This window comes from Klebsiella sp. Lac1 (assembly GCF_009825425.1).
Classification (GTDB): domain Bacteria; phylum Pseudomonadota; class Gammaproteobacteria; order Enterobacterales; family Enterobacteriaceae; genus Klebsiella; species Klebsiella electrica.
In genome coordinates, this window is record NZ_VJZJ01000001.1 from 3135484 (window position 1) to 3185406 (window position 49923).

The window sequence follows — 49923 nt, forward strand, 5'->3', positions numbered from 1 at the left end:
GGCATCATCCAGATCGCTGGCCTGCTCATCGACATAGCGGGTACGCAGACGGAAGTCGATACGCGACTGCTGGCATTCAATATTCAGCGAACAGGCTCCCGCCAGGGTTGCGGCCAGCGGCTGAGCGCCGCCCATGCCCCCCAGACCCGCGGTCAGCACCCAGCGTCCGCGCAGGCTACCGTTATAGTGCTGGCGCCCGGCTTCCACAAACGTTTCGTAAGTGCCCTGAACAATGCCCTGACTGCCGATGTAGATCCATGAGCCGGCCGTCATTTGCCCGTACATCGCCAGACCTTTTGCATCAAGCTCGTTGAAGTGCTCCCAGTTTGCCCAGTGCGGCACGAGGTTCGAGTTGGCGATCAGCACCCGTGGGGCGTTGTCGTGGGTTTTGAAAACCCCCACCGGTTTACCGGACTGGATCAACAGCGTTTCATCATCATTGAGCTGCTTCAGGGTCTCAACGATCTTGTCGTAGCATTCCCAGTTGCGCGCCGCCCGGCCAATACCGCCGTACACCACCAGCTCTTTGGGATTTTCGGCGACATCGGGATCCAGGTTGTTCATCAGCATGCGCAGCGGCGCCTCTGTGAACCAACTTTTTGCGTTCAGCTTAGTGCCTCGCGGGGCTCTGATTTCAACATCGCGAAAACGGGTTGCTTGTTTACTCATGCGCTTCACCTTCTTATCCGTTGCCTGATTCATGTTACTTGACTGTTAAATTTGTGATTAACACTTTAATTGTATATACATGATAAGCATATTGGATGCCAGGTTAGCAATTAATTTATAAAATTAAATAAATTCAATAAATTAATGTAAAAACATAAAAATATGCTGCGCAAGACCTCGCGGATCACACCATGATGATGAGCCATAATGGTGCAAAAACATACCTCAACGCATTATTTTTGTGCAACAAAACATCACAAAAAGATAACATCAATGCATTTTCGACCCCGCCATGACCTCTCACCTCGCTAAAAATTGCGCGACCAGAAAACACTGCAAATAACTAAATAGTTGTTTTTAAATGACTAAATAGTCATTATTTTGCAGTAACCTCTGGTAATGGCACAAGTTTTGCTAGTTGTACATACAAGATTATACATAACAGCATTTGTCGCATGATTCCCCTGCATACGGGAACACAACACACAACAATCAGAGGCGTGAAGATGATTACCTTCCAGAATGTGACTAAGCACTACGGCAACGGTTCGGTCGTAGTAGACGGCCTTAGCCTGGTAGCGCCGGGAGGCAAAATTACGGTATTTGTCGGCCCTTCGGGCTGTGGAAAAACCACCTCATTGCGGATGATCAACCGCTTAGTGGAGCCGTCATCGGGCCGAATCCTGCTTAACGGCGAAGCCACCGAGCAAATGGATATCGTGCAACTGCGCCGCCGTATTGGCTATGTCATTCAAAACGCTGGTTTATTTCCCCACAAAAACATTATCGATAATATTGCCACCACCGCGATTCTCAACGGCGCCGCCAAAAGTAAAGCCAGAGCCAGAGCCGGGGAATTGCTGGAAGTCGTCGGTCTGGATCCGCAAATCGCCAAACGCTTTCCCTGGCAGCTTTCCGGAGGCCAGCAGCAGCGCGTGGGCGTCGCCCGCGCCCTGGCGGCCGACCCGGAGTTTATGTTGATGGACGAACCGTTCAGCGCGGTCGACCCGGTGGTTCGCGAACAGCTGCAGGAAGAGTTTTTGCGTATTCAGAAAGAGGTGAGCAAAACCATCATTATGGTCACTCACGATATTGATGAGGCGATGAAGCTCGGCGACCTGGTCGCGGTACTCAAACCCGGCGGCAAACTGGCGCAGATGGCCTCCCCAGGCAAACTGCTCAATACGCCGCAAAACGCCTTTGTGGCGGACTTTATCGGCAAAGACAGAGGCTATCGCAAACTGAGTTTCCACTCCGCCAACACCGGAACCGCGTTACGCAACGAGCCCTATGCCGAGCTGGACTGTTCCTTCGAGCAGGCCAAAGAGATGGCCATCGACCGCTGGCTGTTGGTTACCCAAAACGGCAAAGCGTTTGGCTGGTTCGACACCCATCAGCCGGCAACGGCGATTACGCTCGACAACATCAATCTGGGGGCGACGTTCCACCAGCAGGGAAGCCCGTTGCGCCATTTGCTGGACGCTGCGCTGAGTTCTCCCAACCACCGGGCCGTGATCGTCGATGAACGGCAAATCCCGCAGGGGACTATCCACCTCGATCAGGTACTCGATATGTGTAAATCCACGCGCCAGGAGGGAGCATGAGATTCGATTGGCTATGGGCGCAGAGCGATAAAATCTTCAACCTGCTTCTCTGGCACAGCTATCTCTCGATTGTGCCGGTAGTGATAGGGTTAATTCTGGCGATCCCGGTGGGCTGGGGCATTCACAACCTGCCATCGGTCAAGTCGGCGATCATTAACCTGTTTGGCCTGCTGTATACCATTCCGTCCCTGGCGCTGTTTGTGCTGCTGCCCCCGCTGCTCCACACACAGATACTGGACCCCATTAATGTGGTGGTCGCTCTGACCATCTACAGCTTTGCGCTGCTGGTTCGCACCGTCTGCGACGGGCTGGACTCCGTATCGGCCGATACTCGTCAGTCCGCGGCGGCGCTCGGCTATAAGCCCGCTCAGCAGTTTTTCCAGATTGACCTGCCGCTGGCCGTGCCGGTGATTGGTTCCGGCCTGCGCGTGGCCGTGGTGTCTAACGTCAGTATCGTTTCCGTCGCGGCGTTGATCGGCGCGCCGCAGCTCGGCTCGCTGTTTACCCAGGGATTCCAGCTGCAATTTCTGACCCCGATCATCGCTGGGATCGTACTCAGCATCATTCTGGCGCTGCTGCTGGATATTCTGGTGGTTTACGCCACTCGTCAACTCAGCCGCTGGCAACCTCAGAGAGGATAATTATGCTTACCTGGTTCCTGGATCCGACCCACTGGTTTGGCGAGGGCGGCATTTTCCCCCTCCTGGCGCAGCACATCAGCTATAGCGTTGTCGCGCTGGCGATCGCCTTTATCATCGCGTTTCCCGTCGGCTGTTACACCGGCCATACCGGCAAAGGGGAAGGGCTGCTCATCGGTACCACCAACGCCCTGCGCTCCCTGCCCTCATTTGGGCTGATTATTCTGCTGGTGATTTTACTTTCCGGCGAGTTTGAGTCCGATATGGCGTTTATTCTGCCCTGTATTCTGGTGCTGGTGGCGCTGGCGCTCCCGCCGATTGCCCTGGGCGTGCATGCGGGTATCCGCTCGCTCGATCCCTATGTCCTTGATGCCGCTCGCGGCATGGGGCTGACGCGGCTGCAGATCCTGCTACAGGTAGAGTTGCCCTGCGCGCTTCCGCTGATCCTCTCCGGCGTGCGCAGCGCCACGTTGCAGATTATTTCAACCGCCACCATCGCAGCCTATGTCTCGCTGGGGGGATTTGGACGTCTGATTATCGACGGACGCGCGGCGAACGATTTCAGCCAGATGACCGCCGGCGCCATGCTGGTGGCGCTGCTGGCTTTACTGATCGACTGCTTGTTCTCTTTCTCGCAAAAAATGGTCGTTTCACCCGGTATTACCCGGCGTATTAAAAACTAATAACCTCACTCCACCGATCAAAAGGGTATTTACGATGAATATGAAAAAAAGTGTTTTGACGCTGTGTTCGGCTCTGCTGCTGTCGGCGACCTCATCGGCCTGGGCCGCGCCGAAAGTCATTGTCGGTTCTGCGGACTTCCCGGAAAGCCAGCTGCTGGGCACCATTTATGCGGGAGCGTTAGAAGCGCAACACATCCCGGTGGAGAAAAAGCTCAATATCGGCAGCCGCGAGGTGTATATCCCGGCGCTGCTGGACGGCTCCATCACGCTAATCCCGGAATACAGCGGCGCGCTGTTGAGCTATCTGGATGCGAAAAATGAGGCCCACGGCAGCCAGGACGTCGCCAGAGAGCTGGCCGCTAAGCTGCCAGAGAAGGTCAAAATGCTGGAGATCTCCCAGGCTCAGGATATCGACGTTCTGGCCGTGACGCAGAAAACCGCCGATAAATATAAACTGAAAACCATCGCCGATTTACAGCCGGTTGCCAGCCAACTGGTGCTGGGCGGCCCGGCGGAATGGAAAACCCGCCATGAGGGGCTCTCCGGCCTGCGCGAAGTGTACGGGCTGAACTTTAAGAGCTTTAAAGTGCTGGACGTCGGCGGACCGCTGACGCTCAGCGCCATGAAAAATAACCAGGTCCAGGTAGCCGATCTGCTTTCAACCTCGCCCGCAATCAAAAAAGATCGCCTTGTGGTGCTGGAAGACACCAAACATCTGTTCGCGGCGCAAAATATTGTGCCCATCGTCGCCAGCGCGGCGCTGAATGACACCGTGACCACTACCCTGAATAAAGTCTCCGCCCAGCTAACGACGGAAGATCTGATCGACATGAACGAGCAAATTGCCGAATTTGTCAGCATCGACGATATCGCGCATCAGTGGCTGGTAAAACACGGATTTAGCCAATAAGGTCACCGACATGACAACTACCCTGAACGGCAGCATTACCCTCGGGCAGGCGCCAGGCACTGTGGATGAGATAGTGCGGATTGCCGACGGCGCGCCGATCGCGCTGGAGCAGGCCGCGCTGGATAATATGGCGCGAGTCAGCAGCCGTATTCAGCGCGCCATTGAACAAGGTCAGGTGATCTACGGGCTGACGACCGGCGTTGGCGATCTGGTCACCACCCGGCTTTCCCCGGACAAGATGACGGATACGCAGTTGAATATGCTGCGCAGCCACGCCTGTGGCGTCGGGCCGGATCTGACGGTGCGTGAAGTGCGAGCCATGATGGCGGTGACGTTAAAATCCCTGTTGCAGGGATACAGCGGCGTCACCCCGGCGCTGGCGCAGCGTATCGCCGAGATGCTGAACCGGCAGGTGACGCCGTGGTCACCCGCCAGCGGCTCCGTCGGTTACCTGATAGCCACCGCCCATATCGGCCTTGCGGTCTTCGGCGAAGGCAAATGCTGGTATCAGGGAGAACTGCTCCCGGCGCAACAGGCGCTGACACGGGCGGGTATCCCGCCCTATGCTCCCGCTCCCAGAGAGGGTCATGCGTTGGTTGGCGGCACCTATGAGACAACCGCGCTAGGCTGCCTGGCCGTGGCGGATTTCCAGCGCCTGCTTCCCGTCGCCGATATGGCGGGCGGGATGGGACTGGAGGCCATGCGGGGCAACACGCGCGGCTACGATGCCCGCCTGCACTCCCTGCGCCCTCATCCCGGGCAGCAGGAAACCGCGCAAAACCTGCGCCGTCTGCTGAAAGGCAGCGAGATCCTGGAGCGTTATCGCGACCACCGGGTTCAGGACGCGCTGAGTTTACGCTGTATCCCCCAGATCCACGGCGCGGTGCGCGACCAGCTGGCCCACTGTCGGCAGATTATGACCACCGAACTCAATTCGGTGACCGATAATCCGCTGTTTCTGGTTGAAGAAGACCAGCTTATCGTGATGCCCGGAGGCAATGGCCACGGCGCGCCAACGGCGCTGGCGCTGGATGCGCTGGCCGTTGCCATTGCCCAGTTGAGCACCGCTTCCCAGGCCCGCTGCGACCGCATCACCAACGCGCATCTCAGCGGACTGCCGGCCTTTCTTGTCTCGCCGGGTTCGGGGTATTCCGGGATGATGATCCCACCTTACGTTGCCGCTGCGCTGGCGGGCGATAACCGCAGTCTGGCTGGCCCGGCCAGTATCCACACGGTATCCACCTGCGCCGGTCAGGAAGATCATGTCAGCATGGGGGTTGCCGCCGCGCGTAAAGCGCTTAAAGCGGTGGAGAACGCAGTGGATATCGTCGCCATCGAGCTGCTGTGCGCCTGCCAGGCGCTGGAGTTCCATCGCCCGCTGCGTGCCGCCGTGGGCAGCGAAGCAACGCTGGAGAGAGTGCGTCAGGCGGTGCCGTTCCGGGATAAAGATACGCTACTCTACCCGGATATACATGCGCTACGCGCCCTGATTAATCAGGGCGAACTCAGTGCGATGCTACTGGCATTGTGCGAAGAGGAGTAACAACAGCACGCCTCGGAAGGAGTCTGCGGCGTGATTAAAGGGGAAGCAGAGCGATGCGGGCCAGACGCGCGCCTGGAGTGTCCTCGATAACCAGCGTCACCGCCTCATCCACCAGCAGGCTGTCGTAATGTTCCAGTAAATAGTGCCGATCGCCGGCGTTCACCCGCAACGCGGGCCCGGCATTAAACAACACCCGCAGTCCGCCCTGATGCGACCACGTTCCCGCTCCGCACCAGCTCACCGTCGCCCGGAGGGCGGCTTCCCGGTAAATCACATTAAAATCCAGCAGCGGCCCGCCGACAATCTCACAAGATACGCCGCTCGCACCGTTAAATCCCAGCGCCTGGAAAGGCGCAATCAATGCGCTGCGCTGCCCATCGATCGTCAGGTACATCCCCTCGCCTTCCAGCACGCTGATATTGCGCAGGTAGCCGGGAAACGCGGAGAACGGGCCAGGCTGGCGAATGGTCGCCAGGGAAATACGCCAGTCGTATTCCCCCTCTTGCGGATAGCGGGCCACTTCGCGCGTTACGCCCTGGCCGTTTTTCCAGGGCATTTCCGTATACTGCCGGGCGAGGAGCAGACGAATCATTTGCGCATGCTCCCTTCCAGGCGGTAACGCGGGCCGGGATAGACCAGGCGCACGCTGGTGACGATTCTCTTCTCCTGGCGGCCGGTCCACGTCCGACGATTGACCAGCAGGCAAGGCGTATGTTCATCGATTTCCAGGTAGACGCATTCGGCCCGTCTGACGTTGACCGCTTCAATCACGTGCTCGCCTTCAACAATCGGCGCAATCGAGGAGAGGTAGGCGTTAGGCGTGATGCGGGTGAAATCCTGCTGCAGATAATCCGGCACCACCTGCATATTCACCAGCCGGTCTTCCAGCATCACCGGTACGCCATTTTCATAATGGCAAATCAGCGAATGGTACAGACCGCATCCCTGCTGCATGCCGAAACTGAACGCCTGCTGAGCATCGGCTTCGATTTCCGTCAGCCTGAAGACTCTGGCGTGGTGGCGATGGCCACGGCTGGCTATCTCGTCGGCGATATTGTTAATGTCCAGCAGCGCCGACTGGCCGCGAATTTCGGCGACAAAAGTACCGACCCCCTGCATCCGCACCAGCAGTCCTTCCGCCGTCAGTTCCCGCAGCGCGCGGTTAATCGTCATCCGGCTATAGCCAAACAGATTGACCAGTTCGCTTTCAGAAGGGACACGGTAATTCACGGGCCACGCCCCGCTGTGGATCTTGGTTTTGATCATCGCCTTTACCCTTTCATAAAAGGGGGCAGGATGTTCAGGTAACTCATCCATGAAATCCGGATTTGACAGGTCACTGTGCGCCATTAACCATTCCTCATATGCTGACGTTGTCAGTTTACTCTATGACCTATTAGATGTATATATATGTACATGTATATACATTAACAATACGCTGAAAACAGGGTGATACTATGGCAGTCTGGTTGGCAGAAAAAGCGCTGTTGCCTGATGGCTGGGCAAATAATGTCGGCATAACCGTATCCGAAGAAGGCATCATTACCGCGCTGGAAAAAAACGCGGCGCCGAATCCGCAGGCGACGCGCATCAAAGGGGTCGTCGTGCCGGGTATGCCGAACCTGCACTCCCATGCCTTCCAGCGGGCGATGGCCGGGTTAACGGAGGTGGCGGGAAACCCGTCGGATAGCTTCTGGACCTGGCGGGATCTGATGTACAGGCTGGTAGATAAAATTACGCCAGAACAGCTGGAAACCATCGCCAGCTACCTGTACATCGAAATGCTCAAAGCCGGGTACACCTCGGTCGCCGAGTTCCACTATCTGCATCACAGCAGCAGCGGCGCGCCTTATGAAGAGCGGACGGAATTAGCGCTGCGTATCGCCAGCGCAGCCAGACATACCGGCATCGGCCTGACGCTGCTGCCCGTGCTGTACAGTTACGCCGGGTTTGGCGCGCAGCCGCCTTCCGCCGGTCAGCGCCGCTTTATCAACGACAGCGATAGCTATCTGACCATGTACGAGTCGCTCACCGCGCGACTCGCCGGCGAGCCGATGCAGCGTACCGGCCTGTGTTTCCACTCCTTGCGGGCCGTTACGCCGGAGCAGATCGGCACTATTCTGGCCTGCCATCCTGGCCAGCAGCCGATTCATATTCATATCGCTGAACAGCAAAAAGAGGTGGATGACTGCCTGGCCTGGTCCGGCGAGCGCCCGGTAGAGTGGCTGTACAACCATCTGCCGGTGGATGCGCGCTGGTGTCTGGTCCACGCCACCCATCTGACGCCTCAGGAAACGATGAAGATCGCCACTTCCGGCGCGGTGGCCGGCCTATGCCTGACCACCGAAGCCAATCTCGGCGACGGCGTGTTCCCTGGCCCCCACTATCTGGAGCATAACGGTGTCTGGGGGATCGGTTCGGACAGCCACATCAGCGTCAGCGTCAGCGAGGATTTACGCTGGTTCGAATACGGGCAGCGCCTGGTCGCCCAGCGCCGCAACCGACTTACCGTTCCGGGCGAGCCTCACGTCGGTAACGTGCTGTATCAAGGGGCGCTCCGCGGCGGCGCCAGAGCGCTGGGCCAGAACATCGGCCAGCTAAGCGTAGGCTACCGGGCCGATCTTCTGGTACTGGATAGCGAGGATCCGTTCATCGCCAGCGCAGAAGACAGGATGCTGCTCAACCGCTGGCTCTTTGCCTGCTCGTCAAACCCTATTCGCGCGGTGATGACCGGCGGGCGCTGGGTGATTGAGGATGGCCATCACCGTAAAGAGGAGTCTATCGCTCAGGCGTTTATTCAGGTGATGAAACAGCTGGCGGCCTGACACGAAACAAGCCGCTTCACCGACGGCGAAGCGGCCTGGTCTCTGTACGGGCGGGACGAGCGACGGGCTTAGATTGCCTCGTCGTCTTCTTCCCCGGTACGAATACGAATCACGCGGGCGACGTCAAAGACGAAGATTTTACCGTCACCGATTTTACCGGTCTGCGCCGTGCGGATAATGGTATCCACGCAGGTATCAACGATATCGTCAGTAACCACAATTTCGATTTTCACTTTCGGCAGAAAATCCACCATGTACTCCGCACCGCGGTACAGCTCGGTGTGGCCTTTCTGACGGCCAAAGCCCTTCACTTCCGTAACCGTCATCCCGGTGATGCCGACTTCGGCCAGCGCTTCGCGCACGTCATCCAGTTTGAAAGGTTTAATAATCGCATCAATCTTTTTCATGGTTTTCCTGTCTTAGAGCCTATCCCATTAAGGCTATTTTACTTGCCATTTTGAACCTGGGCAGTGTTCAAAATCCTCACGTACTACGTGTACGCTCCGGTTTTTCCGCGCTGTCCGTGTTCAAACTGCCTGCGACAATAACGCCTACTGGGATAGGCTCTTAGTCGCGTAACCGGTTGCTTACCGTATCATAACTTGCGCCATGCTGCTGAGCTACTCTTTAAAGTCGTTGGCGTCGAGCTCATGGCGCGCCAGCAGTTTGTAGAATTCAGTACGGTTGCGCCCCGCCATTCTTGCCGCGTGGGTGACGTTGCCTTTGGTAATTTGCAGCAGCTTGCGCAGATAGTTAAGCTCAAACTGATTGCGCGCTTCGACGAAGGTCGGCAGCGCGGTATTTTCCCCTTCCAGCGCCTGTTCCACCAGCGCATCACCGATGACCGGCGAAGTGGTCAACGCCACGCACTGCTCAATCACGTTCACCAGCTGGCGCACGTTGCCGGGCCATTTGGCGGCCATCAGCCGTTTCATCGCATCGTTTGAAAACGCCCGCACAAACGGCTTATGCCGATCGGCAGACTGGCGCAGCAGATGGTTTGCCAGCAGCGGGATATCCTCCGCGCGCTCGGCCAGCGGCGGGATCTTCAGGTTCACCACGTTCAGGCGATAAAACAGATCTTCACGAAACTCGCCGCGCGCCATTGCCTTCGGCAGATCGCGGTGGGTGGCCGAGATGATACGCACATCGATATCGATATCGCGGTTACTACCCAGCGGGCGCACTTTGCGCTCCTGCAATACCCGCAGCAGCTTCACCTGTAGCGCCACCGGCATATCGCCGATCTCATCGAGAAACAGCGTCCCGCCTTCCGCGGCCTGGAACAGCCCCTCCCGGTTGCTGACCGCGCCGGTAAACGCGCCGCGCGCATGGCCAAATAGCTCGGATTCCAGCAGCTGCTCCGGCAGCGCGCCGCAGTTAATGGCGACAAAAGGTTTGTCGTGGCGCGGGCTGGCATGATGAATCGCCTGCGCGACAATCTCTTTCCCGGTCCCGCTCTGGCCGTTAATCAGCACGCTGACGTCCGACTGCGCCACCATCCCGGCCTGTTCCAGCAGACGCAGCATCAGCGGACTGCGGGTGACGATAGCCTGACGCCAGCGCTCATCCGTCGCCGGCGCACTGTGTTCCAGCGCGTCATCAATGGCTTTATACAGGGCGTCTTTGTCCACCGGTTTGGTCAGAAAACCAAACACCCCTTGCTGAGTGGCCGCCACCGCGTCGGGAATCGAGCCATGAGCGGTAAGAATAATCACCGGCATCCCCGGATGCACTTTCTGGATTTCGCTGAACAACTGCAGGCCGTCCATCTCATCCATGCGTAAATCGCTGACCACCAGTTCGACTTTGTCCCGGGCCAGAATACGCAGCGCCTCCGGACCGCTTTCAGCGGTCACGACGCTGTAGCCCTCGCTGGTCAAACGCATTCCCAGCAGTTTTAGCAGACCCGGATCGTCATCCACCAGCAGCAAACGCGCTGGTTTACTGATCGTCATGTATGACCTCCGGAACTTTGTCACTGCCGTGGCTGCCGTCGGAATTAAAATTCCCCCCCGGCTTGCGGCTGGAAAGCTGGCGTTCAATATCGGTGAGGTTTTCCAGCTTGCGGGTGGTTAGCTCAAGCTGGCTGCGCAACTGCTGTTCCTGCAGGCGCAGGGTCTCCAGTTCGCTATCGCTGGACTGCTGCAGCTTCGCGTAACGGGCGCGTTCATCCACCAGCTGCAGTTGACTGTTCTGGCCATCACGCCAGAGCTGATACAGCGGACGCACCTGCATGGCTATCTGCGGGCTGAAGGTATCCAGGCGGGATACCAGTGCGCGGCGTTCATCCGGCGTAATCTTCGCATCCGCCAGCAAAATGCCGCGCTTAAAGGCATCCTGCCAGCTGTCATCATCGTGTCGTTTGGCCTCCGCTCGCGCCTGAACCGGCGCCAGACGGTCGGCACAATCGATCCCGCGTAGCCAGTACAGCGGATTTTTATCGCTGGCTTCGCTCTTCAGCGACCAGATATCGGCGCAGTCGACGGAGAGAAAATCCGCCACCTGGTGCTGCGGCAGCGCGGATTGTGCGGTGTCATTTTCCGTGTGCGGCGAAAACGCGGCGGAACACCCCGCCAGCGCCAGACACGAAATGCCGGGCAACAGCCATCCTTTGAAAGCACGGACCATTACGAAAAAGTGGGACATATTCACCCATTGTAGATTCATGTGTTGGTTTTTCCCGGCTCAGCGGCGGGTAGCGTTATGCGAAAACAGATAAGCCCGGGTTGACTCTCTTCCAGGCTAAGCTCACCCTGCATTTGTCGGACGCAGTCCCGGGCAATACTCAGCCCCAGACCGCTGCCTTTTACCGCCCCTTTACGCTGATGGCTTCCCTGATAAAAAGGCTCGAAAATCATATTTTTTTCCGCCTGCGGGATCGGTTCGCCGCTGTTGATCACGTCGATGCGAACCTGCTCGCCGTGCCGGTAGCTATGAATACGAATGTTACCGGATTCAGCCCCATAGTGCACCGCATTGGAATAGAGATTATCTATCACGCTGATTAATAGCGCCGGTTCTGCCAGGCAGGTACGCTCCGCCAGCTGAATCGCGGTATGCATCATTTTTGCGCGCGCGGGCAAGCTGTGAGCGGCCACAACATTATCAACCAGTTCAGCAATATCAACGATTTCACGCGGGACCGGGCCATCGGCCTGTTTACGATTGTAGTCCAGCAGCTGCTCAATCAGTTTTTGTAGATTGCGGCTGCTGCTATCGAGAATTTCGACGATCTCCTGCTGTTCCGTGGTCAACGGTCCGGCCACGCGGTCGGCCAGCAGCTCGGTACCTTCCCGCATGCTGGCGAGCGGCGTTTTCAGCTCGTGTGAAAGGTGGCGTAAAAACTGATGGCGCTGCGATTCAAGCCAGGCCAGACGCTCGCTCAGCCAGATGATGCGCTCACCGACGGAACGCAGTTCGCGCGGGCCGGTAAACAGCGCCGCGTTATCCAGCGACTTCCCCTCGCCCAGTCGGTTAATCATTTTCTCGATCCCTTTTACCGGGCCGATAATCATCCGGGTAAACAGCAGAACCAGCGCCAGGCTCAGCAGAAAAAGGACCAGCGCCTGCCAGCCAAAAAACTGCCCGCGTTCGGCAATTTCCTGCTGGAGCTGTTGTCCGCGTGAATAAACCACCGTTCGGGTGGCCTGAACCATCTCGCTGTTGGCGGCGGCAAAGGCTTCAAGGCTGGCTCCCGATTGCACATCCGGGCTGCTGTTTTTGCACCTGAGCAGCGCAAGGTCGTTCAATTGCTGGCTCAGCGCCTGCCAGATTTTTTCGTCCGGCAACACCCCGGCATGAGCGTCAAGCATCTCGCTGTAGCGTTTACGCTGATTTTGATAGACCTTCGCCAGCGTCGGATCGTCCAGTACGCAGTACTGCCGGTAGCTACGTTCCATTTCCAGCGACGCGTTCACCATCGCCTCGCTGCGCCGGGCGTCGACAAGCGTCGTGCGGTTAATATGCGCGGCCTGCGCGCTCAGCGCATTCAGGCTCTGCCACGCCTGCCAGGCCAGAACCAGCAGCGGCAGCAGAATCAACACAAACGAGAGCGTGACCAGCTGACGCAACGAACGGGGGAAAAGAGAGATTCGCTTCAAGGATAGGGTCTCAATCATTAGCTCATCACGATGCTAACTGAGGACGCCGGAGAGTAACAGGAGCAATCGACCTTTCTGTTGCGCGAAAGGCGAAAAATAGCCCAGACGACGGGTAAGAGCATCCCGTGGCGCTGCAATAACCGCGGCGATATGGCAAGCATGTCGGCCTGAGAATCGGTAAATTGTCACGCCGCGAATAAAACAAAGCCAGGCATCGGCCTGGCTTTGTTATGGAATAAGGCGGTGCCTAACTCGACGTTTCGCCCGATGGTTGATAAAGCAAAGCTGTTATCAGAAGCTGGACGGCAGGCACCTTGTTGTGCGTCATTCGAAGTTTATGTAGCACGTCCCGAAGGGGCTGACATAAGAAGGTGAATGAGCCACTGCCTGTTATTATGCATTAACTATGCCACATCGCAAAATAAATTATTAACACAATGAAATATAATGGATTTATAGTATTTGACGCGCATTTCCGTCACGGTGTTTTTTTGACCACACTGTCGCCGTTTAGCAACACATAGCGCCATATTTTCTCACCCCATTAAAAATCAATGAGTTAAGTGTCTCCATTTAGCGACATTTCACACCGGCGTTTGTCGGTAATTCCCGACACCCTCAGGCGACCGCCGTCACAAATGAAAAAGCCCCCGCTCAACGTCGGGGGCCTGATACATTACGGTTCAGCCTGACAGGCTGCGCGAACGCGGCAGATCCTGTACAGCTCGCCGGATTAACCCAGCTGTTTACGCGCGTTGCGGAAGATGCGCATCCACGGGCTATCCTCGCCCCAGTTTTCCGGGTGCCAGGAGTTCGCCACCGTGCGGAATACACGTTCCGGATGCGGCATCATGATCGTCGCGCGGCCGCTTTCGCTGGTCACGGCGGTGATACCGTTCGGTGAACCGTTCGGGTTAGCCGGATAGCTCTCCGTCACCTTACCGAAGTTATCGACAAAGCGCAGCGCCACCAGACCTTTGCTCTCCAGCTGAGCCAGATGCGCGCTGTCTCGCACTTCCACCTGCCCTTCACCGTGAGAAACGGCAATCGGCATCATTGAACCGGCCATGCCCTGCAGCAGCAGAGACGGGCTTTGCGTCACTTCGACCAGGCTGAAGCGCGCTTCAAAACGGTCGGAATAGTTACGCACAAAGCGCGGCCACAGGTCGCTTCCCGGGATCAGCTCACGCAGATTGGACATCATCTGACAACCGTTACACACGCCCAGCGCCAGCGTCTGCGGACGGTGGAAGAAGGTGGCAAACTCATCGCGCACGCGCTCGTTAAACAGAATCGATTTCGCCCAGCCTTCGCCCGCTCCCAGCACGTCGCCATAGGAGAAGCCGCCACAGGCTACCAGAGCCTGGAAATCAGCCAGTCCGGTACGTCCCGCCAGCAGGTCGCTCATGTGCACGTCGATCGCATCGAAGCCCGCGCGGTGGAAGGCTGCCGCCATCTCAACGTGGGAGTTAACGCCCTGCTCACGCAGTACCGCGACCTTCGGACGCGCGCCGGTGGCGATGTACGGTGCGGCAATGTCTTCATTGATATCGAAGGAGAGCTTCACGTTCAGGCCCGGATCGTCTTCACGGCGTTTCGCTTCGTGCTCGCTATCGGCGCACTCCGGGTTGTCGCGCAGACGCTGCATCTGCCAGGTGGTTTCTGCCCACCAGATACGCAGCGTGGTGCGGCTTTCGCTGAACACCGGATGCCCTTCGGCGGTGATGACAAAGCGGTCACCTGCCGTCGCCTGACCCAGATAGTGGACACAGTCCGCCAGGCCGTGAGAGGCCAGCAGCGCTTCAACCGCTTCGCGATCCGCGGCACGCACCTGGATAACCGCGCCCAGCTCTTCGTTAAACAGCGCCGCCAGACGATCGTCGCCCAGCGCGGCGATATCTGCCGTCAGGCCGCAGTGGCCGGTAAAGGCCATCTCAGCCAGGGTTACCAGCAGGCCGCCGTCAGAGCGGTCGTGGTAAGCCAGCAGCTTACGATCGGCCACCAGCGCCTGCATCGCATCCCAGAAGCCTTTCAGTTGCGCGACGTCACGCACGTCGGCCGGAACATCGCCCAGCTGACGGTAAACCTGCGCCAGCGCGGTGGCGCCGAGCGCGTTACGGCCTTTGCCTAAATCAATCAGCAGCAGGGCGTTATCTTCCGTGGAGAGCTGCGGCGTCACGGTATGGCGCACATCTTCCACGCGGGCAAAGGCGGAAATCACCAGCGACAGCGGCGAAGTCATCTCGCGCTGCTCGCTGCCTTCCTGCCAGCGGGTTTTCATCGACATCGAGTCTTTACCCACCGGAATGGTCAGGCCCAGAGCCGGACACAGCTCTTCGCCAACCGCTTTTACCGCTTCATACAGACCGGCATCTTCACCCGGGTGACCCGCTGCGGCCATCCAGTTTGCAGAAAGCTTCACGCGATTCAACGCGCCAATTTGCGTTGCCGCGACGTTGGTCAGCGCTTCACCGACGGCCAGACGAGCAGAGGCGGCAAAGTCCAACAGCGCGACCGGCGCACGTTCACCAATCGCCATCGCTTCACCGTAGTAGCTATCGAGGCTGGCGGTGGTTACCGCACAGTTCGCTACCGGAATCTGCCAGGGACCGACCATCTGATCGCGCGCCACCATCCCGGTGACGGTGCGGTCGCCGATGGTGACAAGGAAGGTTTTCTCGGCAACCGCCGGCAAATGCAGCACGCGATTCACCGCGTCGGCGAGAGTGATATCCTGGCGATCCAGCGCATCACCTTTCACTTTCAGGGTCTGCACATCGCGGGTCATTTTCGGCGTTTTACCCAGCAGCACATCCAGCGGCAGGTCGATCGGCTGGTCGTTGAAGTGAGCATCGCCCATGTTGAGATGCAGTTCTTCGGTGGCTTCCCCGATCACCGCGTACGGCGCACGCTCGCGGCGGCACAGCTCATCAAACAGCGGCAGCTGTTCCGGCGCGACCGCCAGCACATAGCGCTCCTGGGATTCGTTACACCAGATCTCCAGCGGGCTCATCCCCGGCTCATCGCTCAGGATATCGCGCAGCTGGAATTTACCGCCGCGCCCGCCGTCGCTGACCAGTTCCGGCATGGCATTAGACAGACCGCCCGCGCCAACGTCGTGGATAAACAGAATCGGGTTTGCATCGCCCAGCTGCCAGCAGCGGTCGATCACTTCCTGGCAACGGCGTTCCATTTCCGGGTTATCGCGCTGTACGGAGGCAAAATCAAGATCCGCGTCGGACTGGCCGGATGCCATTGAAGAGGCAGCCCCGCCGCCCAGGCCGATATTCATCGCCGGGCCGCCAAGGACAATCAGTTTCGCCCCGACGCTAATTTCGCCTTTCTGCACATGCTCGCCGCGGATGTTACCAATACCGCCCGCCAGCATGATCGGTTTGTGGTAACCGCGCAGCTCTTCGCCGTTGTGGCTGGTCACCTTTTCTTCATAGGTACGGAAGTAGCCGTTCAGCGCCGGGCGACCAAATTCGTTGTTAAACGCCGCGCCGCCCAGCGGGCCGTCGGTCATGATATCCAGAGCGGTTACAATACGCTCCGGCTTGCCGAAATCTTCTTCCCACGGCTGTTCAAAGCCAGGGATCCGCAGGTTAGAGACCGAGAAACCGACCAGGCCGGCTTTCGGTTTCGCTCCGCGACCGGTTGCTCCTTCATCGCGGATTTCGCCGCCGGAGCCGGTCGCCGCGCCCGGCCATGGAGAGATGGCCGTCGGGTGGTTGTGCGTTTCCACTTTCATCAGGATATGGGCGTCTTCCTGATGGTAGTCATAGCGGCCTTTTTCGCGATCGGCGAAGAAGCGCCCGACCTGAGAACCTTCCATGACCGCGGCGTTGTCTTTATAGGCGGACAGGACGTAATCCGGCGTCTTTTCGAAGGTGTTTTTGATCATCTTGAACAGCGACTTCGGCTGCTGTTCGCCATCAATGATCCAGTCGGCGTTAAAAATCTTGTGGCGGCAGTGTTCGGAGTTCGCCTGCGCAAACATATACAGTTCGATGTCGTTCGGGTTGCGGCCAAGCTTGTTGAACGCCTCCTGCAGGTAGTCGATTTCGTCTTCCGCCAGCGCCAGCCCCAGACGGAGGTTGGCGTCAATCAGCGCCTGACGTCCCTGCCCCAGCAGATCGACGCTGGTCACCGGCGTCGGTTGATGCTGAGCGAACAGCTTTTCGCCCTCTTCCAGCGTGTCAAAGACGCTTTCCATCATCCGGTCGTGAAGTTCACTCGCGACCGCAGCCCATTGCGCTTCGCTTAGCGTGCTGGCTTCCACATAGTACGCTACGCCGCGCTCAAGGCGCACAACCTGCGACAGACCGCAGTTATGGGCAATATCGGTAGCTTTAGAAGACCAGGGAGAGATGGTGCCAGGGCGGGGGGTGACGAGCAGTAATTTACCGGTTGGGGTATGGCTGTTTAAACTTGGGCCATACTTGAGCAGTCGTGCCAGACTCTCACGCTCATCACCGCTTAACGGCGCGTTCAGTTCGGCAAAATGAACATACTCTGCATATATTGTGCTAACCGGCAGGTTGGCCGCCTGGAAACGTGCCAGCAGTTTATTAACACGAAATGCCGACAGTGCAGGTGAACCACGCAAAATTTCCATCATAAGTCTCTCGTCTTCGCAGCTTTCAATATGAGCCAGGGGGGAAACGGGCGCCATTATAGTGAATCCTGAGCCTCGACGAAACCGTTTGCGTGGAAATAAAATCATTCCCCTGGTTTATCAATTAATGTGACCTCCCTCGCGAATAAGTTGCCAACTGACGCATTCTTAAGCAAAATGCCGCTCATTCGAGGACTCTCTTTTTATTTTTCCGCTAATAGCCTGCTGAGGAACACAGAGCTGCAGAAGATTAACTCTCTGAAAAAATTAAAGATTAATTATCTGCTCATCGGCATTGTGACCTTATTGCTGGCGGCCGCCCTGTGGCCGTCGATCCCGTGGTCAGGAAAGCCGGAGAACCGTGTTGCCGGAATTATGGCGCGCGGGGAGCTGCGCATCAGCACCATCAATTCTCCGCTCACCTTCGCGACCATCAATAACAAAACCTACGGGCTGGATTACGAGCTGGCAGAACAGTTTGCCAATTACCTCGGCGTCAGGCTGAAGGTGACCGTTCGTCAGAACATCAGTCAGCTGTTCGATGACCTTGATAACGGTAATGCCGATATGTTAGCTGCCGGGCTGGTTTACAACTCGGAGCGGGTCAAAAACTATCAGTCCGGGCCAGGCTACTATTCGGTATCGCAGCAGCTGGTCTACCGGGTTGGCACGCCGCGCCCGCGCAGCCTCGCCAACCTCACGGCAGAACAGCTGGTGATTGCTCCAGGGCACGTCGCCATTAACGACCTGCAGACGCTGAAAGGGAATAAATACCCCGATCTCGGCTGGCGCGTGGATGAAAAACGCGGGGCGACAGCGCTGATGCAGGCGGTTATCGATGGCGAAGTGGATTACACCATTGCAGATTCGGTGGCGATTAGCCTGTTCCAGCGCGTACATCCGGAACTGGCGGTCGCCCTGGATATCAGCGATGAACAGCCGGTGACCTGGTTTAGCGCCAGGAGCGAAGACAACTCGCTCCCGGCGGCGATGCTGGATTTCTTCAATAATATGAATGAAGACGGCACCCTGGCGCGGCTGGAAGAAAAATACCTCGGACACGGTAACGGTTTCGATTATGTCGACACCCGGACCTTCCTGCGCGCCGTCGAAAATATTCTGCCGGACCTGCAGCCGATGTTTGAGAAATACGCGCGTCAGATCGACTGGCGCCTGCTGGCGGCCATTTCATGGCAGGAGTCGCACTGGGATCCGCAGGCCACCTCGCCTACCGGGGTTCGCGGCATGATGATGCTGACCCGCAATACCGCGCAAAGCCTGGGATTAAGCGATCGTACCGATGTGGAGCAGAGCCTCAGCGGCGGTATGCGCTACCTGCAGGATATGATGAATAAAATCCCGGACACGGTCCCCAAAGATGAGCGAATCTGGTTTGCGCTGGCGGCTTACAATATGGGGTACGCCCATATTCTGGACGCCATCTCGCTGACAAAAAGGCAGAAAGGCAATCCCGACAGTTGGGCAGACGTCAAGCAGCGCCTGCCGCTGCTCAGTCAGAAACCTTATTACAGCCGGCTGAAATATGGCTATGCGCGCGGTCACGAGGCATACGCCTACGTCGAGAACATTCGCAAATATCACATCAGCCTGGTGGGCTACCTGTCGGAGAAAGAGAAAAAGGATGAGCAGCGGCTGGCGCTTGCCGGAGACTATCCGGCGGTCATGCCGGATGAACTGGATAAGGAACAGCGGGCGCTCCCCTTTTTCCTGTTTCGCGCGGAATCGTTAGTCGACAACGCCAGACTGAAGATTCCCGGACTGTGGCACTAAGCGTCCCCAACCCGACGCGCCTTTTTCAAGGCTTTTTTCTCTTCCCGCCGCCAGCGGAAAAAGTCGCTGAGCATGCCTGAGCACGACTCCGCCAGAATACCTTCACTGATCTCCACCCGATGATTCATCCCCGGATGGTGCAGGACATCAATGAGCGAGCCGGCCGCGCCGGTTTTTGCATCCCGGGCACCAAATACCAGCCGCGAAATCCGGCTATGCACCATCGCCCCCGCGCACATCACACAGGGTTCAAGCGTGACATACAACGTCGCGTCAATCAGGCGATAGTTTTGCAGTACCAGCCCCCCCTGACGCAGCGCCATAATTTCGGCATGCGCCGTAGGATCGTGACGCCCGATAGGCCGGTTCCAACCTTCGCCGATAACCTGATGGTTGTGCACCAGCACGGCGCCAACCGGCACTTCGCCCTCTTCCCAGGCGCGCTTAGCCAGCGTCAGGGCGTGACGCATCCAGTATTCATCGGTCAGTTCATGGTCAGACAAAACGGGCACTCCTGCGGAAAAAGCGGGCCGCATTATACATGGCCGACAGATATTACACACTATTCTAACTGGTGGAGATCGCCCTGCGGGGTGACCCGCCAGCGGTGCTGGCAAAAATGAAGCAACGGATTATCCTGCTCGCTATCGCTATAGCCGCTGTACAGTTGCAGCGGCGCACCGATCTTCTGCTCCAGTTGCGCCACTTTTTCATGGCCCAGACAGCGTAGCGACAGGCCCCAGCCGCCGCAGCGGCGCTCCATCCGACTGGCGATAATGTTCACCCTCGGCAACCAGACGGTATCGCCGTAGACCTGTTCCACCAGCGATTGCGGCGACCCGGTAATCAGCCAGACGTCAGCATCGCGCCGGGTCAGGTAGTCCGACAGTCGGGCCTGCACGACCGGGAAGGCGGTGACGCGCTGGCGAAACCAGCGGACAAAGCCGGCCTCAAGGCGCTTTAGCGCGCGCTCGCTGCGCCCGAATGTCGATGCCCACAGCAGCAGGCTCATCGGCCAGCGCGCCGCCCGGCCATTTACCGCCAGTCCCGCCAGGATAACCGGCAACAGCGGTACCACCAGCAGCAGATTCAGGGGCTGGTGACGCAAGGCGTAGCGTAAGAAGCTGCCGAACATATCCTGTTGATGCAACGTTCCATCGAGATCAAAAAAAACCACTCGCTGCGTGCTGCTCTTCAAACCTGACCTCTTTTTATCCAATGTTGTCTCTGATAGCGCTAGCTTAACAGTCTTGTGCCCTGAACAGAGAAAACATCCGCCGATGTTAAGCCTGGGTTGAGGCAATTCCTCTGCCGTGAATAAATCTCAGCGGTAGAATTTTTAATTCGCCGCAATCCTCTTATAATCGAATACAAAATTCTTTCAGCAGAGGGCGAAGGTTGTCCTGAGGAAAACCGATGAACTGTTTAATCCGCATCCGCCAGCGCTATCCGTCGCTGGCAGCAAGCGATAAGAAGCTGGCAGACTTTATTCTGGCTCAGCCGGACCAGACCCGCCACCTTAGTTCGCAGCAGCTGGCAGGCGAGGCAGGCGTCAGCCAGTCCAGCGTCGTGAAATTCGCGCAGAAGATGGGGTTTAAAGGTTTCCCGGCGCTGAAACTGGCGCTCAGCGAAGCGCTGGCCAGCGCGCCCGATCCTCAGTCGGTGCCGGTCCATAACCAGATCCGCGGCGACGATCCGCTGCGCCTGGTGGGCGAGAAACTGATTAAGGATAACGTGGCCGCCATGCACGCCTCGCTGGATGTGAACAGCGAAGAGAAGCTGCTGGAAGCCGTGGCGCTGCTGCGTCACGCGCGCCGGGTGATTATTACCGGCATTGGCGCATCCGGTCTGGTGGCGCGTAATTTCAGCTGGAAGCTGATGAAGATCGGCATTAACGCCGTTTCCGAACAGGATATGCATGCCCTGCTCGCCACCGTGCAGGCCATGTCGTCAGACGATCTGCTGTTAGCCATCTCCTACTCTGGCGAACGTCGCGAAATCAATATGGCCGCCGGAGAAGCGCTGCGCGTGGGCTGTCGGATCCTGGCGATCACGGGCTTCACCCCCAACGCCCTGCAACAGCAGGCCACGCAGTGCCTGTATACTATCGCCGAAGAGCAGGCGACCCGCAGCGCGGCTATCTCCTCCACCAGCGCGCAGATGATGCTCACCGATCTGCTGTTTATGGCGCTGGTTCAACAGGATCTTGAACATGCGCCGGAGCGTATCCGGCACAGTGAAGCGCTGGTGAAAAAACTGGTGTGAACAGAAAATGGGCGTATAATGCCCGCCCTGTTTGTGTTGTTTCTGAGAATTTCCCGATGGCGCTGTTAATCACCAAAAAATGCATCAACTGCGATATGTGCGAACCGGAATGCCCTAACGAGGCCATTTCGATGGGTCACAGCATTTATGAAATTAACAGCGACCGCTGCACGGAATGCGTGGGCCACTATGAAACGCCCACCTGTCAGAAAGTGTGCCCGATCCCGAATACGATTCTGAAAGACCCGGCACACCTCGAAAATGAAGAACAGCTGTGGGATAAGTTCGTGCTGATGCATCACGCGGACAAAATCTGATACCGCGGGCTGCGGGCGCTAACTCTCTACGATAACCGTGGCACAAGCGTAATGGCGCTCATCGGCCAGCGTCACGTGAATGCTTCTGACGCCCAGACGTTCCGCCAGACTCTTCGCCTCGCCCCATAAACGTAGCTTAGGTTTGCCCAGTTCGTCGTTGTAAACTTCGAACTGATTAAAAGCCAGACCGTTACGGATACCGGTTCCGAGGGCTTTCGCCGCCGCCTCTTTCACCGCAAAACGCTTTGCCAGAAAACGCACCGGCTGCTGGTGCTGCGCCCATATCCCCCACTCGTTGTCGCTGAGCACGCGCCGGGCGAGACGATCGCCGCTACGGGCGATTACCGCTTCAATACGGGCAATTTCAACAATATCGGTGCCCAGCCCCAGAATAGCCATTACGCGCGAGCTTCCCGCATCAGGCGTTTCATTTCGGCAACCGCCTCTTTCAGGCCGCTCATCACCGCCCGACCGATGATCGCATGACCAATGTTCAGCTCATGCATCTGCGGAATGCGGGCAATCGCCTGCACGTTATGGTAGGTCAGGCCGTGACCGGCGTTAACCTTGAGGCCAAGGCTCGCGGCATAGGCGGCCGCCGTCGCGATACGCTCAAGCTCTTTTGCCTGCTGTGCGTCGGTTTCGGCGTCCGCATAGCAACCGGTATGGATTTCGATATACGGCGCGCCGACGTCCGCCGCAGCTTTAATTTGCGCGGCATCGGCATCGATGAACAGCGAGACCAGAATACCGGCATCGGCAAGACGCGTGCAGGCATCGCGCATTTTGTCGCGCTGACCGGCCACATCCAGGCCGCCTTCCGTCGTCACTTCCTGACGTTTTTCCGGAACCAGGCAGCAGAAATGCGGTTTGGTCTCACAGGCGATGGTCAGCATCTCTTCGGTGACCGCCATCTCCAGGTTCATTCGGGTATCCAGCGTCTGGCGCAGAATGCGGACATCGCGGTCGGTAATGTGACGGCGGTCTTCGCGCAGGTGCACGGTAATTCCGTCGGCGCCAGCCTGTTCGGCGATAAAGGCCGCCTGTACCGGATCCGGATAGGCCGTGCCGCGAGCGTTACGCAGTGTCGCAATATGGTCAATATTGACCCCTAACAGTAATTCAGCCATGACAATCCTCATTGATCGTTATTCGTTTTATCTGCTGCTTGCGCCGCGAGGGCGGGCATAAACTGGCGAAACAGCTCCCGGCTCTTCAGCGGTTTACCGCCAAGATAGGGTTTCAGGGCGATACGGGTAAAGCGCTTTGCGGCACGTAGCGCATCGCTATCCGGGAACTCACGGTTAGCCAGCGCCTTCAGATGGTGCCCGGTAAAGGTGTTGTTATCAATAACCACGCTGGCGATAAAGCCTTTTTCTTCACGGTAGCGATAGGTCATGGTGTCATCCACCGCTTCGCCGCTGCCGGCACAGTGGAGGAAATCGACGCCATAGCCCAGATGCCCCAGCAGCGCCAGTTCAAAACGGCGCAATGCCGGCTCCGGCGTACCGCTTGCGCCAGCCAGCGCCTGCAGACAGTGCAGGTAATCGAAAAAGAGTTCGGAGAAGCGCGTTTCATGTTCGAGCACGCGGGAAAGCAGTTCATTGACATACAGACCGCTGTAAAGCGTGATGCCGCTGAGCGGAAGAGCCAATGAAACGGCTTCGGCGCTGCGTAGCGTTTTCACTTCGCCACGGCCGCCAAAGCGCAGGAGTAAGGGGGTAAAAGGCTGGAGAGCGCCCTTGAGGTTGGAACGTCTGGAACGTGCGCCTTTTGCTACCAGGCGCACGCGGCCCGACTCTTCCGTGAAGACGTCCAGCATCAGGCTGGTTTCGCTCCAGGGACGACTATGCAGAACGAAAGCGCGCTGCCAGCCTTCCATCATACTCGTCGTCTTTCAGGTTGCAGGTGCGTTGGCCGCACTCTTTCACCCCAGTCACTTACTAATGTAAGCTCCCGGGGACTCACGGTCTTGCCGCCTGCCCGCGCCGCGAAAGCCATAGCGTATCAAACTCAGAGATCGTCAACGTAACCGAGGCTGCGCAATGCGCGCTCGTCGTCGGCCCAGCCGGATTTGACCTTCACCCACAGTTCAAGATGCACCGGCGCTTCAAACATATCCTGCATGTCTTTACGCGCTTCAATGCCGATGGTTTTAATTTTGGCGCCTTTGTTGCCAATGACCATCTTCTTCTGACCTTCGCGCTCAACCAGAATCAGGCCGTTAATATCATAACCGCCGCGTTCGTTAGCCTGGAAACGCTCGATCTCAACCGTCACCGAATACGGCAGCTCGGCGCCAAGGAAGCGCATCAGCTTTTCACGAATGATTTCGGAGGCCATAAAGCGCTGAGAACGGTCGGTAATATAATCTTCCGGGAAGTGATGAATCGCTTCCGGCAGATGTTTGCGTACGATCCCGGCGATGGTATCGACGTTCATCCCGGTTTCCGCAGAAATCGGTACGATATCGAGGAAGTTCATCTGGCTTGCCAGGAACTGCAGGTGCGGCAGTAAATCCGCCTTCTCCTGCACGTTATCCACTTTATTGACCGCCAGAATCACCGGCGCTCTGGCATCGCGTAATTTGCCCAGCACCATTTCATCATCGGCCGTCCAGCGGGTGCCTTCGACAACGAAAATCACCAGTTCAACGTCGCCAATAGAGCTGCTCGCCGCTTTGTTCATCAGGCGGTTGATCGCGCGTTTCTCTTCCATGTGCAGGCCCGGGGTATCCACATAAATTGCCTGATACGGCCCTTCGGTATGGATACCAACAATGCGGTGACGCGTGGTCTGCGCTTTACGGGAAGTGATCGAAATCTTCTGCCCAAGCAGATTATTCAACAGCGTGGATTTCCCCACGTTCGGGCGGCCAACGATGGCGACAAACCCACAATAAGTTTTCTCGGTGCTCATTCCAGCTCCAGCTTTTTCAGCGCCTGTTCGGCGGCAGCCTGCTCCGCCTTGCGACGGCTGGAACCTGTGCCTACCACCGGTTCACTCAGGCCACTGACCTGGCAGTGGATAGTAAATTCCTGATCGTGTGCTTCACCGCGCACCTGCACCACCAGATAGGAAGGCAGCGGCAGGTGGCGACCTTGCAGGTACTCCTGCAAACGGGTCTTTGGATCTTTTTGCTTATCGCCAGGACTGATTTCGTCCAGACGAGTCTGGTACCAGCTGAGAATCAGGCGCTCAACGTTCTGGATATCGCTGTCGAGGAAGACCCCGCCAATCAATGCTTCTACGGTATCCGCCAGAATAGACTCGCGACGGAAGCCGCCGCTTTTCAACTCACCCGGACCAAGGCGCAGACACTCACCCAGTTCAAACTCGCGGGCGATCTCCGCCAGCGTGTTGCCTCGTACCAGCGTTGCGCGCATACGGCTCATATCACCTTCGTCCACCCGAGGGAAACGATGATAGAGCGCATTGGCGATCACAAAACTCAGAATTGAGTCACCTAAGAACTCCAGGCGCTCATTGTGTTTGCTGCTGGCACTGCGATGAGTTAATGCCTGTTGCAACAGCTCCTGATGATGAAAAGTGTAGCCCAGCTTCCGTTGAAGCCGATTAATTACGATGGGGTTCATGCGTTACCAATAAATGAATGCGTCAAAAATGCAGCACACGAAACCGACCTGGGCAGCTCTGTCCCTGTTGAGATTGCCTGTGCGCTTGCCTGCCGCCTTTCTGCAACCCAAATTATTCAGAGTAAAATCAACCAACGCGGTTTCGTGTGCAGTGTCACTCTTGCGAGAGACAACCAAAACTTCGGGGGGATATTCTATACGCAACGACAATAGATGTCGTTAGTCTGAAGGGATTTAAATATTAAATAATTCACGCTGCCAATATTGCAGCGGCAGCGTGAATAAGGCAGGGAAATTAATGAATGCTGCCGATACGCGATAAACGCACGCCGGTCGGCCATTCACCTTCCTGTTTTTCAAAGCTCATCCAGATGGCCGTGGCTTTACCCACCAGGTTGGCCTCTGGCACAAAGCCCCAGTAACGGCTGTCGGCACTGTTATCGCGGTTATCACCCATCATGAAGTAGTGACCCGGCGGCACTATCCAGGTGGCCAACGGCAGGCCGGACTGGTGGTAGTACATTCCAACCTGATCCTGAGCAATCGGCACGGTCAGAATGCGGTGAGTCACCTCACCCAGCGTCTCTTTGCGCTCGGTCAGACGAATACCGTCAGCCTTGCTTTCGCCTTTCGGCAACTGCCAGAAACCGCTGGTCGCTTCCCCGCCGTTCTGACGAGAGAACGTCTGGACGAAATCGCTGGGCTCAACGTTGGAGTAAGTCACCGGCAGTGCGTTACCACATGCCTGGCCGGAACTGCAGCCCGGCTGGATAGTGACCTGTTTTGCCACCGGATCGTAGGTGATCTTATCGCCCGGCAGGCCAACAGCACGCTTAATGTAGTCCAGACGTGGATCTTCCGGGTATTTAAACACCACGATATCGCCGCGTTTCGGATGACCGGTTTCGATCAGCGTTTTCTGGTAGATAGGATCTTTAATGCCGTAGGCAAACTTCTCCACCAGAATAAAATCGCCAATCAACAGCGTTGGCATCATCGAACCGGACGGAATTTGAAACGGCTCATAAATAAATGAGCGCACCACCAGAACGATCGCCAGCACCGGAAATACCGAGGCTGCCGTTTCCAGCCAGCCCGGTTTCGGGCCGACTTTCTTCAGCGTTTGCTTGTCGAGGCTATCACCGGTCGCTGCCTGAGCAGCGGCCTGACGTTCACGACGTTTTGGTGCAAAGATAAATTTATCCAGGCACCACAAAAGCCCCGTGATCACGGTTGCAATCACCAGGATCAGGGCAAACATGTTCGCCATGCCAACTCCTTAATGGTTATTTTCCGTCTTTACCGACGTGCAGAATAGCGAGAAACGCTTCCTGCGGCAGCTCAACGTTACCCACTTGCTTCATACGTTTCTTACCGTCTTTCTGCTTCTGCAGCAGCTTTTTCTTACGGCTGACGTCGCCGCCGTAGCATTTCGCCAGCACGTTTTTACGCAGTTGTTTAACGGTCGAACGGGCAATAATGTGGTTGCCGATAGCCGCCTGAATCGCGATATCGAACTGCTGGCGTGGGATCAGATCTTTCATCTTTTCCACCAGCTCACGACCACGGTACGGCGCATTATCGTTGTGGGTGATCAGCGCCAGCGCATCAACACGCTCGCCGTTGATCAGCACATCCACGCGAACCATGTTGGATGCCTGGAAACGTTTGAAGTTGTAATCCAGCGACGCGTAGCCACGGGAGGTGGACTTCAGGCGGTCAAAGAAATCGAGAACCACTTCCGCCATCGGAATTTCATAGGTCAGCGCAACTTGTTTACCGTGATAAACCATGTTGGTCTGCACGCCACGCTTTTCAATACACAGCGTGATGACGTTGCCCAGGAACTCCTGCGGCAGCAGCATGTGACATTCTGCGATCGGCTCACGCAGCTCCTGAATGTTATTCAGCGGCGGCAGCTTGGACGGGCTATCGACATAGATGACTTCTTTCGACGTGGTCTCCACTTCGTAGACTACCGTCGGCGCGGTGGTAATCAGATCCAGGTCGTATTCGCGTTCCAGACGCTCCTGGATGATTTCCATGTGCAGCAGGCCGAGGAAGCCGCAGCGGAAGCCGAAGCCCAGCGCCGTTGAACTTTCCGGCTCATAGAACAGAGAGGCATCGTTCAGGCTCAGCTTGCCCAGCGCATCGCGGAAGGCTTCATAGTCATCGGAACTCACCGGGAACAGACCGGCATACACCTGCGGTTTCACTTTCTTAAAGCCTGGCAGGGCCTTATCCGCCGGGTTACGCGACGTCGTCAGGGTATCGCCAACCGGAGCGCCGAGGATATCTTTAATGGCGCACACCAGCCAGCCTACCTCGCCGCATTTCAGCTCGGTACGATCAACCTGTTTTGGCGTGAAGATACCCAGGCGGTCGGCGTTATAGACCTGACCGGTGCTCATAACTTTGATTTTGTCGCCTTTACGCATCGTGCCGTTTTTGATACGCACCAGCGAAACAACGCCAAGATAGTTATCGAACCAGGAGTCGATAATCAGCGCCTGCAGCGGGGCATCGGCATCACCTTCCGGCGGCGGAATATCACGCACCAGACGTTCCAGAACATCGGGAACGCCGACGCCGGTTTTCGCCGAGCAGCGGACCGCATCGGCCGCATCGATACCGACGATGTCTTCGATTTCATCGGCTACGCGCTCCGGATCGGCAGCAGGCAGGTCGATTTTGTTGAGAACCGGCACCACTTCCAGATCCATTTCCATGGCGGTATAGCAGTTGGCCAGCGTCTGAGCTTCCACCCCCTGACCCGCATCGACCACCAGCAGCGCGCCTTCACATGCGGCGAGCGAACGTGACACCTCATAAGAGAAGTCGACGTGCCCCGGGGTATCGATAAAGTTCAGCTGGTAGGTTTCGCCGTTGGTCGCCTTGTAATCCAGGGTGACGCTTTGCGCCTTAATGGTGATACCACGCTCACGTTCAAGATCCATGGAGTCCAGTACCTGGGCTTCCATTTCACGATCGGAAAGGCCACCGCAAATCTGGATGATACGGTCAGACAACGTCGATTTACCGTGGTCGATATGAGCGATGATTGAAAAGTTACGTATATTCTTCATATGTTAGAGTTAATTATGCCTTACGCGTATCATGAGGCCACTGTTCTGTGCCTGACGTTTTTTAATCCGAAAACGCCGCATTCTACACTACATCCGCGAAACCAGGAAATGCTCTTACCAGCAGCAGAACCGTAGCAAATGATGTGTTCTGGCGGGGGTAATAAATCAAAAATAAAGGCCAGTGGAATCACTGGCCTGGTTCTGAAGAGGGTGTCTCTACGCGCACCAAATCTGGCGGCAGGCCAACGCTAATAATAACGGGCTGCCACGACTGGCGGGCGGCTAATCCGGGCGAAAGCCCGCGCGCCACCAGAAATCCACCGACGCCGCCGAGTAGCGCGCCACACAGCGAAGCGAAATCATTTGCAAACAGGGCCTGAAAAACAGACGCCATGACAAACAGCCCAACCAGCGGCGCCATGTAGACCAAAACCGCCGAGCCCAGCAGGCTGCTTTCAGCAATCCCCAGCTCGACTTTTTGCCCGGCGGACAGCGGCTGCTCGCTGGGAACGCTGATCGTGTGACTGGTTTGCGGCCCCAGCTTGTTGAGCACCCGACTGCCGCAGCCAGCGCGCGAGGCGCAGCTGCTGCACGAGGCTTTAACGTCACAGTGCACCTGCGCCATGCCGTTATGCCAGGAGACGACCGTGGCCCATTCTTTAATCATTGTACTGCCCTGAATTTGATACTGTCGGAGATGCGTTTAGCCGTTTGCGGCGGCAGCTCGCCAACCACGGTTATCTCGGCGTTATCACGTACCGTCGTGCTCACGGTGCGACGCCCGGTACGCAGCAGCTGATCGCTACTGTTTGCCGAGGCGCGGTTCACGTTTATCGAGAAGCTAAACAGCCCATCTGAGTACAGGCGAGATTCAACCGGACCATCAAACGTCGGCAGACGACGCTGACTGCTGGAGACTTCTGAGACGCCCTGCGGCAGCCAGGCTGGCGCCCAGTTGAAATTGGCTTTATCGCCTGCTTCCGGCACCGACAGCAGGGGTGGCAGACTGGCTTTCGCCAGGGTCTCCATACTGCTGCTGACCTTATCGCCGACGTTAAAGGACACCACCCGGAACTGTTCCAGCGTTTCCCCGTCGCGGTCGAGCAAATCAACGCGCATCGGCAGCCTGGTTTCCGCATCCAGCCAGACAATGTAGCTATAGCGCGTACCGTCCCGCGCAACAACGCGAATCACTTCACATAGCCGGTCGGCAATACGAGTGCGTCCGACAGAGATAAAGTCGTAGTAGGCAGCCAGTCGCTTAAAATCGGTATAGGCCAGCGAAGGCAATGAATCGACGATATAGTCGCCATTCAGCGTGAACGGATCGAGCCCCGGTTCAAAATAGCTGATTTCATTACCGCGCAGTACAACCTCCCGGCGTGGGCCGTCGAGTTGTAAAAGCTGGGCAAGAGGTTGATTGTTCAGCCGCGCGTGACGATAACGCAGCGACTCAACGCCCTGTTTGTTGATGCTGATGAAAGACAGCTCATAATTGAGGGACTGGCTGGCCAGGTTCATTTGCTGCAACAACGCCCCGGACGATGTATCAGCCGAGGCGTTGACAGAGAAGAACAGGCTGCCTGCCATGAGCGACATGGCACACCAAAGTTGCTTCATTACTGCGATTGCGTTCCTAAAGTTTGATAGCCTGGCACCTGAACAGCGGCTTGCTGAGTCTGGGCCTGACCAAACTGAAGCTGTTCTGCGTGCAGGCGACGCTGCAATTCATAGTCCTGCAGCATAGCATTAATACGGCGGCGCTGTTCTTGCACCTGAGCCTGCTGACCGCTCCCTGCCGACGCATCAGCCGGAACGCCAAGACTGACCGGGCTGGCTTTCCCCATCATTGGCATGGTGTTGAAAACAGGCGCTTCGGGCTGCTGAGCGGATTCGCTTTGCCCATTATACTGCTGGACGCCGACGATAACAGCAAGCGAAACGCACGCGGCAACCCCCATCTGAGTCAGTGAACTGGCCCACGGGCGGACTTTCTGCCAGAAAGGCATCTGACGCCACTGATGTGGTGCTGGCTGAGATTCAGGAATAAGCGGCACCGCCTGACGAACGGGCTCGTTCTCAATGGCGGCCATCACGCGGGCTGAGATATCAAAATGGAGCATCTCAGCGGTATCGCCTCGCAGCGAATCACGGATGAGATGGTAGCTCTCCCAGGTCTTTTGCATTTCAGAAGAACGGCTCAGCTCATTGAGCAGCTCGTTATCCAGCGTTTCACCATCCATTAAGGCCGAAAGTTTTTCTTTCTGCATGCCTGATACCCTTTTCAGTATTCCGCTATCGTCAACGCCTGATAAGCGGTTGAACTTTATTATCAATAGCTTCTCGTGCCCGAAAAATGCGTGAACGTACCGTTCCTACCGGGCAATCCATGATAGCGGCTATCTCTTCATAGCTCAGGCCATCCAGCTCCCGCAACGTAATTGCCATGCGTAAATCTTCCGGGAGTGATTCAATGGTACGAAAAACTATTTGTCTCAGTTCTTCTGACAACATTAAGTTCTCAGGGTTCGAAATTTCTTTTAGCGCCCCCCCACTTTCGAAGTTTTCCGCCTCATTGGCGTCAACATCGCTGGACGGTGGACGGCGTCCCTGAGCTACCAGATAATTCTTCGCCGTGTTGACGGCGATGCGATATAACCAGGTATAAAAAGCACTATCTCCCCGGAAGGACTCCAGCGCGCGCCATGCTTTTACGAACGATTCCTGAACAACGTCAGGGATATCGCCCGGCGGCACGTAGCGGGAGACCAGGCTCGCGACCTTATGCTGATAGCGCACCACCAGCAAGTTAAACGCTTTCTGATCTCCTTTCTGGACCCGTTCGACGAGGACCTGATCCGTTAACTGCTCGCTCATCCGAGGTAATGTCTCCCCAAACCCAATTCCCATGCGTCTTCAAAGCACCACCCAATCACTGCAATATGAGCAAGCAGACGATTGGAGTGTTTGAAAACAATAAAGTTCCCTTACGCCTTTGATTTTTGTCTGGCAACGGCGGACGATTTGTTATCTCTCATTATATGTCCCGCAACTCAACGCCAGGTAAGATGATGAAGAAAAAGCGTAAGGTCCGCCAGAAGGGTAACGTAACATCGCTTTTATTTCACTATAAAATCTGAAGCTAACGACCTGCCTCGCAAATATTTTCTTTCGTTTACACTGCGCCGCCCCACCCGCTTATGTTTAGTTTCCACAACGGCCAGTAAAAAAAATGTACGAATCATCACGACCTGGTGCTATTGTGGCAAAAATGTGTTTAGTAAATTAAACAAAGACGATGAATACGACTCCTGACTTCTCCTGTGATGTGCTGATTATCGGCAGCGGCGCTGCCGGTTTGTCCCTTGCGCTACGTCTGGCGGAGCACAGCTCCGTCGCCGTACTGAGCAAAGGCCCTGTCAGCGAAGGTTCCACGCTGTACGCGCAGGGCGGCATTGCCGCCGTTTTTGATGAAACCGACAGCGTGGAATCTCACGTTGAAGATACGCTCATCGCCGGGGCCGGCCTGTGCGATCGCCATGCTGTCTCTTTCGTCGCCAGCAACGCCAAATCTTGTGTGCAATGGCTTATCGATCAGGGTGTGCTGTTTGATACCCAGACCCAGGCCAACGGCGAACAGAGCTACCATCTGACCCGTGAAGGTGGCCATAGCCATCGCCGGATTCTCCACGCGGCCGATGCCACCGGTAAAGCGGTGGAAACGACGCTGGTTGGCCAGGCGCTCGCGCACCCGAATATTCGTATTCTGGAGCGGAGTAACGCCGTTGATTTGATCATTTCCGATAAAATCGGCCTGCCGGGGACGCGCCGTGTGGTTGGCGCCTGGATCTGGAACCGGAACAAAGAAAAGGTTGAGACCTGCCGCGCGAAATCCGTGGTACTGGCCACCGGCGGGGCGGCGAAAGTCTATCAGTACACCACCAATCCGGACGTCTCCTCCGGCGATGGCATTGCTATGGCCTGGCGCGCCGGCTGTCGCGTGGCCAACCTCGAGTTCAACCAGTTTCACCCCACCGCCTTGTACCATCCGCAGGCGCGCAATTTCCTGTTAACCGAAGCATTACGCGGCGAGGGCGCATACCTGAAACGCCCGGACGGAACCCGGTTTATGCCCGATTTTGACGAACGTGGCGAGCTGGCTCCACGCGATATCGTCGCCCGCGCGATTGACCATGAGATGAAACGCCTCGGCGTCGATTGTATGTATCTCGACATCAGCCATAAGCCTGAAGCCTTTATTCGTCAGCATTTCCCGATGATCTACGAAAAACTGCTCGGCCTGGGTATCGATTTGACAAAAGAACCCGTCCCGATTGTCCCCGCCGCCCACTATACCTGCGGCGGCGTGATGGTTGATGACAACGGACGTACTGATGTTGACGGGCTGTATGCGATTGGCGAAGTGAGCTACACCGGGCTGCACGGAGCTAACCGCATGGCGTCAAATTCGCTGCTCGAATGCCTGGTCTACGGTTGGTCCGCCGCCGAGGATATTCTCCGGCGTCTGCCGTTGGCGCAACCGGTTAACAGCCTCCCTTCCTGGGATGAGAGTCAGGTTGAGATCCCCGATGAACTGGTGGTGATTCAACATAACTGGCACGAGCTAAGATTATTGATGTGGGACTACGTGGGGATTGTCCGCACCACTCGCCGGCTGGAGCGTGCGCTACGACGAATTACCATGTTGCAGCAGGAGCTCGACGAATATTACGCCCGCTTCCGCGTGTCGAACAATTTGCTGGAGTTGCGCAACCTGGTGCAGGTAGCCGAGCTGATCGTTCGCTGCGCAATGCAGCGTAAAGAGAGCCGTGGGCTGCACTATACGCTGGATTACCCGCAACAACTTGCAGATAGCGGCCCGTCGATTCTGTCACCTCTGTCTCACATAAAGAGGTAAAAGTCCTGGGTCAGGGCAGTAAACCCTTCGGAGTATTGCTGCTCAGGCCCACGGATAATCAGCCGATCGCTAAAACACTCCCCGGCGGTCGGCGAGAAAGCCAGCAGTACGCGGTGCGGCGGGCGCATTTCTGTTTCCGCGACATCGGTGCGTAAACGCAGATACCAGCCCATAGTTTCGGCGCGTTGAACAAACGCATTACCAATATCCACCGGTAACACCACGCAGAAAAAGCCCTCTTCGGTGATCGACTCCGCGGCGCAGGTTAAGAGCGTGACGTGATCGAGCGTGGTCGTATATCGCGCCTGCTCGCGCTGCGATGTCGCACAGGGCACGCCTTCGGTAAAAAAAGGCGGGTTGCTGACAATCAGTTCATAACGGCGGGTTTGCGCAGGCTGCCACTGTTGAATATCACCCTGATGCACCTGGATACGCGCCCCCCACGGGGAGGTCGCCACGTTTTCGCGCGCCTGCGCTGTCGCCTCTTCATCAAGCTCTACCGCATCCAGCATAACCCGGTTGTCGGTTCGCTGAGCCAGCATTAAAGCCAGCAAACCGCTACCGGTCCCGATATCCAGCACGTGTTTGACCTGCACGATCGGCGCCCACGCGCCAAGCAAAATGCCGTCAGTGCCCACTTTCATCGCACAGCGGTCGTGGGCAATAAAGAACTGTTTAAACGTAAAACCATTGCGCGGCAGCGCAAACTTCGACTGAGACATCCTGAATAACCTTGCGAACAAAAACTCCTGAGCCTGAAGCTATGCACAATACCGGAGAACAGATAGCCTTACAAACAGATGAACATTACGCCCGTAACGTCTATAATCGTCGGTCCACTCAGAGGTAGATCATGACTGTAACGACTTTTTCCGAACTTGAACTCGACGAAAACCTTCTGGAAGCCCTCCAGGAAAAAGGTTTCACACGCCCGACAGCCATTCAGGCCGCCGCTATTCCGCCTGCGCTTGATGGCCGTGATATTCTCGGTTCAGCCCCGACAGGTACCGGTAAAACAGCGGCGTATCTGCTGCCAGCGTTGCAGCACCTGCTTGATTTCCCGCGTAAGAAGTCGGGGCCGCCGCGTATTCTTATCCTGACGCCGACCCGTGAGCTGGCGATGCAGGTTGCCGACCATGCCCGTGAGCTGGCCGCCCACACACATCTGGACATTGCCACCATCACCGGCGGTGTCGCATACATGAACCACGCGGAAGTGTTCAGCGAGAACCAGGATATCGTGGTCGCCACCACCGGCCGCCTGCTGCAATATATTAAAGAAGAAAACTTCGACTGCCGGGCGGTCGAAACGCTGATCCTCGATGAAGCGGATCGTATGCTGGACATGGGCTTCGCGCAGGATATTGAGCACATTGCCGGTGAAACCCGCTGGCGTAAGCAGACCATGCTGTTTTCCGCGACCCTCGAAGGCGATGCCATTAAAGACTTTGCCGAGCGCCTGCTGGAAGAGCCCGTTGAAGTCTCCGCCAGTCCCTCCACGCGCGAACGTAAGAAAATTCATCAGTGGTACTATCGCGCCGATGACATTAAGCATAAAACCGCGCTCCTGGTTAACCTGCTGAAACAGCCGGATGCAACCCGCTCTATCGTTTTTGTGCGTAAGCGCGAGCGCGTTCATGAACTGGCCTCCTGGCTGCGCGAAGCGGGGATCAATACCTGCTGGCTGGAAGGCGAAATGGTGCAGGCCAAGCGTAACGAAGCAATCAAACGGATGACCGACGGTCGTATGAATGTACTGATTGCCACCGACGTCGCTGCCCGCGGGATAGATATTCCGGACGTGAGCCACGTTTTCAACTTTGACATGCCGCGCACGGCGGATACCTATCTGCATCGTATCGGACGCACCGGCCGCGCGGGGAAAAAAGGCGTTGCCATTTCCCTGGTTGAAGCTCATGACCATCTGCTATTGGGTAAAATTGGCCGCTATATTGACGAGCCGCTCAAAGCACGAGTTATTGATGAACTGCGCCCGACAACCCGCGCACCGAGCGAGAAGCAGACCGGTAAGCCATCCAAAAAGGTACTGGCTAAACGCGCCGAGCAGAAAAAAGAGAAAGATAAAGAGAAATCGCGCGTGAAGAAACGTCACCGCGACGCCAAAAATGTTGGCAAGCGCCGTAAACCAAGCGGTAGCGCGGGTGAAAATCAGCAGTAACAAAAAAACGCCGGGATATCCCGGCGTTTTTATATTCAAGCCTCGACTTACAGGCTTTCAGTAAAGGTACGAGCAATAACGTCGCGCTGCTGTTCTGGCGTCAGGGAGTTGAAGCGCACCGCGTAGCCAGAGACACGAATCGTCAGCTGCGGATATTTTTCCGGATGTTCAACCGCATCCAGCAGCGTTTCACGACGCAGCACGTTAACGTTCAGATGCTGGCCACCTTCTACACGGACTTCCGGTTTCACATCGAGCGGAATTTCGCGATATTCGATGTCACCCAGTTTATTGACCGCAACCACGTCATCTTCAACAAAGCTTCCTTTTGCACACAGGCAGCGGGCTTCGCCTTTTTCGCTATCCAGCAGCCAGAAAGAGTTCAGCAGGTCGTCGTTTGCAGCTTTAGTAATTTGGATACCAGTAATCATGTGATGCCTCCCTTAGGCAATATTTATTCGTCTTTTTGGCCCATTCCCGGCCAATTGGTAAAACCATTGTTGTCTGAGTGTATGTATATCAGCCAAACAACCGGCATTCATTGACTTAAATCAACAAAAACCACTCAATAAAAATGGGTATAGAGGGATATTATTGTTTTATATCAAGTTACGCCAGAAGCTATGCAAAATATTTTTGTAAATTTTCAATTTTTTTTGCATGCGAAACGTCAGTCTGACGCCGTGGATTTTGTTATGCAGAAAGAAGCAGTTAAGCTATAGCGATGACACTTTGCAGGAGAGCAAGATGACCCCCCCATTGACCTGGCACGACGTGCTGGCGGAAGAGAAGCAGCAGCCCTATTTTGTGAATACCCTGAAAACCGTCGCCGAAGAGCGCCAGTCTGGTATGACGATTTATCCGCCGCAAAAAGATGTCTTTAATGCCTTTCGTTATACCGAACTTGGCGATGTCAAAGTGGTTATTCTTGGTCAGGATCCTTATCACGGGCCCGGACAGGCGCACGGCCTGGCCTTCTCCGTACTGCCGGGAATCCAGACGCCGCCGTCGCTGTTAAATATGTATAAAGAACTGGAAGGGACGATCCCGGGATTCAGCCGTCCTACGCACGGTTATCTGGAAAGCTGGGCGCGACAAGGGGTTCTGCTGCTCAATACCGTCCTGACGGTGCGGGCGGGTCAGGCCCATTCGCATGCCAGCCTTGGCTGGGAAACCTTTACCGATAAGGTCATTTCATTGATCAACGAACATCGGGAAGGGGTCGTGTTTTTACTGTGGGGCGCCCATGCGCAGAAAAAAGGGGCGATTATCGACAGGAAACGTCATTGCGTGCTAAAAGCGCCGCATCCTTCGCCGCTTTCCGCCCATCGCGGTTTCTTCGGTAGTAATCACTTCGTCCAGACTAACCAGTGGCTGGCCGAGCGCGGCGAGTCCCCCATTGACTGGATGCCGGTATTACCGGCCGCAGATGCTTAGTCTCCGCCTTTCGCAGACACAAAAATGCCAGCGTGACGCTGGCATTTTTTCAATTGAACTCAGCCATCAGGCCTTGTTCTGACGCCACCACTCGGCCAGCAATATGCCGGTCGCCACGGAGACGTTCAGGCTTTCTACATTGCCGGTACCTTCAATGGCCACATTCAGATCGGCGCTGGAGATCGCCGCATCAGACAGGCCATCGCGCTCCTGGCCTAATGCCAGCACCATTTTCTTCGGCAGCTCGGCCTTATGCAACGGCGTGCCGTTGTGGCTGGAGGTCGAAACAATGGCGTAGCCCGCTTTGCGGAACTGCTCCAGAGTGTCAATAAAGCTGTCGCCGGTGACAGGCTCCACATGTTCTGCGCCGCCTTCCGCGGTACGGATTGCCGCGCCAGATTCCAGCATGCCGGCATCCTGCACCACCACACCCTTCACGCCAAAATGCGCGCAGCTGCGCATGATCGCACCGAGGTTGTGCGGGTTACCGACATCTTCCAGCGCCAGAACGCAATCTTCAGCGTCGGCTTTGGCGACCCACTGAGCCACCGAGGTACCGTTACGTTTCTTAATCAGGAAGCAAACGCCGCCGTGATGCTCGGTACCGGATGCTTTTGCCAGTTCAGCCTCATCAACCACGTGATAAGCTTTGCGGTTCGCCGCCATCCAGCGCAGCGCCTCTTTGAAACGCGGGGTGACGCTCTGCACAAACCAGGCGCGAACAATCGCTTCCGGACGGCTCTGGAACAGCGCCTGACAAGCATTCTCACCGTAAACGCGGGTCTCTTCCGCGCGCTGACGACGCAACACTTCCGGATCGATAAAGCTTTTGCCGCTGATCCCGCCGTGATCCGGTTTCACCGCCGCATCATCGTTTGGCGCACGCGAGACGGTACGCCACGGAGAAGAGCTGTCACGATCGAAATCATCGCGTTTACGATCGTCACGTTTGCGGTCATCACCGCGGCTGTTACGTTCATCGCGGGCAGGGCGGCTACGGCCGTCAACACGAGATTTTCCTGGGCGCCCTCCCCCTTTCCCGGTACGCGGGTTATGGGTGCGTCTGTCAGAATCATCATCACTGCGGACATACATCACTTTGACCTTGCCGCTTTTATTTTTCAGTTCGTCGCTCATCAATTTTCTCCACCTGCGCTGCGCGAAGCGCGAAGATTACCCGATGTGTCACCGCTGCGCCATGATTTCGTTTAAAAGATAGGGTCTATCGTATTCATCGAACAAAACACATTGTTGTTTAATAGCAGCTAATCGATAATATGTAACATTAAAGAAACAAATCGGCCACGCGCCACGCTGCAACCCATAACCAGAGGTTAGTTATGAATACCGTTTGTGCCAGTTGTCAGGCTCTGAACCGCATCCCCGACGATCGTCACTCCGATGGCGCTAAGTGCGGACGCTGCGGCCACGATCTTTTTGACGGCGATGTCATCAACGCGACCGGGGCAACGCTGGATAAACTACTGAAGGACGATCTGCCCGTTGTTGTCGATTTCTGGGCGCCATGGTGCGGTCCTTGTCGTAATTTTGCGCCGATCTTTGAAGATGTCGCGGAAGAACGCAGCGGCAAGATGCGCTTCGTCAAAGTGAACACCGAAGCCGAACGCGAGCTGAGCGCGCGTTTCCGCATCCGCAGTATCCCGACCATTATGATCTTTAAAAAAGGCGAAGTCATCGACATGCTTAACGGCGCGGTACCGAAAGCGCCGTTCGATAACTGGCTGAATGAAGCTAACGCGCAGTAAACCTTCCGGGGCACAGCTTGTGCCCCTTTTTCACCTCTGCGACAATGGCGTTTTTTCTTAGCGACACTTTATGATTGATAACGCCGTCCTTCGCCTTCGCGCCGAACGTCTCGCTCGCGCGACACGCCCTTTTCTCGCGCGTGGTAACCGGGTCCATCGCTGCCAACGCTGTCTGTTACCGCTGAAGCAGTGCCTGTGCGCGACCCTGATGCCGGCAACGGCCACCAGTCGTTTCTGCCTGGTGATGTTCGATACCGAGCCGATGAAGCCAAGCAATACCGGACGCCTCATTGCCGACATCCTGCCGGACACGGAAGCTTTTCAATGGTCGCGAACCGAGCCGCCGCAGGCGTTACTCGATCTGGTCGCCAACCCCGATTACCAGCCAATGGTGGTTTTCCCGGCCTCTTACGCGGGAGCGGAACGCCAGGTACTGAGCGCCCCGCCGGCGGGGAAACCGCCGCTGTTTATCATGCTCGACGGAACCTGGACCGAAGCGCGCAAAATGTTCCGCAAAAGCCCGTATCTTGATACGCTGCCGATCATATCTGTCGATCTGTCACGCATTTCAGCCTACCACCTGAGAGAAGCCCATGCCGATGGGCAGTACTGCACCGCAGAAGTCGCCATTGCGCTGCTCGACCTTGCTGAAGACCACACGGCCGCGCGCGCGCTCGGGGACCATTTTAGCCTGTTCCGCGCCCGCTATCTGGCGGGAAAAACCCAGCATAAGGGCAGCATCACAGCACAAATGGCGGAAAGCGTTTAAAATCATTCGGTCACTGGGGATTAAAGGAGACCGGAATGAGCCAACGAGGCCTGGAAGCACTGCTGCGGCCGAAGTCGATCGCCGTTATTGGCGCATCAATGAAACCACAGCGCGCCGGTTATCTGATGATGCGTAACCTGCTGGCTGGGGGGTTCAACGGCCCGGTCTTACCCGTCACCCCGGCCTGGAAAGCCGTTCAGGGCGTACTGGCCTGGCCGACCATCGACAGCCTGCCCTTCACTCCGGACCTGGCCGTGCTTTGTACCAACGCCCGGCGAAACCCCGAGCTGCTGGACGCGCTGGGGAAAAAGGGCTGCAAGACCTGCATTATTCTCTCCTCCCCGGCGGAACAATATCCTCTGCTGCTGGAATGCGCCGCACGCTACCAGATGCGCCTGCTTGGCCCTAACAGCCTCGGCCTGCTTGCGCCCTGGCAGGGGCTGAATGCCAGCTTTTCGCCGGTACCGATTCATCGCGGCAAACTGGCGTTTATCTCCCAGTCCGCAGCAGTTTCCAATACCATTCTTGACTGGGCGCAGCAGCGCGAGATGGGCTTCTCTTATTTTATTGCGCTTGGGGATAGCCTGGATATTGATGTCGACGATCTCCTTGATTTCCTTGCCCGCGATAGTAAAACCAGCGCCATTCTGCTCTATCTTGAACACCTGAGCGACGCCCGGCGCTTCGTGTCCGCGGCACGCAGCGCATCGCGTAATAAACCGATCCTGGTTATCAAAAGCGGCCGCAGTCCAGCCGCGCAAAAGCTGCTCCACGTCAATTCAGGCATGGATCCGGCCTGGGACGCAGCGATTCAGCGGGCGGGGTTATTGCGCGTACAGGATACTCATGAACTCTTCTCTGCGGTTGAAACTCTCAGCCATATGCGCCCGCTGCGCGGCGAGAAACTGATGATCATCAGTAACGGTGCCGCCCCTGCGGCGCTGGCGCTGGATGAACTGTGGTTACGAAACGGCAAACTTGCCACCCTCAGCGAAGAGAGCGCGGAAAAACTACGCCAGGCGCTACCGGGTGGTATCGACATCGCGAACCCGCTGGATCTCCGTGATGATGCCAGCAGCGAACACTATCTCAAGGCGCTGAACGTTCTGCTGGATAGCCAGGACTACGACGCCCTGCTGGTGATTCATTCCCCCAGCGCCGCCGCACCGGGAACTGAAAGCGCCCTGGCGCTGATCGACGCGCTGAAACACCATCCGCGCGGTAAATATGTCACGGTCCTGACGAACTGGTGTGGCGAATTCTCTTCTCAGGAAGCCCGCCGCTTGTTCAGCGATGCGGGGCTGCCAACCTACCGCACGCCGGAAGGAACCATTACCGCTTTTATGCACATGGTGGAATACCGACGTAACCAGAAGCAGCTCCGGGAGACGCCGGTTTTGTCGGATATGGTGACCGCCAATACCGCAGAAGCCCATATGTTGTTGCAACAGGCGATTCGCGAAGGCGCCCGTTCGTTAGACACCCATGAAGTAAGCCCGGTATTGCACGCTTACGGGATCCACACCTTACCGACCTGGATTGCCGCCGACAGCGCCGAGGCGGTACACATCGCCGAACAAATTGGCTACCCGGTGGCGCTGAAACTGCGCTCGCCGGATATTCCGCACAAATCGGAAGTTCAGGGCGTGATGCTCTATTTGCGGACCGCCGTGGAGGTACAGCAGGCGGCGGATGCTATTTTCGACCGCGTCAAAATGGCCTGGCCTCAGGCACGTATTCACGGCCTGCTGGTACAAAGTATGGCCAACCGCGCCGGCGCGCAGGAGCTACGGGTCGTCGTTGAGCACGATCCGGTGTTCGGCCCGCTGATTATGTTGGGCGAAGGCGGCGTCGAATGGCGTGCGGAAGATCAGGCCGCCGTCGCCCTGCCGCCGTTAAATATGAATCTGGCCCGCTATCTGGTTATCCAGGCGATCAAAAGTAAGAAGATCCGTGGCCGCAGCGCGCTACGCCCGCTGGATGTTTCGGGTCTGAGCCAACTTCTGGTCCAGGTATCAAATCTGATCGTCGATTGCCCGGAGATCCAGCGGCTGGATATTCACCCGCTGCTCGCTTCGGGTAACGAGTTCACCGCGCTTGACGTCACGCTGGCCCTTGCCCCGTTTACCGGCGATAGCGAAAGTCGGCTGGCCATCCGCCCTTATCCGCAGCAGCAGGAAGAGTGGGTGGTGATGAAAAATGGCGAGCGCTGTCTGTTCCGCCCGATCCTGCCGGAAGATGAACCACTGCTTCAGGCTTTTATCGGCCAGGTGACGAAAGAAGATCTGTACTATCGTTATTTCAGCGAAATCAATGAATTTACTCATGATGACTTAGCCAATATGACGCAGATCGACTACGATCGAGAAATGGCGTTTGTTGCCGTACGCGCCAGCGCCGAAGGCAATGAGATCCTTGGCGTAACGCGAGCCATCTCCGATCCTGACAACATTGATGCGGAATTTGCCGTCCTGGTTCGTTCTGACCTGAAAGGGTTAGGTTTAGGCCGGCGACTGCTGGAAAAGCTGATTGCCTACACGCAAAGCCACGGTCTGCAGCGGCTAAATGGCATCACCATGCCTAATAACAGAGGCATGATCGGCCTTGCCAGGAAGCTGGGGTTCGCGGTTGATATTCAACTGGAAGACGGAATTGTGAGTTTGTCCCTGCAACTGGCAGCATAACAATCATAAACTGGCGACCGCAATTGTTGACCACATTCGCGAACAGTAATGTTATTATTGCCCGCTTACGTCGTCTGCATGGTACAGAAGACCCTTCAATAAACAGAGAAGAAACGCACTGTGATGTTGTCAAAATTTAAGCGTAATAAACATCAACAACACCTTGCCCAACTCCCTAAGCTTTCTCAGTCAGTTGATGATATCGAGTTCTTTTACGCTCCTGCGGATTTCCGGCAAGCGTTACTGGCAAAGATAGCCCACGCCACCCAGCGTATTTGTATTGTTGCGCTCTATCTGGAGCAGGATGATGGCGGCAAAGGAATTCTGCAGGCACTTTACGATGCCAAGCGCCAGCGTCCGGAGTTAGATGTTCGCGTTCTGGTTGACTGGCATCGCGCCCAGCGTGGACGCATTGGCGCGGCGGCAGCGAACACCAATGCCGACTGGTACTGTCGCATGGCGCAGGAAAACCCCGGCATCGATGTTCCGGTTTATGGCGTGCCGGTCAATACCCGGGAAGCCCTCGGCGTGCTGCACTTCAAAGGTTTCATTATCGATGATTGCGTCCTGTACAGCGGCGCAAGCCTGAACGATGTCTATCTGCATCAGCATGATAAGTATCGTTACGACCGCTATCAGTGTATTCGCAATGGCAAAATGGCCGATGTGATGTTCGGTTGGGTCGAGCACAACCTGGTGGAAGGCCGCGGCGTCAATCGCCTCGACAGCGCCGATCGCCCGAAAAGCCCGGAAATCAAAAATGATATCCGCCAGTATCGCCAGGAACTGCGTGACAGCGGCTATCATTTCTCTGGCAATGCGGATGACGATCGGCTGTCGGTCACGCCGCTGGTCGGTCTGGGCAAATCGAGCCTGCTGAATAAAACCATCTTCCATCTTATGCCCTGCGCTGAGCGTAAGCTGACGATTTGTACGCCCTATTTCAACCTTCCGGCTCTTCTGGTGCGTAACATTATTCAGCTACTGCGTAGCGGAAAGCAGGTAGAGATTATCGTTGGCGATAAAACAGCAAATGACTTCTACATCCCTGAAGATCAGCCGTTTAAGATTATCGGCGCGCTCCCCTATCTGTATGAAATCAACCTCCGCCGCTTCCTCAGTCGACTGCAGTATTATGTTAATACTGATCAGCTGATTGTTCGTCTGTGGAAAGATGACGATAACAGCTATCACCTTAAGGGAATGTGGGTTGATGATGAGTGGATGCTGCTCACCGGCAACAACCTCAATCCGCGCGCCTGGCGCCTGGATCTGGAAAATGCGATTCTGATTCACGATCCGCAGCATCAGCTCGGCGCGATGCGTGAAAAAGAGCTGCATCTGATTCGCCAGCACACGACGGTCGTTAAACACTATCGCGACCTGCAAAGCATTGCGGATTATCCGGTCAAGGTACGCAAACTGATTCGCCGCCTGAGGCGTATCCGTATCGACCGTTTGATCAGTCGTATTCTCTGAATATCTGCCCCGCATCGTCGGGGCTTTTTTCTGGAATGTGTATGCGTACTTTCATTATTATTGCCCCGTTGCTGCTTACCGGCTGTAGCCATATGGCACATGACTCATGGAGCGGCCAGGATAAGGCTCAGCATTTTCTGGCCTCGGCGATGCTCTCGGCGGCCGGTAACGAATATGCCCAGCATCAGGGCTACAGTCGTGACCGAAGCGCGGCCATTGGCCTGATGTTCTCCGTCAGTCTGGGGGCGTCGAAAGAACTCTGGGATAGCCGCCCGGCAGGAAGCGGCTGGAGCTGGAAAGATTTCGCGTGGGATGTGGCCGGTGCCACGACGGGCTATGCCGTGTGGCAGCTGGCGCACCAGTAGATCTAAAGTCGTAACCCCTTGCCCTTACGGTGCAGCATCAGAGAGACCAGAAAGGCAATCGCGCTCATCACGGTAACGTACCAGTAAAAGACATGCTCAACGCCGACCGATTTTAGCGACAGCGCGACGTATTCAGCCGAGCCGCCAAACAGAGCATTTGCCACGGCATATGACAAGCCAACGCCTAATGCGCGTACCTGAGCCGGGAACATTTCCGCCTTCAAAATACCGCTGATCGAGGTATAGAAGCTCACGATCATCAGCGCACAGATAACCAAACCAAATGCGGCATAAGGTGAGGTTACGCCCTGCAGCGCACTCAAGACAGGCACGGTAAAGAGCGTCGCTAATGAGCCAAAACAGAGCATTGATGTCCGGCGACCTATTTTATCCGATAGCGCGCCAAATAGCGGCTGAGCCAGCATATAGACAAACAGCGCCGCAGTCATAATCACGCTGGCCGTACCGGCACTCATGCCCGCCGTATTAACCAGGTATTTCTGCATATAGGTGGTGAAGGTATAAAAGCTTAACGACCCGGCGGCGGTGAAACCCAGGACCATCAGAAATGCTTTGCGATTGCGCCATAACCCTTTGAACGAGCCGGCCTCTTTTAATGCCCGCGTCTCCTGCTTAGATGTTTCATCCAGCTGGCGACGTAGCCACAGGGCCACAACAGCAAGTACCGCCCCAAGCGCAAACGGTATCCGCCATCCCCAGGCATGCAGTTGCTCGTCGCTAAGAGTTTGCTGTAGGGCCACCACCACAAGCACGGCCAGAAGCTGACCGCCGATGAGCGTCACGTACTGGAATGATGCGTAGAAGCCTTTCTTGCCTTCTACAGCAACCTCACTCATGTAGGTTGCACTGGTACCGTACTCCCCCCCGACGGATATCCCCTGAAACAGACGCGCCAGAAGTAATAAGGCCGGCGCCCATGTGCCAATCGTTGCATAGCCGGGCAGACAGGCAATCACCAGTGATCCCATGCACATCATGCATACGGAAATGAGCATCGAGGCTTTACGTCCGCGGCGGTCAGCAATACGACCAAACAGCCATCCGCCAATCGGGCGCATCAGGAAACCCGCGGCAAAAACCCCGGCGGTTTGTAATAGCTGAGTGGTGGTATTTCCGGAAGGAAAGAAGATATGTGCAAAATAGAGAGAGCAGAATGAATAGACATAAAAATCAAACCATTCAACCAGATTCCCCGAAGATGCGCCTACAATCGCCCATATGCGGCGGCGGGTGTCGCTTTGCTCCAGCGCACCCCGTTCATTAATACTGCTTTCTGCCATTGTCATCCTGCTCCAGCAAAGACTGCAATCTGTCTTTTCGGGCGTGCCACGTCACTGAGACAAATCAATTAGTGAAACAAATGTTATATAATTGTTATTTATTTATATGTGATTCAATTCACGTTTTTTTTCGTCGCGTGGTTTTCGGGATTAACGCCAAAGCATGAACGGGAATAAAGTGAAATATGGTGGGGAGGTGGTCATGGCAGGCTTTTATGTCGTCTGAACAAACAAACAGATTGCTGCCAGACGCCTGACTGACGGATTATCGGGACAAAAACGCAAAAACCCGTCCGTGAGGACGGGCTGCTTTCGCCATAAACACCAGAAAAACAAAAGGCCCGGTCTTTCGACCGGGCCTTCTGCTTTATTTGATGCCTGGCAGTTCCCTACTCTCACATGGGGAGACCCCACACTACCATCGGCGCTACGGCGTTTCACTTCTGAGTTCGGCATGGGGTCAGGTGGGACCACCGCGCTAGTGCCGCCAGGCAAATTCTTTGTGCTCAATACGCAATTCTTTATCGCATCAGCCGCGTTGCCTGCGCTCGTAAAGTCAGTCACATACTTCAGTATGCTCCTTCCTTTACTTCGCTTGTCGCCTTGCTGCTGCGCAAATTATTGCGTACTCAACCCTGAATCTAAGCTGAAAATCTTCTCTCAAATCCGCCAAAACAGCTTCGGCGTTGTAAGGTTAAGCCTCACGGTTCATTAGTATCGGTTAGCTCAACGTATCGCTACGCTTACACACCCGACCTATCAACGTCGTCGTCTTCAACGTTCCTTCAGGACTCTCAAAGAGTCAGGGAGAACTCATCTCGGGGCAAGTTTCGTGCTTAGATGCTTTCAGCACTTATCTCTTCCGCATTTAGCTACCGGGCAATGCCATTGGCATGACAACCCGAACACCAGTGATGCGTCCACTCCGGTCCTCTCGTACTAGGAGCAGCCCCCCTCAATTCTCCAGCGCCCACGGCAGATAGGGACCGAACTGTCTCACGACGTTCTAAACCCAGCTCGCGTACCACTTTAAATGGCGAACAGCCATACCCTTGGGACCTACTTCAGCCCCAGGATGTGATGAGCCGACATCGAGGTGCCAAACACCGCCGTCGATATGAACTCTTGGGCGGTATCAGCCTGTTATCCCCGGAGTACCTTTTATCCGTTGAGCGATGGCCCTTCCATTCAGAACCACCGGATCACTATGACCTGCTTTCGCACCTGCTCGCGCCGTCACGCTCGCAGTCAAGCTAGCTTATGCCATTGCACTAACCTCCTGATGTCCGACCAGGATTAGCTAACCTTCGTGCTCCTCCGTTACTCTTTGGGAGGAGACCGCCCCAGTCAAACTACCCACCAGACACTGTCCGCAACCCGGATGACGGGTCTACGTTAGAACACCAGCCATTAAAGGGTGGTATTTCAAGGTTGGCTCCACGCAGACTGGCGTCCACGCTTCAAAGCCTCCCACCTATCCTACACATCAAGGACCAGTGTTCAGTGTCAAGCTATAGTAAAGGTTCACGGGGTCTTTCCGTCTTGCCGCGGGTACACTGCATCTTCACAGCGAGTTCAATTTCACTGAGTCTCGGGTGGAGACAGCCTGGCCATCATTACGCCATTCGTGCAGGTCGGAACTTACCCGACAAGGAATTTCGCTACCTTAGGACCGTTATAGTTACGGCCGCCGTTTACCGGGGCTTCGATCAAGAGCTTCTCCTTACGGATAACCCCATCAATTAACCTTCCGGCACCGGGCAGGCGTCACACCGTATACGTCCACTTTCGTGTTTGCACAGTGCTGTGTTTTTAATAAACAGTTGCAGCCAGCTGGTATCTTCGACTGAGTTCAGCTCCACGAGCAAGTCGCTTCACTTACCATCAGCGTGCCTTCTCCCGAAGTTACGGCACCATTTTGCCTAGTTCCTTCACCCGAGTTCTCTCAAGCGCCTTGGTATTCTCTACCTGACCACCTGTGTCGGTTTGGGGTACGATTTGATGTTACCTGATGCTTAGAGGCTTTTCCTGGAAGCAGGGCATTTGTCACTTCAGCACCGTAGTGCCTCGTCATCACACCTCAGCGTTAATAAGGTACCGGATTTACCTGGAACCTCCGCCTACATGCTTAAACCGGGACAACCGTCGCCCGGCCGACATAGCCTTCTCCGTCCCCCCTTCGCAGTAACACCGAGTACAGGAATATTAACCTGTTTCCCATCGACTACGCCTTTCGGCCTCGCCTTAGGGGTCGACTCACCCTGCCCCGATTAACGTTGGACAGGAACCCTTGGTCTTCCGGCGAGCGGGCTTTTCACCCGCTTTATCGTTACTTATGTCAGCATTCGCACTTCTGATACCTCCAGCAACCCTCACAGGCCACCTTCAACGGCTTACAGAACGCTCCCCTACCCAACAACACATCGTGTCGCTGCCGCAGCTTCGGTGCATGGTTTAGCCCCGTTACATCTTCCGCGCAGGCCGACTCGACCAGTGAGCTATTACGCTTTCTTTAAATGATGGCTGCTTCTAAGCCAACATCCTGGCTGTCTGTGCCTTCCCACATCGTTTCCCACTTAACCATGACTTTGGGACCTTAGCTGGCGGTCTGGGTTGTTTCCCTCTTCACGACGGACGTTAGCACCCGCCGTGTGTCTCCCGTGATAACATTCTTCGGTATTCGTAGTTTGCATCGGGTTGGTAAGTCGGGATGACCCCCTAGCCGAAACAGTGCTCTACCCCCGAAGATGAGTTCACGAGGCGCTACCTAAATAGCTTTCGGGGAGAACCAGCTATCTCCCGGTTTGATTGGCCTTTCACCCCCAGCCACAAGTCATCCGCTAATTTTTCAACATTAGTCGGTTCGGTCCTCCAGTTAGTGTTACCCAACCTTCAACCTGCCCATGGCTAGATCACCGGGTTTCGGGTCTATACCCTGCAACTTAACGCCCAGTTAAGACTCGGTTTCCCTGCGGCTCCCCTATTCGGTTAACCTTGCTACAGAATATAAGTCGCTGACCCATTATACAAAAGGTACGCAGTCACCTAACAAGTAGGCTCCCACTGCTTGTACGTACACGGTTTCAGGTTCTTTTTCACTCCCCTCGCCGGGGTTCTTTTCGCCTTTCCCTCACGGTACTGGTTCACTATCGGTCAGTCAGGAGTATTTAGCCTTGGAGGATGGTCCCCCCATATTCAGACAGGATACCACGTGTCCCGCCCTACTCTTCGAACTCACAGCCTGTGCATTTTAGTGTACGGGAGTATCACCCTGTACCCTGCGACTTTCCAGACGCTTCCACTAACACACAAACTGATTCAGGTTCTGGGCTGCTCCCCGTTCGCTCGCCGCTACTGGGGGAATCTCGGTTGATTTCTTTTCCTCGGGGTACTTAGATGTTTCAGTTCCCCCGGTTCGCTTCGTTAAGCTATGTATTCACTTAACGATAGTGCAACGAATTGCACTGGGTTTCCCCATTCGGAAATCGCCGGCTATAACGGTTCATATCACCTTACCGACGCTTATCGCAGATTAGCACGTCCTTCATCGCCTCTGACTGCCAGGGCATCCACCGTGTACGCTTAGTCGCTTAACCTCACAACCCGAAACTGTTTCGTAAAACGGTTCGTGTTGCGAAAATTTGAGAGACTCGGACACACCGCTTATCTGTTCTTATTACGGAGAACATACACAGTGTGTCGTTTCAATTTTCAGCTTGATCCAGATTTTTAAAGAGCAAATATCTCAAACGTGATTCCTGAGAATCAGTTTTGAGATATAGAGGTCGGCGACTTTCACTCACAAACCAGCAAGTGGCGTCCCCTAGGGGATTCGAACCCCTGTTACCGCCGTGAAAGGGCGGTGTCCTGGGCCTCTAGACGAAGGGGACACTGAAGTCTCAATCGCAAGACGCCTTGCTATTTACTTTTCATCAGACAATCTGTGTGAGCACTACAAAGGCAGGTTCTTTCAGGTAAGGAGGTGATCCAACCGCAGGTTCCCCTACGGTTACCTTGTTACGACTTCACCCCAGTCATGAATCACAAAGTGGTAAGCGCCCTCCCGAAGGTTAAGCTACCTACTTCTTTTGCAACCCACTCCCATGGTGTGACGGGCGGTGTGTACAAGGCCCGGGAACGTATTCACCGTAGCATTCTGATCTACGATTACTAGCGATTCCGACTTCATGGAGTCGAGTTGCAGACTCCAATCCGGACTACGACATACTTTATGAGGTCCGCTTGCTCTCGCGAGGTCGCTTCTCTTTGTATATGCCATTGTAGCACGTGTGTAGCCCTACTCGTAAGGGCCATGATGACTTGACGTCATCCCCACCTTCCTCCAGTTTATCACTGGCAGTCTCCTTTGAGTTCCCG

Annotated in this window: 43 protein-coding genes, 1 tRNA gene and 3 rRNA genes (1 of these 47 only partly in view); 17 read left to right on the plus strand and 30 right to left on the minus strand. The window is 56.0% G+C overall.

From position 1 onward, the window contains the following. Window positions 1-669 carry the 5' portion of a urocanate hydratase gene (hutU, locus tag FNY10_RS15195; protein ID WP_100683346.1) on the minus strand. It extends 1008 nt beyond the left edge of the window, so 669 of the gene's 1677 nt are visible here — the first part of the coding sequence; it begins with the start codon at window positions 667-669; its stop codon lies off the left edge, out of view. Window positions 670-1175: 506 nt separating this feature from the next. On the opposite strand from hutU, the gene FNY10_RS15200 reads away from it, so the two are divergent. The 5 genes from FNY10_RS15200 to FNY10_RS15220 are packed head-to-tail and all read left to right on the plus strand — an operon-like array spanning window position 1176 to window position 6047. After that, entirely contained in the window at window positions 1176-2273 is a 1098-nt protein-coding gene (locus FNY10_RS15200) for an ABC transporter ATP-binding protein (RefSeq protein WP_100683347.1), read from the plus strand. Then, window positions 2270-2914, plus strand: coding sequence for an ABC transporter permease (locus FNY10_RS15205; protein WP_131048752.1), 645 nt, complete (start codon window positions 2270-2272; stop codon window positions 2912-2914). The genes FNY10_RS15200 and FNY10_RS15205 overlap by 4 nt, the downstream gene beginning before the upstream one ends. A 2-nt stretch (window positions 2915-2916) precedes the next feature. Continuing rightward, the gene (locus tag FNY10_RS15210) at window positions 2917-3594 is read left to right on the plus strand and encodes an ABC transporter permease (protein WP_160703026.1); all 678 of its coding nucleotides are present in this window, start codon (window positions 2917-2919) and stop codon (window positions 3592-3594) included. 34 nt (window positions 3595-3628) lie between these two features. After that, on the plus strand, window positions 3629-4504 hold the full coding sequence (locus FNY10_RS15215; protein ID WP_100683350.1) for an ABC transporter substrate-binding protein: 876 nt from the start codon (window positions 3629-3631) through the stop codon (window positions 4502-4504). A 10-nt stretch (window positions 4505-4514) separates the two neighbouring features. After that, the gene (locus tag FNY10_RS15220; protein ID WP_160703028.1) at window positions 4515-6047 is read left to right on the plus strand and encodes an aromatic amino acid ammonia-lyase; all 1533 of its coding nucleotides are present in this window, start codon (window positions 4515-4517) and stop codon (window positions 6045-6047) included. Window positions 6048-6081: 34 nt separating this feature from the next. Here FNY10_RS15220 and FNY10_RS15225 read toward each other — a convergent pair whose 3' ends face one another. Both FNY10_RS15225 and hutC read right to left on the minus strand, forming a co-directional pair. After that, window positions 6082-6639 (minus strand): HutD family protein, encoded by a 558-nt coding sequence (locus tag FNY10_RS15225; protein ID WP_160703030.1) that lies wholly within the window; start codon window positions 6637-6639, stop codon window positions 6082-6084. Further along, complete coding sequence (gene hutC / locus FNY10_RS15230) at window positions 6636-7397, minus strand: histidine utilization repressor (protein WP_100683353.1); 762 nt, start codon at window positions 7395-7397, stop codon at window positions 6636-6638. The genes FNY10_RS15225 and hutC overlap by 4 nt, the downstream gene beginning before the upstream one ends. Window positions 7398-7504: 107 nt before the next feature. Here hutC and FNY10_RS15235 point away from each other — a divergent pair, with 107 nt between their 5' ends. Continuing rightward, a complete protein-coding gene (locus FNY10_RS15235) occupies window positions 7505-8872 on the plus strand; it encodes a formimidoylglutamate deiminase (RefSeq protein ID WP_160703032.1) in 1368 nt (455 codons plus the stop codon). 68 nt (window positions 8873-8940) lie between these two features. Here the strand turns inward: FNY10_RS15235 and glnB are convergent, their stop codons facing one another. From glnB to purL, 5 genes are all read right to left on the minus strand, one after another. After that, window positions 8941-9279, minus strand: coding sequence for a nitrogen regulatory protein P-II (gene glnB, locus FNY10_RS15240; protein WP_041146740.1), 339 nt, complete (start codon window positions 9277-9279; stop codon window positions 8941-8943). Between the two features lie 213 nt (window positions 9280-9492). Continuing rightward, entirely contained in the window at window positions 9493-10830 is a 1338-nt protein-coding gene (gene glrR / locus FNY10_RS15245) for a two-component system response regulator GlrR (protein ID WP_141963889.1), read from the minus strand. Next, window positions 10817-11521 carry a two-component system QseEF-associated lipoprotein QseG gene (gene qseG / locus FNY10_RS15250; RefSeq protein WP_160703315.1) on the minus strand — a complete coding sequence of 235 codons (705 nt, stop codon included), beginning with the start codon at window positions 11519-11521 and terminating at the stop codon, window positions 10817-10819. Before qseG ends, glrR begins: the two co-directional genes overlap by 14 nt. A 17-nt stretch (window positions 11522-11538) precedes the next feature. Continuing rightward, window positions 11539-12975 carry a sensor histidine kinase gene (locus FNY10_RS15255; protein WP_160703317.1) on the minus strand — a complete coding sequence of 479 codons (1437 nt, stop codon included), beginning with the start codon at window positions 12973-12975 and terminating at the stop codon, window positions 11539-11541. A 733-nt stretch (window positions 12976-13708) separates the two neighbouring features. Further along, window positions 13709-17596 (minus strand): phosphoribosylformylglycinamidine synthase, encoded by a 3888-nt coding sequence (gene purL, locus FNY10_RS15260; RefSeq protein WP_131048745.1) that lies wholly within the window; start codon window positions 17594-17596, stop codon window positions 13709-13711. Between the two features lie 255 nt (window positions 17597-17851). Here purL and mltF point away from each other — a divergent pair, with 255 nt between their 5' ends. Then, window positions 17852-19384 (plus strand): membrane-bound lytic murein transglycosylase MltF, encoded by a 1533-nt coding sequence (gene mltF, locus FNY10_RS15265; protein ID WP_227699440.1) that lies wholly within the window; start codon window positions 17852-17854, stop codon window positions 19382-19384. Here the strand turns inward: mltF and tadA are convergent. Then, window positions 19381-19920: a tRNA adenosine(34) deaminase TadA gene (gene tadA, locus FNY10_RS15270; RefSeq protein WP_160703036.1), complete on the minus strand. Its 540-nt coding sequence runs from the start codon at window positions 19918-19920 to the stop codon at window positions 19381-19383. The two genes, mltF and tadA, sit on opposite strands and share 4 nt — an antisense overlap. A gap of 26 nt (window positions 19921-19946) precedes the next feature. After that, window positions 19947-20582 (minus strand): phosphatidylglycerophosphatase C, encoded by a 636-nt coding sequence (yfhb, locus tag FNY10_RS15275; protein WP_131048743.1) that lies wholly within the window; start codon window positions 20580-20582, stop codon window positions 19947-19949. A gap of 218 nt (window positions 20583-20800) precedes the next feature. On the opposite strand from yfhb, the gene FNY10_RS15280 reads away from it, so the two are divergent. Continuing rightward, complete coding sequence (locus tag FNY10_RS15280; RefSeq protein WP_100683360.1) at window positions 20801-21649, plus strand: MurR/RpiR family transcriptional regulator; 849 nt, start codon at window positions 20801-20803, stop codon at window positions 21647-21649. Window positions 21650-21705: 56 nt separating this feature from the next. Next, window positions 21706-21966, plus strand: a complete 261-nt coding sequence (locus tag FNY10_RS15285) for a YfhL family 4Fe-4S dicluster ferredoxin (RefSeq protein WP_100683361.1) — start codon at window positions 21706-21708, stop codon at window positions 21964-21966. Window positions 21967-21984: 18 nt separating this feature from the next. On the opposite strand, the gene acpS is transcribed toward FNY10_RS15285, so the two are convergent. The 12 genes from acpS to rseD form a co-directional block, all read right to left on the minus strand. Next, window positions 21985-22365: a holo-ACP synthase gene (acpS, locus tag FNY10_RS15290; RefSeq protein ID WP_160703038.1), complete on the minus strand. Its 381-nt coding sequence runs from the start codon at window positions 22363-22365 to the stop codon at window positions 21985-21987. Beyond that, on the minus strand, window positions 22365-23096 hold the full coding sequence (gene pdxJ / locus FNY10_RS15295) for a pyridoxine 5'-phosphate synthase (RefSeq protein WP_131048741.1): 732 nt from the start codon (window positions 23094-23096) through the stop codon (window positions 22365-22367). Before pdxJ ends, acpS begins: the two co-directional genes overlap by 1 nt. Before the next feature lie 8 nt (window positions 23097-23104). Beyond that, the gene (gene recO, locus FNY10_RS15300; RefSeq protein WP_160703319.1) at window positions 23105-23848 is read right to left on the minus strand and encodes a DNA repair protein RecO; all 744 of its coding nucleotides are present in this window, start codon (window positions 23846-23848) and stop codon (window positions 23105-23107) included. 131 nt (window positions 23849-23979) lie between these two features. Beyond that, on the minus strand, window positions 23980-24885 hold the full coding sequence (gene era, locus FNY10_RS15305; protein ID WP_160703040.1) for a GTPase Era: 906 nt from the start codon (window positions 24883-24885) through the stop codon (window positions 23980-23982). Beyond that, a complete protein-coding gene (gene rnc / locus FNY10_RS15310; protein WP_002914065.1) occupies window positions 24882-25562 on the minus strand; it encodes a ribonuclease III in 681 nt (226 codons plus the stop codon). The genes era and rnc overlap by 4 nt, the downstream gene beginning before the upstream one ends. 295 nt (window positions 25563-25857) lie before the next feature. Then, on the minus strand, window positions 25858-26832 hold the full coding sequence (gene lepB / locus FNY10_RS15315) for a signal peptidase I (RefSeq protein ID WP_100683365.1): 975 nt from the start codon (window positions 26830-26832) through the stop codon (window positions 25858-25860). Window positions 26833-26848: 16 nt separating this feature from the next. After that, window positions 26849-28648 carry a translation elongation factor 4 gene (gene lepA, locus FNY10_RS15320; RefSeq protein ID WP_100683366.1) on the minus strand — a complete coding sequence of 600 codons (1800 nt, stop codon included), beginning with the start codon at window positions 28646-28648 and terminating at the stop codon, window positions 26849-26851. A 187-nt stretch (window positions 28649-28835) separates the two neighbouring features. After that, window positions 28836-29315, minus strand: coding sequence for a SoxR-reducing system protein RseC (rseC, locus tag FNY10_RS15325; RefSeq protein ID WP_131048738.1), 480 nt, complete (start codon window positions 29313-29315; stop codon window positions 28836-28838). After that, on the minus strand, window positions 29312-30268 hold the full coding sequence (gene rseB, locus FNY10_RS15330) for a sigma-E factor regulatory protein RseB (RefSeq protein ID WP_131048737.1): 957 nt from the start codon (window positions 30266-30268) through the stop codon (window positions 29312-29314). Before rseB ends, rseC begins: the two co-directional genes overlap by 4 nt. Continuing rightward, window positions 30268-30918 carry an anti-sigma-E factor RseA gene (rseA, locus tag FNY10_RS15335; RefSeq protein WP_131048736.1) on the minus strand — a complete coding sequence of 217 codons (651 nt, stop codon included), beginning with the start codon at window positions 30916-30918 and terminating at the stop codon, window positions 30268-30270. The genes rseB and rseA overlap by 1 nt, the downstream gene beginning before the upstream one ends. Window positions 30919-30949: 31 nt before the next feature. Continuing rightward, window positions 30950-31525 carry an RNA polymerase sigma factor RpoE gene (rpoE, locus tag FNY10_RS15340; RefSeq protein WP_004866461.1) on the minus strand — a complete coding sequence of 192 codons (576 nt, stop codon included), beginning with the start codon at window positions 31523-31525 and terminating at the stop codon, window positions 30950-30952. Continuing rightward, complete coding sequence (gene rseD / locus FNY10_RS27360; protein ID WP_407081494.1) at window positions 31522-31584, minus strand: rpoE leader peptide RseD; 63 nt, start codon at window positions 31582-31584, stop codon at window positions 31522-31524. The genes rpoE and rseD overlap by 4 nt, the downstream gene beginning before the upstream one ends. A 362-nt stretch (window positions 31585-31946) precedes the next feature. On the opposite strand from rseD, the gene nadB reads away from it, so the two are divergent. After that, the gene (nadB, locus tag FNY10_RS15350; RefSeq protein ID WP_160703042.1) at window positions 31947-33566 is read left to right on the plus strand and encodes an L-aspartate oxidase; all 1620 of its coding nucleotides are present in this window, start codon (window positions 31947-31949) and stop codon (window positions 33564-33566) included. Here the strand turns inward: nadB and trmN are convergent. After that, a complete protein-coding gene (gene trmN / locus FNY10_RS15355; protein ID WP_160703044.1) occupies window positions 33551-34288 on the minus strand; it encodes a tRNA(1)(Val) (adenine(37)-N(6))-methyltransferase TrmN in 738 nt (245 codons plus the stop codon). The two genes, nadB and trmN, sit on opposite strands and share 16 nt — an antisense overlap. A gap of 131 nt (window positions 34289-34419) precedes the next feature. On the opposite strand from trmN, the gene srmB reads away from it, so the two are divergent. After that, complete coding sequence (gene srmB / locus FNY10_RS15360) at window positions 34420-35745, plus strand: ATP-dependent RNA helicase SrmB (RefSeq protein ID WP_100683372.1); 1326 nt, start codon at window positions 34420-34422, stop codon at window positions 35743-35745. A gap of 47 nt (window positions 35746-35792) precedes the next feature. On the opposite strand, the gene grcA is transcribed toward srmB, so the two are convergent. After that, on the minus strand, window positions 35793-36176 hold the full coding sequence (gene grcA, locus FNY10_RS15365) for an autonomous glycyl radical cofactor GrcA (RefSeq protein ID WP_160703046.1): 384 nt from the start codon (window positions 36174-36176) through the stop codon (window positions 35793-35795). Between the two features lie 316 nt (window positions 36177-36492). Between grcA and ung the strand changes: the two genes are divergently transcribed. Beyond that, entirely contained in the window at window positions 36493-37182 is a 690-nt protein-coding gene (gene ung / locus FNY10_RS15370) for a uracil-DNA glycosylase (RefSeq protein ID WP_131048734.1), read from the plus strand. Window positions 37183-37248: 66 nt separating this feature from the next. Here ung and FNY10_RS15375 read toward each other — a convergent pair whose 3' ends face one another. After that, window positions 37249-38319 (minus strand): tRNA/rRNA methyltransferase, encoded by a 1071-nt coding sequence (locus FNY10_RS15375; protein ID WP_100683375.1) that lies wholly within the window; start codon window positions 38317-38319, stop codon window positions 37249-37251. 203 nt (window positions 38320-38522) lie between these two features. Between FNY10_RS15375 and trxC the strand changes: the two genes are divergently transcribed. The 5 genes from trxC (at window position 38523) to FNY10_RS15400 (ending at window position 44245) form a co-directional block, all read left to right on the plus strand. Continuing rightward, complete coding sequence (gene trxC, locus FNY10_RS15380) at window positions 38523-38948, plus strand: thioredoxin TrxC (protein ID WP_160703048.1); 426 nt, start codon at window positions 38523-38525, stop codon at window positions 38946-38948. A gap of 70 nt (window positions 38949-39018) precedes the next feature. Further along, window positions 39019-39717 carry a tRNA-uridine aminocarboxypropyltransferase gene (locus FNY10_RS15385; protein WP_131048733.1) on the plus strand — a complete coding sequence of 233 codons (699 nt, stop codon included), beginning with the start codon at window positions 39019-39021 and terminating at the stop codon, window positions 39715-39717. Window positions 39718-39752: 35 nt separating this feature from the next. Further along, window positions 39753-42401, plus strand: coding sequence for a bifunctional acetate--CoA ligase family protein/GNAT family N-acetyltransferase (locus tag FNY10_RS15390; protein ID WP_160703051.1), 2649 nt, complete (start codon window positions 39753-39755; stop codon window positions 42399-42401). Window positions 42402-42524: 123 nt separating this feature from the next. After that, window positions 42525-43880 carry a CDP-diacylglycerol--serine O-phosphatidyltransferase gene (gene pssA, locus FNY10_RS15395; protein ID WP_142255849.1) on the plus strand — a complete coding sequence of 452 codons (1356 nt, stop codon included), beginning with the start codon at window positions 42525-42527 and terminating at the stop codon, window positions 43878-43880. A gap of 41 nt (window positions 43881-43921) precedes the next feature. Next, the gene (locus FNY10_RS15400; RefSeq protein ID WP_032686456.1) at window positions 43922-44245 is read left to right on the plus strand and encodes a YfiM family lipoprotein; all 324 of its coding nucleotides are present in this window, start codon (window positions 43922-43924) and stop codon (window positions 44243-44245) included. 2 nt (window positions 44246-44247) lie between these two features. Here the strand turns inward: FNY10_RS15400 and FNY10_RS15405 are convergent, their stop codons facing one another. The 5 genes from FNY10_RS15405 to FNY10_RS15425 all read right to left on the minus strand — a co-directional run. Beyond that, on the minus strand, window positions 44248-45546 hold the full coding sequence (locus FNY10_RS15405) for an MFS transporter (RefSeq protein ID WP_160703053.1): 1299 nt from the start codon (window positions 45544-45546) through the stop codon (window positions 44248-44250). Window positions 45547-45922: 376 nt separating this feature from the next. Next, window positions 45923-46038, minus strand: a 5S ribosomal RNA gene (rrf, locus tag FNY10_RS15410). A 198-nt stretch (window positions 46039-46236) separates the two neighbouring features. Next, window positions 46237-49142 (minus strand): 23S ribosomal RNA (locus tag FNY10_RS15415). A gap of 218 nt (window positions 49143-49360) precedes the next feature. Beyond that, window positions 49361-49436: transfer RNA gene (locus FNY10_RS15420), tRNA-Glu, on the minus strand. An 85-nt stretch (window positions 49437-49521) separates the two neighbouring features. Next, window positions 49522-49923 (minus strand): 16S ribosomal RNA (locus FNY10_RS15425); the annotation flags it as partial.

What these genes read in the sequence shown, in the direction of transcription:
- glnB (WP_041146740.1), bottom strand. Translation starts at nt 9,279, where the DNA reads ATGAAAAAGATTGATGCGATTATTAAACCTTTCAAACTGGATGACGTG.
- rseC (WP_131048738.1), bottom strand. Translation starts at nt 29,315, where the DNA reads ATGATTAAAGAATGGGCCACGGTCGTCTCCTGGCATAACGGCATGGCG.
- rpoE (WP_004866461.1), bottom strand. Translation starts at nt 31,525, where the DNA reads ATGAGCGAGCAGTTAACGGATCAGGTCCTCGTCGAACGGGTCCAGAAA.
- ung (WP_131048734.1), top strand. Translation starts at nt 36,493, where the DNA reads ATGACCCCCCCATTGACCTGGCACGACGTGCTGGCGGAAGAGAAGCAG.
- lepB (WP_100683365.1), bottom strand. Translation starts at nt 26,832, where the DNA reads ATGGCGAACATGTTTGCCCTGATCCTGGTGATTGCAACCGTGATCACG.
- nadB (WP_160703042.1), top strand. Translation starts at nt 31,947, where the DNA reads ATGAATACGACTCCTGACTTCTCCTGTGATGTGCTGATTATCGGCAGC.
- pdxJ (WP_131048741.1), bottom strand. Translation starts at nt 23,096, where the DNA reads ATGGCTGAATTACTGTTAGGGGTCAATATTGACCATATTGCGACACTG.
- trmN (WP_160703044.1), bottom strand. Translation starts at nt 34,288, where the DNA reads ATGTCTCAGTCGAAGTTTGCGCTGCCGCGCAATGGTTTTACGTTTAAA.
- FNY10_RS15285 (WP_100683361.1), top strand. Translation starts at nt 21,706, where the DNA reads ATGGCGCTGTTAATCACCAAAAAATGCATCAACTGCGATATGTGCGAA.
- FNY10_RS15200 (WP_100683347.1), top strand. Translation starts at nt 1,176, where the DNA reads ATGATTACCTTCCAGAATGTGACTAAGCACTACGGCAACGGTTCGGTC.
- purL (WP_131048745.1), bottom strand. Translation starts at nt 17,596, where the DNA reads ATGATGGAAATTTTGCGTGGTTCACCTGCACTGTCGGCATTTCGTGTT.
- tadA (WP_160703036.1), bottom strand. Translation starts at nt 19,920, where the DNA reads ATGCGGCCCGCTTTTTCCGCAGGAGTGCCCGTTTTGTCTGACCATGAA.
- FNY10_RS15210 (WP_160703026.1), top strand. Translation starts at nt 2,917, where the DNA reads ATGCTTACCTGGTTCCTGGATCCGACCCACTGGTTTGGCGAGGGCGGC.
- FNY10_RS15235 (WP_160703032.1), top strand. Translation starts at nt 7,505, where the DNA reads ATGGCAGTCTGGTTGGCAGAAAAAGCGCTGTTGCCTGATGGCTGGGCA.
- rseA (WP_131048736.1), bottom strand. Translation starts at nt 30,918, where the DNA reads ATGCAGAAAGAAAAACTTTCGGCCTTAATGGATGGTGAAACGCTGGAT.
- FNY10_RS15400 (WP_032686456.1), top strand. Translation starts at nt 43,922, where the DNA reads ATGCGTACTTTCATTATTATTGCCCCGTTGCTGCTTACCGGCTGTAGC.
- FNY10_RS15385 (WP_131048733.1), top strand. Translation starts at nt 39,019, where the DNA reads ATGATTGATAACGCCGTCCTTCGCCTTCGCGCCGAACGTCTCGCTCGC.
- rnc (WP_002914065.1), bottom strand. Translation starts at nt 25,562, where the DNA reads ATGAACCCCATCGTAATTAATCGGCTTCAACGGAAGCTGGGCTACACT.
- FNY10_RS15390 (WP_160703051.1), top strand. Translation starts at nt 39,753, where the DNA reads ATGAGCCAACGAGGCCTGGAAGCACTGCTGCGGCCGAAGTCGATCGCC.
- FNY10_RS15225 (WP_160703030.1), bottom strand. Translation starts at nt 6,639, where the DNA reads ATGATTCGTCTGCTCCTCGCCCGGCAGTATACGGAAATGCCCTGGAAA.
- pssA (WP_142255849.1), top strand. Translation starts at nt 42,525, where the DNA reads ATGTTGTCAAAATTTAAGCGTAATAAACATCAACAACACCTTGCCCAA.
- qseG (WP_160703315.1), bottom strand. Translation starts at nt 11,521, where the DNA reads ATGTCCCACTTTTTCGTAATGGTCCGTGCTTTCAAAGGATGGCTGTTG.
- hutC (WP_100683353.1), bottom strand. Translation starts at nt 7,397, where the DNA reads ATGGCGCACAGTGACCTGTCAAATCCGGATTTCATGGATGAGTTACCT.
- grcA (WP_160703046.1), bottom strand. Translation starts at nt 36,176, where the DNA reads ATGATTACTGGTATCCAAATTACTAAAGCTGCAAACGACGACCTGCTG.
- era (WP_160703040.1), bottom strand. Translation starts at nt 24,885, where the DNA reads ATGAGCACCGAGAAAACTTATTGTGGGTTTGTCGCCATCGTTGGCCGC.
- FNY10_RS15215 (WP_100683350.1), top strand. Translation starts at nt 3,629, where the DNA reads ATGAATATGAAAAAAAGTGTTTTGACGCTGTGTTCGGCTCTGCTGCTG.
- rseB (WP_131048737.1), bottom strand. Translation starts at nt 30,268, where the DNA reads ATGAAGCAACTTTGGTGTGCCATGTCGCTCATGGCAGGCAGCCTGTTC.
- glrR (WP_141963889.1), bottom strand. Translation starts at nt 10,830, where the DNA reads ATGACGATCAGTAAACCAGCGCGTTTGCTGCTGGTGGATGACGATCCG.
- FNY10_RS15205 (WP_131048752.1), top strand. Translation starts at nt 2,270, where the DNA reads ATGAGATTCGATTGGCTATGGGCGCAGAGCGATAAAATCTTCAACCTG.
- lepA (WP_100683366.1), bottom strand. Translation starts at nt 28,648, where the DNA reads ATGAAGAATATACGTAACTTTTCAATCATCGCTCATATCGACCACGGT.
- FNY10_RS15280 (WP_100683360.1), top strand. Translation starts at nt 20,801, where the DNA reads ATGAACTGTTTAATCCGCATCCGCCAGCGCTATCCGTCGCTGGCAGCA.
- FNY10_RS15220 (WP_160703028.1), top strand. Translation starts at nt 4,515, where the DNA reads ATGACAACTACCCTGAACGGCAGCATTACCCTCGGGCAGGCGCCAGGC.
- FNY10_RS15375 (WP_100683375.1), bottom strand. Translation starts at nt 38,319, where the DNA reads ATGAGCGACGAACTGAAAAATAAAAGCGGCAAGGTCAAAGTGATGTAT.
- trxC (WP_160703048.1), top strand. Translation starts at nt 38,523, where the DNA reads ATGAATACCGTTTGTGCCAGTTGTCAGGCTCTGAACCGCATCCCCGAC.
- FNY10_RS15405 (WP_160703053.1), bottom strand. Translation starts at nt 45,546, where the DNA reads ATGGCAGAAAGCAGTATTAATGAACGGGGTGCGCTGGAGCAAAGCGAC.
- acpS (WP_160703038.1), bottom strand. Translation starts at nt 22,365, where the DNA reads ATGGCTATTCTGGGGCTGGGCACCGATATTGTTGAAATTGCCCGTATT.
- recO (WP_160703319.1), bottom strand. Translation starts at nt 23,848, where the DNA reads ATGGAAGGCTGGCAGCGCGCTTTCGTTCTGCATAGTCGTCCCTGGAGC.
- srmB (WP_100683372.1), top strand. Translation starts at nt 34,420, where the DNA reads ATGACTGTAACGACTTTTTCCGAACTTGAACTCGACGAAAACCTTCTG.